Origin of the sequence: Acetivibrio sp. MSJd-27 (assembly GCF_018918095.1) — a bacterium.
GTDB lineage: Bacteria > Bacillota > Clostridia > UMGS1840 > HGM11507 > HGM11507.
Genome location: NZ_JAHLPV010000009.1, coordinates 1 through 57,671, shown reverse-complemented (window position 1 = coordinate 57,671; position 57,671 = coordinate 1). Strand labels below are relative to the sequence as shown.

Sequence of the window (57,671 nt, the reverse complement as noted above, 5' to 3'; positions counted from 1 at the left end):
TGGTCGGCTGGATTAAGGTTGAGGACACAAAAATCAATTATCCCGTTATGCAGTCAAAGGACAACCCGAACTTCTATCTGAAGCACGGCTTTGATAAGGCATACACCGACTACGGCTGTCCTTATGTTCAGGAAAACTGCGATATGGAACTGCCAAGCGACAATATCATTATCTACGGTCATCATATGAACGACGGCTCTATGTTCGCCGGTCTTATGAAATTCAAGGACAAGAGCTTTTGGGAAAAGCACAAAACAGTATCCTTTGATACGCTGACCGATAGACAGACCTATGAAGTAATTGCCGTGTTCAAAACCGTAGTATATACGGATAGTCCCGACAGCTTCAAATATTATCAGTTCGTCAATGCGGACACCGCCGAGGATTTCACTGCCTATGTTGAGAAGTGCAAGAAACTGTCGCTTTACGAAACCGGCATAACCGCCGAATACGGCGACAAGCTCCTGACCCTTTCCACCTGTGAGTATTCCCGGACAAACGGCAGACTTGTTGTAGTGGCGAAGCTAATAAACGAATAATACAACAGGTAGTTCAGCCTGCATAGGAAGGAGGGATTGTATGGCTGATATTAAAACGAAAGACAATGCAAAAGGTACGATACGAACAATAGATAAGGCTGCCGTCGCAACCCAACGAATGAAGCAGGCGTATATCGCAACAAAAGAAAAGGCGGAGCGGTCGGTAAATGCCAACAGCAGTTCTGCCGAGGAATACGCTTCCGATAAACTGGAAAGCGGTATTGACGAGGTGTTTCACGATGGTGCCTATGCGTTTGACAAGGCGGGACGAAAGGGACTTGAAACCACAAAAGAGAATATCCGCACCGCAAAGGACGGTATTCAGCGTTTCAAGCAGCAGCGAGCCGAGCAGTCTTTGAGAAAACAGGCTTCGCAAAACACAAGCTCTGCGATTAAGACTGTCGATAAGGCGGAAAAGACCATAAAGCAGTCTGCCACTTCCTCCGGAAAGAAAACCATTAAGTTTGCCGGAAAAGAAGCAACAAAGACCGCACAGAAATCGGTTAAGACGGCTGAGCAGACTGCAAAGACTGCGATAAAAACCAGTCAGCAAGCGGCAAAAGCGGCACAGAAAACAGCTCAGGCGACAGTTAAGGCTTCGCAGAAAGCGGCACAGGCGGCAAAAGCCACAGCCAAAGCAACAGCCGCTACGATTAAAGCCGCAGCCAAAGCCACCATTGCCGCAGTAAAAGCAATCATAGCGGCGGTAAAAGGTCTTATTGCCGCTATCGCTGCCGGCGGTTGGGTTGCGGTGGTAGTAATTATTGTGCTATGTCTTGTAGCCTTGATTGCAGGTTCTGTGTTCGGTATCTTCTTTTCGGGAGAGGATTCCGGCACGGGAATGTCAATGCAGACAGTCGTTCAGGAAATCAATCAGGAATATGATGACCGATTGGAACAGGAAAAGAACTCTGTAAGCTATGATGTGCTTGAAATGAGCGGAAGCAGAGCTGTTTGGAAAGATGTTCTTGCGGTCTATTCTGTTAAAGTGAATACCGACCCCGACAATCCGATGGAGGTTGCTACGGTTGATGAAACCAAGAAGCAGCTACTGTCGGATATTTTTTGGGAAATGAACGATATTTCTTCCCGAACGGAAACGAAAACCCATACCGAAATCGAAGAAAGCGACGACGGACACGGCAACATCGTACAGACCGAAACCACAGTAACAGAAACTTTCCTGTATATCACGGTATCGCACAAGACCGTTGATGAAATGGCGGCTATGTACGGATTTAATCAGGAGCAGAAAGAGTATCTTGCCGAGCTGCTAAAGGACGAAAACAATCAACTATGGTCTCAGGTGCTTTACGGTATCGGATACAGCGACGACCAAATCGTAACGGTTGCCTTGTCACAGGTGGGTAATGTAGGCGGTCAGCCTTACTGGTCTTGGTACGGATTTGACTCCCGTGTAGAATGGTGTGCCTGCTTCGTCTCTTGGTGTGCTAACGAGTGCGGATATATCGACGCCGGTATTATTCCAAAGTATGCCGGCTGTGTAAACGGTGTACAATGGTTCAGAGACCGAGGACAGTGGGCAGACGGTTCGTATGAGCCTTCGCCCGGTACAATCATTTTCTTTGACTGGGAGGGCGACGGTGTGACAGACCACACCGGTATTGTTCAGAAATGCGAAAACGGTACAGTCTATACCGTTGAGGGCAACTCAGGCGACACTTGCAGAACCAAAACATACCCTGTCGGAAGCTCTGTTATCTACGGATACGGTATTCCGGCATATTAAAAAGATGGCTGCTCGTTTGAGTAGCCATCAAGTACATTATGAGAAATCAGGTATTTACTCAAGAACAAATATAACCTTCTGAAGCCTTTGTCCCAACAAGAGAAATATGCGGATATATACCATTGACAACATCTTCATAGAATTTACGACCGATTCTTGCAGATGTAACTCTATTTGTGAAAAAGTCTCTAAAGTGGTATGTGCCGGGTAATAATGAAGGAACAACAGCAACAATAAAAGCGTTATATTCATTTTGTTCCATTTTGTTAAGTTTTATCATCAGTGTTCACCTCCTTGTTGATAAGCCTGAATTTGTAAATGGAATTCTGAGTTGTTACTAATAGATTGTTCTTTTTAATATAATAATCATCACGGGAACTAATAATTCCCAAAGAAGTAATTGGTTTAAAATCATCGTCAACAGGATGCCAAACAAAGAATTGTCTGTTTCCATTCTTAAGAATATAGATAACACCGTCTTGACCTATATATCTATTTCTCCAAGATGTAGAATGTGAATTATTATTCTTATCACAAGACTCTATATATGTGACAAAATAGACATCAACAATTTCATCTGCCGTTTTCAAATAATCCATAACATTTTTTCTTTCGCTTGACTTTAGTATCTTTCATATTGCTTGATATTATTGTGTAAAATATCACATACTCTAAATCTGTCAGAACAGTTTTCTATTATGTTCTTTAAATATAGGCTTGACAAATAAAGGGTTAAGGAATATAATTAGATTCAGTATTAGACAAGGAGTTAATAAATATGCGGCAAGGTATTCTTAAATAAACTGTCAATTTGATAGTGGGAACAAAAAGTAGCAGTCCCGTTTCACTTTTAATATGGGGCTTAGTTTTTTGTACCCAGTTTAAGAATACTTTTATCATGTAATTTTATATGCCCGAAAACATATAAGTGTTTTGGGGCTATTGGAGTTATTTACCCAGTGATAGGAGTATTTATCACTGGGTATTTTTATGCCCTTTTTTGGGTGTTGATAGGAGGAAAATCACATGAAAATAATTAACTTAGGCATTCTGGCTCACGTTGACGCAGGAAAGACAACATTAACGGAAAGTTTATTGTATACCAGTGGTGCAATTGCAGAACTAGGGAGCGTAGATGAAGGCACAACAAGGACAGATACAATGAATTTGGAGCGTCAAAGGGGAATCACTATCCAGACAGCAGTGACATCTTTTCAGTGGGAGGATGTAAAAGTCAACATTATAGATACGCCAGGCCATATGGATTTTTTAACCGAAGCATACCGTGCTTTATCTGTCCTTGACGGAGCTGTTTTAGTCATTTCGGCAAAAGACGGCGTACAGGCACAGACGCGTATATTATTCCATGCGCTTCAGAAAATGAACATTCCGACAATTATCTTTATAAATAAGATAGACCAAAATGGAATCGACCTACAGCGTGTTTACCAAAGCATTAAAGACAAACTTACCAGTGATATGATTGTCATGCAGGAGGTTTCCCTGTCGCCCCAAATATCCATGACCGATATTTCTGATTTGGACAAATGGGATATGATTATTTCCGGAAGCGATGAACTATTAGAACGATATGTTGCAGAGGATTCTTTGGATATACAGGAATTACAATATGAAAAGTGCAAAAGAACCAGATGCTGCTCTTTGTTTCCTGTTTATCATGGGAGTGCAAAAGACAATTTAGGAACAGAAAAACTGATTGAAGCGGTTACAGAAACTTTCATTACAGAAACAGACGATATTCAGTCTGAATTATGTGGATATGTTTTTAAGGTTGAGTATACAGAGCGGAAAAAACGGCTTTCTTATTTACGCCTGTATCATGGGACGCTCCATTTACGGGATACCCTGCTGCTGTCAAAAAAGAAAAAAATAAAGATTACAGAAATGTGTATTCCGTCAAATGGTGAAATCGTCCCGGCTGACCATGCCTGTCCGGGAGAAATTGTTATTTTAGCTGATGATACTTTGAAACTGAACGACATTCTGGGAAATGAAAAACTCCTGCCTCACAAAACATGGATTGATAATCCCATGCCATTACTTCGGACAACGGTAGAGCCGCAAAAGCCGGAGCAAAGGGAAGCCCTGTTAAATGCCCTCGCAGAGATTGCTGATACAGACCCTCTTTTGCATTTTGACATTGATACTGTTACACATGAGATTATGTTATCTTTTTTGGGAAAAGTACAGTTAGAAGTTATTTGTTCGCTATTAGAAGAAAAATATCATGTGGGCGTGGCTATGAAAGAGCCTTCGGTTATTTATCTGGAAAGACCGCTTAGAAAAGCAGAATATACCATCCACATAGAAGTCCCGCCAAATCCTTTCTGGGCTTCTGTCGGGTTGTCCATAGAGCCGCTCCCTATTGGAAGCGGAGTGCAGTATGAAAGCAGAGTTTCACTTGGATATTTAAATCAATCGTTCCAAAATGCGGTTATGGAGGGGGTTCTTTATGGCTGCGAGCAGGGGCTGTATGGATGGAAAGTGACAGACTGTAAAATCTGTTTTGAATATGGATTGTATTATAGTCCTGTAAGTACCCCCGCAGACTTTCGGCTGCTTTCCCCTATCGTATTGGAGCAGGCTTTAAAAAAAGCAGGGACAGAACTATTAGAGCCATATCTCCACTTTGAAATTTATGCACCGCAGGAATATCTCTCACGGGCGTATCATGATGCTCCAAGGTATTGTGCAGATATTGTAAGTACTCAGATAAAGAATGACGAGGTCATTCTGAAAGGAGAAATCCCTGCTAGATGTATTCAAGAATACAGGAACGATTTAACTTATTTCACAAATGGGCAGGGAGTCTGCTTGACAGAGTTAAAAGGATACCAGCCAGCTATTGGTAAATTTATTTGCCAACCCCGCCGCCCGAATAGCCGTATAGATAAGGTTCGGCATATGTTCCACAAGTTAGCTTAACAGCTTGCAAAAGTCATATAAAATGAGATTTGAAAGGAGAATGTAACTTCATGTTTGCTAAAAATTCAAAGGCATATTCTGTCTACCTGCTGTTCCGATTTGTCTGTTCCCTGGCGGTTTCTATGTCCACAGTGCTTTCCATCGTGTACCACCTGGAGGTGGTGCAGCTGGATGCTTTCCAGCTTGTCCTGGTAGGGACGGTTCAGGAGACCTCCTGCTTTCTGTTCGAGATGCCCACCGGTGTGGTGGCGGATTTGTATAGCCGTCGGCGCTCGGTGCTGATTGGAATGTTCCTCTACGGCCTGGGCTTTCTGATGGAGGGTGCGCTACCGTGGTTCGCGACGGTTCTGCTGGCCCAGGTTGTCTGGGGTTGCGGTGATACCTTCATCACCGGCGCTCTGGAGGCGTGGATTGCCTCGGAGGAAGAGGACAAACCCATAGACAAGGTGTTCCTGCGGGGCAGTCAAATGGGGCAAATCGGCGGCGTTCTGGGCGTGGTGCTGGGCACACTGCTGGGAAACATAAACCTGCAAATGCCTCTCATCTTGGGGGGCAGTTTGTGCTTGTTGTTGGGGCTGGTGTTGGGTCGCATCATGCCAGAAACCAACTTCTCCCCTGCTATTGAGGAACGGCAGGGCTTGCTTAAAGACTTTGTCTGCCTGTTCAAGCTCAACCTGGGCTTTGTGAAAGGCGCACCTGTGTTGCTGGCGCTCTTAGCAATCACACTATGCGGGGGACTTGCCAGTGAAGGCTTTGACCGGCTCTCCACCGCTCATTTTCTGGATGACACGGTAATACCCGTTATCGGGCCGCTGAACAGCGTCACTTGGTTCGGTGTTATCAGTCTTATCGGCAGCGGCTTAGGTATTCTGGCTTCTCAGTTGCTCATCGCCCGCATGGAGAAAAAAGGGACTGTCAGCCGAACCAGTGTGGTCATGTCCACCAGCGCCGGGTATATCCTGTGCCTGGTTCTCTTCGCGGTGGGGCGGAGCTTTTGGTTCATGTTGTTGGTGTTCCTGCTGGCGGGGCTTATGCGCACCATCAAGGAGCCTGTGCTGGCCGCCTGGATGAACGACCATGTGGATGAGAAAATGCGCGCCACAGTCTTTTCCACCAGCGGACAGCTGGACTCTTTCGGGCAGATCATCGGCGGGCCTATTGTGGGGCTGGTAGCCCAGCAGGTGTCCATACCCTGGGGGCTGGTCTGTACCGCTTTCCTGCTGTTGCCCGCGCTGTTCTTAGTGCCGGTGGCGGGAAAGAAGCGGGATTGATATGGCATAGTTAAGTTTACTGACGAGCGGGAGATTACTTCCGCTCGTCTTCATTTAGTAGCGCAAAATTTGAGGACTCTTTATTTCCTTATTCGGTATAGCGGAGGCGGCTGTCAATTCGACATAATTTTCTTGTGATACTTTACCGTACATGAGCATTTGTTTCGTATTTGAAAGAACAAACTCACCAAATAAAAAAAACGATATTCGGGTGGGTTATTTTGTTATACCCTAAATTACCCTCTGAATTTGTTTTTAAATTTGGAGGGATTTTTTTATGTCCTTTTTTCGGGCAGTTATCTATCTGCTCATACGAAGCAAAATTTATCAATACATAGCATATCAGAGAACGGCAGGAAACCAGTTAAAAAAATTTCTGCCAGTGCAACGGTACTTCTCACCTTGAAAGTAGAAGTACAATCTCCATACAATAGAATTACTATTTCCTATAACCGTAAAGGTCACAGAGCCTTTGCGGTTTTTCTTTTGTCGATTTTTGTTGGAAAGTGCCGTAGGGCTGTTTCTGATATGCGGTGTCGTTCTCCGCCTCTCCATCTGGATTTTTTACATTTCAAAAATTCAGATGGGAGGTATTTATGGTGAAATATGCACCAAGAAAGGTATATATCAGAGAAAGTGGCGGCTATGTGGAATTATCCTACACGGAGTTCTGCCGTTGCAGGGAATCCGACCAGACCTATATGGACAAGCTGTTTATCCCCATTCAAGGCTGTCTGCTTGAAGTCGTGAGGGAGCAATACACAGACTTCTACCGTGACAAGGAACGGTGGCGTTATCTGCAAAAATTAGATACAAAGAATAGACTGCTATCTCTCGACGGATTTACGGACAGCGAGGGGAATCCTCTGGACTTTATCACTGATGAAGCGGTGGACATTGCAGAAACCGTTGTCAATGCGGTCATGGTGGACAGGCTGAAAGCCGCCCTGCCTTTGCTGTCGGATAGTGAACAGGAGCTGATACAGGCAATCTTTTTTGACGGACTTTCCGAGCGTGAAGTCGGGGCGAGGTTGGGCATAACCCAGAGCGTTGTAAACAAACGCAAAGCCAGAATCCTAATAAAACTAAGAAAGATAATAGAAAATTAAAATTTAAGGCGTTCAGCCCCCTTGTTTTTTCCTTTGGGAAGATGAGGGGGCTTTTCTCTGCCCTCTCAATCAATTCTGATTGGAGGAAGTAAGAATGGCATACAACCACGGACGGGAGGACAGGAAATGGCGTATCTGGAAAGAAGCGGAGGAAAAGCTGCTGCGTGAGTGCGGCGTTGATGAAGCGACCATTGAGCAGATACGCATGGCGGACAGGGCAGACTTCAATTCCAACAGGCGGTTTTACCGATGGACGAATGACGTTGCGGAATATCTTGAGGACATGGCAGGCAGGGAGCGGCAGGCGGAAGTGGGTACGGTTGCGGAGTTACTGGAAGAGATTGAGAGCGAAAATCTCTATCAAGTATTAGTCACGGTGGACGGGCGTACCTTGAAAATCGTCCTGCTGAAAATGCAGGGGTATTCCACAAAGGAGATTGCCCCGCTTGTGCATTTGACGACTGGTGCCATCTATGCGAGGTTAGACCATCTGCGGAAGAAGCTGCGGAAAATTTTATAGCTTCTAAAACAGCCTGCCATCCTGCGGGCTACTGGGTGAGGGATGGAAATCCCCTCACTCATTTTTTGCAGGAGGACAACAGGATGGCATACAGGGTTAAGGCATGGGAAGAACCTATGAGTCTATGATGGAGGAACTGGAAGTAATAGAAATTCTTTCTACTGCTTATGATGGTGACGAATTTCCGGGTTATGAGAACATAAGATTGAGTTTTTCACAACTGGAAACGATTATTCGGAATAAACGCAGCGGTTGGCTTGATGCTTTGAGAAATCAAAAAGCAGTTTATCTTATAACTGATACCAGCAACGGAAAAATGTATGTTGGCTCGGCAACTGCTCAGTATGGAATGTTGCTTCAAAGGTGGACTAACTATATAGACAATGGACACGGTGGGAATGTTGAACTTAAACATATTGTTGACACCAAAGGGTTTGATTATATAAAAGCAAATTTTCAGTATTCAGTATTAGAAAACTATAACGCACGAATGGATGATAATTACATACTGAGTCGTGAAAAATGGTGGAAAGATACCCTTTGCACAAGACAATTCGGATATAATAAAAACTGATAAAAATTAGACCGTCAGATCTCATTCGAGACTTGACGGTCTTATATTTTTTTACTGTATTTAAGAAAATCGTTTTGGTGTTCCTGTTTGCGAAGTTGATAGCCTTGTGCAATCAGCGTATCTACTTTCAGAGCAATTAGGTTTATGTCGGAACACATTGCCCGTGCAATCTGCTGAATGTCATAGCCGTTTTCAATGTATTCCAAAATGGTGTCGTCCGGGAGCGAAGCCTGAGAAGCGAAGATATTTGCTTCATACTCCATACGGTTCTCTCTCATATCAAAGATGTTGAACTCTTTGAACCCGCCGACAGCAACCGCTTCTTGCCTGTGGAGAACATCGTGTCCGATTTCGTGCCATAGCACTATCTGTTCCACGACCGGGTGCATACCGTTTTTAAGGAAAACAAAGCGGTTCTTCAGAATGACCTTGTATGCTCCACGCTGCTTTTCAAAATCTCGGTAGATAATATTGATACCAAGCTCTTTTGCGACCTTGTACGGGTCACGAGTACCGCAACGGTCAATGAGCTTGTTGACGATTTTCACAATTTCAGCCGTAGTGTAATACCCCAATCCGGCTCACCTCCCATATTATAGTATATCGGATATTTACCCTATAATAAATTATAAACTATTGTGTGTCCCATATATTGGACTTAGTTCACTGTGAGGATTACTCGTCTTTGCGGTATTTCTTCGGGGTGTATTTTTTATTGTTCTTCTTTGCAATAAGATATGCTTCCTGAATAGCGTCAACCATTTCACGCATATCTTCGTCAGCCATTTCGCCGCCGGCAAACAGACCGGTAACTTCTGCAAGCAACTCCTGAGCCTGTCTTGCCCCTCTGCGTCCGTATTTATCCTCTACATCGGCGATGAAAGCGTCATCCTCAGACAGCAGATAATTCACATTTACATTTAATGCTTCTGCCAGCTTCTTGTATCTTTCCGTTCCTCTCGGACGGGATTTATCATTTTCATAAGAACAAATTACACGTCGGGTTACGCCTATTTTTTCAGCCAATTCATCCTGATTAAGACCGAGTTTAGTCCTCTCTGCTTTGACTTTTTCACCGAATGTCATCTTTGATTTCACTCCTTAAAAGAATATTTACAGTTTAACTTCTCATTTACTCTTGACAAGTACACTTAAACTGCGTATAATAAGAAACAGGAAGTTGAACTACTCATAGTTTACACTAAACTTCCCAAAATGTCAAGGGGGGTTCAAAAAATGTTACGAAGCATACTTCATTGTGATATGAACAACTTCTATGCCAGCGTCGAATGTATGCTCGACCCCGCATTGAAGAAATATCCGATTGCTGTCTGCGGCTCTGTGGAGGAACGACACGGTATCGTGCTTGCAAAGAACTACAAAGCAAAGGCTTTTGATGTGAAAACCGGGGACGCAGTATGGCAGGCTAAACAGAAGTGCAAGGACTTGGTTGTAGTGCCGCCCCATTATGAGGAGTATATCAAATACTCAAAGCTTGCGAGAAGCGTTTATGAGCGATATACCGACCAAGTTGAACCGTATGGTATGGACGAGTGTTGGCTGGATATTAGCGGGACAGAAAGCCTTTTCGGTTCGCCGGAAAAGGTGGCAAATGAAATTCGTGAAACGATGAAGTTTGAACTCGGCTTGACGATTTCTGTGGGTGTTTCCTTTAATAAGATATTTGCGAAGCTCGGCTCGGATATGAAGAAACCGGACGCAGTAACCGTTATACCAAAGGATACATTCAAAGAAAAGATTTGGGGACTTCCTGCCGCTGACCTGCTCGGTGTAGGACGGGCAACCCAGCGAGTGCTTGACAGCTATTGTATTCGTACCATCGGGGATTTAGCGAATAACGACCCTGAGTTCTTACGCAGAAGATTAGGAAAGAACGGAGTAGTTTTATGGAACTATGCCAACGGCAACGACCTTTCCCTTGTTGCCAAGAAAGATTTCGTTTCTCCTATAAAAAGTGTAGGACACGGTATAACAACAGTAGCAGATTTAGAGAAACCGGAGCAGGTGTGGCCCGTGTTTCTCGAATTAACCCAAGACATCGGACACAAGCTCCGTGTTCACGGACTGAGTGCAGAAGGTGTCGCAATACATATTAGAGACAACACGCTCAATACAAGGCAATGGCAGACGAAGATTGCACTTCCTACACAGTCTCCGATGATTATTGCAAAGACCGCTTTTCAGTTGTTTGAAAAAAGATATGGGTGGAATAACCCTATCCGTTCTGTGACAGTACAAGCCATAAATCTTATTCCACAAGACACGCCCCGTCAAATAGATATGTTTATGGACGCCGCAAAGCAGGACAAATTGGAGCGAATGGAAAAGTGTGTTGAAGAAATCAGACGGCGTTTCGGAAAGGACAGCATAAGGAATGGGGTTCTGTGTCAGAACTTGCGGCTACCACCGGAAAAAGCCGAAATCACTATGCCGACAGGTATGGTTGGTTAAGGAGGTCTAAATGTGATTGACGAAAAAGAGGTTACGGCTTATGTTACGATGCCCGACTGCTTTTTGCAGGGGTGCAGCGAAGATATTGTTATCTTTCGTGCGGACGGCGGAAACCATTTTACCGACTACGGTATATATGAGGGAATGTTTCTTTTCTTTGACCGGAAAAAACGCTTTAAGAAAGGAAGGCTTTCCTGTTACATCAATACTGCCGGAGATGACCGACCCAAGTACAGGGTGTCGGATAAGAACATCGACGGATACAAGCACTTGGGAAGATTAGTTTTGACTTTGAGAAATTACGAGGAATAAAAATGGAATCCGAAAGAAGAAAAGTTTATGTTGAAGTAAATGTAACACATAGACCTGATGGAACGGCTCGTCCGAACTTCATCAAGTTTGAGAATGATGAAAAATATGAGATAGACCGTGTAATTCAGAAATGCCGTGCGGCTTCCACCAAAGTCGGAGGAACCGGTATCCGCTACACGGTACAGATTTGCGGCAAGCCCACATTTCTGTTCGACGAAGAAAACGGAAAGTGGTTTGTAGAAGCAAAATCCTAATGGTAGGAGGTTTTGTAACTTGAAACATTTATCGAGATTTGACATCGAAGCGATTGCCGACAAGTATGTTCAGGCATATATGGCACTTCCCGATGTCCGTAACACACAAATATACAGAATTGACCCGGAGCTTCTCTTGGAGAAGGTTCTCGGATTGAATGTCGAATACCAGCACCTATCTTATGACGGTAGTATTCTCGGAATGACCTCATTTACGGAAATGGGTGTTCAGGTATTTGAAGATGATGATAACGAAGCCTTTTTCTTTTTGGATGGAAAAACCGTTCTCGTGGAAAAGGACTTGAACTTTGACAGCAAGCTGAAAGGCAGAAAGAATTTCACCTTAATGCACGAGGGCAGCCATCAGATATTTAAGATGTTGTTCCCGAATGATTACGGTGTGACACAGAAATCTGCCGGAGTACATTATTACAAGGCAAATTCCGAGAGAAATAAGCCTATATCCGATTGGGAGGAATGGCAGGCAAATACGCTTGGAGCTGCTATCCTTCTTCCCGAAAACCTTATAAAGCAGGGAATGTATCTGTTCAGTCTTGGAGAAAAGATTGAGTGTCTGAACAAAATATACTATCCGAGCGTATATAAGAGATTTGATGCACTTGCGGATTTTTTAGGGTGTTCCAAAAAAGCACTTGCTATACGAATGAAACAGCTCGGACTTTTGAAAAAGGAGTATCTTGATAATCCTTTTGATTTGGTTACGGTTTATCCGGAGGTGAGCGAGCTATGAAATCGTTGGAACAAAAGATAATCGTAAGGTGCAAAAACTGTGGCTGGCGTATTTTTGACAAGGTAACAATGACAACAGGCGTGATTGAACTGAAATGTCCGAACTGCCACAGAGTAGTAGAGGTTGACCTATCCCTACGCAAGGGAACAGTCAAGTACAGATTAACAAGAAGTAGTAACAGAGCGAACAATTAAATATCGGACAGATGTACCGAGCCACGAGTCCTTGAGCGAAAGCTCTTGAGTCATCAAATTGCCGGACGCTGAGAATTAAGGGATAGAAATATCCTAATGTTCTTGGTGTCCGGCTTTTTTGTCGCTCCCGAAAGGAGCAAGACCGTGACATATAAGTGGCTGGCGTATATCGCCAAGTATCCGTAATCTCCGAATTTTTGATTTCAACCAAATTCAAAAATTCAAATTTAAGGAGATTACGACAATGACAAAACTTACATTAGAACAACAGGAATTATTATTTGCGAACGACTGCAAGCTCATTAACCTGCGGTATGAATATCACGGCTACACCGGCACGGAGAAATGGGCGATTGTAACAGAACTGGCGGAAGAAGAATTGTGGGTTAAATACCCTGATGTTATCCGTCGGTACACTCCGTTCATTCTGCTTTCTATGGCTCAGGGCGAAGTGATAACGGAGTATCAGAACTACGAAGCAAGAGAGAGAATGAGAAGGCTTCTTTTCGGACACGCATTTGACATCAATGACGGAGAATTTGAAGTGCATCATCCGGAATTGGCAGTCGATACAGACCCAATCGAAGAAATAATGCTGAAAGACAATATTAAGCGACTTCGGGAGGTTTTGTGTTACTTAAGCGAAACACAGAAACGCAGAGTTTTTAAGTATTTCTTCTACAACAAAACACTTGAAAAAATCGCAGATGAAGAAGGAGTCGATTTTACTTCTGTAAGGGAATCGGTAAACAGTGCAATAAAAAAGTTGAGGAAATTTTTCTAAAACACCCCCCAAAAACGCTCTCCCATTTCAAACAAGTGAAGGGGTTAATTCTAATCCGGATATGAATTACCTCAGAATAATCGAAAGCGAGGATTTACATATGAAAGAAAAAGAATTTAAGAATGTCAGATGGGGCGATATTTATTACTGCGACTTGGGGGTTACAAACGGTAGTGTGCAATCGGGAATGAGACCGGTTCTTGTGGTTCAGACAAATCGCTTAAATGAAAGCAGTCCTACGGTCGTTGTAGCCGCTATAACGGCTGTTAAAAAGAAAACGGCAATGAATACTCATATTGAGCTAAACACGGATTGTGGCTTAAAAGAGCCGTCGATGGTAATGCTTGAGCAGCTACGCACCGTGGATAAAGCCACAGAGCTTGATAATTTTGTCGGAAGAATTACCGACGCAGATAAAATCAGCGAAATCAAGCGAGGATTGAAATTTGCAGTCGGTATTCCCGTTAAACCCAAGACAGAGCGTAAAGGCATTGTACTAAGTCTTTGCCCTCGTTGCAGAAGCGAGTTTCAGTCTATCCCTGAAAACATTGTAAAAAGACTTGACCCCTTTCAGGCAGATAAAGAGATGTGCGATAAATGTCAGGTAGGATACGGCTATGACTATATGATTTTCAAAAAGAACCATCATCACGCTAAGGGAGGTGTTGACAATGTTTGAAGATAAGATTGAAGCAATGAACAAACTACCCAACGCTGTTGATGATAGTTCCGGCTTTGAGAAAAGAGTTTATACGGTAGAAGAAATAATGGATATTCTCAGCATTGGAAAGAACACTGCTTATGCTCTCGTCAACTCAGGCGTTTTCCATTTTGTAAAGGTCGGCGGACATTACAGAATTTCCAAGAAGAGCTTTGACCGATGGCTTGATAATATGGACAGCGAAAGCTCCGGTTGTCAATTATGCGATTAAACCAATCGCATAATTAACAAAAACTCCGATTTTCAGTACCATATAGCCAAGTCACTTGGCTATATGGTAGTCAGAGTGGCAAATAAGAAATCGGGGGTAAACGGTAATGCGAAAGAAAATTGAAAAGAGCGATACTCGACTTCCTAATACATTCAGGCAGACTGAACCTGATATACGAGCATACACGGTAGATGATATACAGCACATCTTGAAAGTGAGCAGAACTACCGTCTATGAGCTGCTTAAAAGCAAGAAATTCCATAGCGTTCGTGTCGGAGGTCAATATCGAATATCTAAAAAGAGCTTTGAAAATTGGCTCAATGGCGAGAAAGGAGGTTCTGAAGATGGCATTTGTTAATATGTTCAATGACCGAGTGGAGCAGTTTAATCTCAGAGAGGAAAATGAACGCTTGGCAGAATTGTTCAGCGATGAAAAGCTTCAGGAGGAAGCACAGTGGCAAGCCTATTCTGTCAAGGAAATATCTCGGTTGTTTTCCATTTCCGAAGAAGAAGCACTGAAACTGATGAATTGCGGCTTATTCAAAACATACCGAGTCGGCAACGAATACAGAGCTTCAAAGAAAAGCGTTGAAGAAAATAAGAAAATCGTCAAGGCAGTTCTTACATATCAGGACAAAAAGACAATGTCTGTACCCGACGTAATGAGAATACTCGGTCTTGGAAAGACGGCTACATACCGACTCATCAATCAGTGCCGATTTAAGACCTATTTGGTACTGGGCAAAATGAGAGTTGATGTGGATAGCTTTGAAGATTGGTATGCAGGACAATTCCATTATGAGAAAGTAAACGGCGAAAGACCCGGTAAGAAATACGGCAAAACGCTCTCTCCTCTTACTGTTGCAAAGGTACTCGGCATTCCGAGAAGCACCGCAAATGACCTTATGAACGATGGCATTGTTGAGTTTATATGGGTTGACGGTAAACGCCGAATAAAAAGAGAAAGCTTTGATAAGTGGTACGCTTCGCAAAGTAAATACACTAAAGTTAAGGAAATCGAGGAGGTGGAGGGATATGTCGATTGAGGATAGAGTTCGTGAATTAAACGGCGGTACATATACAAAAAAGAGCTATTCCGTAGAGGAAGTTCAGTCAATCTTGGGTATTACCCGACAGACCGTATATAAGCTCATCAAACAGGGGTGTTTTCAGGCAGTAATGCTCGAAACCGGATACCGCATAATAAAGACCAGCTTTGATAAATGGCTGGATAATGAATAAGGAGGAACGACTATGGCTTCTATTGTAAAGAGAAAGAATCGATATTCCGTCGTTTATACCTACAAAGACGATGACGGAAACCAACATCAAAAATGGGAAACCTTTGATACAAACGCAGACGCTAAAAAGAGAAAAACTCAAATTGAGTTTGAACAGCAAAGCGGTACATTCATCATTCCTAATGCTACGACAGTTGCGGATTTGCTTGAAGAATACTGCTCCGTGTACGGAGTAAATAACTGGGCAATGTCAACCTACCGTTCAAAGAAAGGGCTTATGTATAATTACATCATTCCGCTTATCGGCGATGTGAAACTTGATGAACTGACTCCGAGACTTATGGATAAATTCTATCAAAGCCTTCTGAAAGTTAAGACCAAAGTGGTACAGAATAAAAAGCCTAAAAATGAGTATCTGACCGTACATACCGTAAGAGAAATCCATAAGTTTTTAAGGAGTGCCTTTAATCAGGCGGTAAAATGGGAGTTGATGACAAGAAACCCGGTTCTCAATGCAACGCTCCCGAAAGAGGAACATCAGAAACGAGAAATATGGACAGCAGAAACTCTTATGCACGCTCTTGAAGTGTGCGATGATGATATTCTCGCATTAGCCATCAATTTATCCTTTGCCTGTTCACTCCGTATGGGTGAAATGCTCGGTCTTACTTGGGATTGCATTGATATTTCGGAGGAAAGCCTGAAAGAAAACAACGCTTCCATTTTTGTAGATAAAGAGCTTCAGCGAGTAAACAGAGATGTAATGGAGGTGCTTGATAATAAGGACATTATCCGTGTCTTTCCGAGAACTCTGTCAAATACAAATACCTCCCTTGTTTTGAAAACGCCAAAAACTAAAACAAGTGTGAGAAAAATCTTCTTGCCGTCAACCGTAGCTCAAATGCTGTTAGAGAGAAAAAAGCAGATTGACGAAATGAAAGAGCTTTTCGGTGATGAGTATTTGGATTATGACTTGGTATTCTGCCATTCGTCAGGCAGACCGATGGAAGGTCAGGTAATCAACCGTGCTTTGAAAAAGCTGATACAGGACAACGACTTACCCGATGTGGTATTTCACAGCTTCCGTCACGCAAGTATAACCTACAAGCTGAAATGGAACGGCGGCGATATGAAATCGGTTCAAGGCGACTCAGGACACGCCCGAATGGATATGGTTGCCGATGTTTACAGCCATATAATCGACGAGGACAGGCGATATAACGCACAGAAGTTTGAGGAACAGTTCTACAACGCTAAAGGTCTCAAAAATGCGGAAGAAGGTAAAACTGCTCCAATGCCCAAGTTTGAAACTTCGGTTGAACTCCTTGACCCAATGGCAGAGGTTCAAAAAGAGAGCGAAGTTGAAAAAGAAAAGCCTGCTGAGAACAGTACAGATGAAAACGCCGCCTTGCTCACAAAACTGTTATCAAATCCGGAAACAGCAGCATTATTAAAGGCTTTAGCGAAAACAATTTAGTCATACAAAAAAGGCAATCCGTCAGGGTTGCCTTTTGTAATTCCTGAAAAATCTTGAAATCAAGAAGAAAAACCATTATAATATTTGAACACAGATTATTGATTTGCATAAGAGAATGCGTAAACTTCAAATGCGTTTCCTGTGATTTATGGGCTACAGATTAACTCAATGATGTTTCCCATATTTCTTTGCATTTGCTAATACCCTGCTAAAAGGAAGGCAAAAAACCACGAAAAATTAGCAGGTTTTGGACGAGAATTTACTAACAGTGAAATCCCAGAAAAGCCAGTAAAATCAAGGATTTTCGGGGATTTGTAGGGAGTCAAAAATGCCCCTCGGGGGCTTCTCCTAAGGGCTAGTTATCAGTTCGATTCTGGTCGGGGGTGCCAACAAAACCTTGAAAGCATACCACTTTCAAGGTTTTTTGATTCTGCTGAATCATCAGGTTGTCTGGAAGCATGCTCTATTCTTAGAACGGCATGATCATCTATTCGCCCTTTGTTTGTATGGATGTTAAGTATAAAATTTTTATCAGAGCGTCATCGGAAACGAAGCCGCTCTTTGTTTTTATTACTTTTCGGAGTAGAGGTTACATCAAATTTTTCTATCAGGCTGAATTGCTGTTAAATCAACCAGATTGATATTGTTCGCCCAATATGTTATAATACAAGCACTAAAGGTTTCTGAGGATATTTTAACGATAAAGAAAATGAGTGAAATATGAGGTCGGATTTCGATTTTATGCAAAGAAGGCAGGATTGATGGCGCCTACAAAATCGGAACAGTATGAGGCTTTCCTGCCAATTTTGAAAGAACAGCGGATAAGCGCATTACAAGCGAAAAATATAGAGATATCCCTCGCCGGAGAAAGAACAAAAAGGATGAAAATATATGAGAATAGCGATTTGTGATGATTTGGCACAAGAACGTGAAAAATTAAAGCATCAGCTTTCCACTGTTTTGAAAAATGATTCTATTGCGGAATTTGAAGATGGGAACGATTTGATAGAAGCGCATAAAAAGATGAAATTTGATTTTGTTTTTTTAGACATCTTAATGCCGGCTATAAGCGGTATGGAGACAGCGGCGAAAATACGTGAAACCGACAAATCTACGCCAATCGTATTTGTCTCAACAAGCGAGGAATTTGGCGTGGCAAGTTACCGTGTTCTTGCATTTGACTATATATTGAAGCCTATTGATCAAAAACAGCTCTGCAAGACATTAAAAAGATTTTCAGACAAAAAACCGAAAAAACATTATATTACGATAAATTATGAACGCACGGAAACCAAAATATTGCTGTCTAACATTATCTGTTTAGAAAGCAATTTAAAAAAATTACATTTTATTTGAATCAAAACAGGGAAATTACTTTAATAGGAAAATTATCTGATTATGAACCCTATCTGCTTTCCCATGGTTTTTTGCGGTGTCACAAAAGCTATCTTTTGAATGTTGTATACGTGGACAGTATTTTCAACGAGGATTTCTATCTGACAAACGGAAAGATTATTAAAATTACAAGGACGTACCAGGCAGAAGCAAAAAAAGCATATTTTGATTATGTCTTTGGGAAGGAGACAAGAGCGAATGAATGATATTGGGGTAGGCGCTCGCTTTATCGTCACGCTTGTGCTTTGTTGCATATGCTACTTTCCTATGAATAATTTCAGATTTTCAAAGAAATTCACCAATCTATGCCTTTGGACATTCACGGGAATTATTATAACACTTAATATGTTTCTTATAATCGTGACCGGAAATGAAACCCTTTCAGGATTGTTACTTTTTAGCGTTGGCATACCATATTTTGTATTGATACTGCTCTTATCAAAAGGACCGGCAGCACAGAGAATTTTTAATTTTTGGCTGTGGATTAATGTGTATCTTATGCTCATGACGCTTATTGCGATTTGTAAATATTTTTTCATAAAAAATTATATTTTGGAAATCTTAGTAATTATTATTCTTTTCTCAACCTATTATTTTCTATATCATAGCTTCCTAAAGGAAAAGCACCACAGAATCATGCACGAATTAAAAATAAACTGGTGGATCGTTTCCATAATACCGGTTTTGTTTACTGTTACGTTTCGTAATATCTGTGTGTTGCCAGGTGCACTTTCTCAGAACCCGCAAAATATTCCAAAAGCAATTATGCTGAACTTGCTTATGCTGTCAGTTTATGCCCTTATGTTTTACACCTTTAAGACTGCCACAGAAACTGCCGAAAAAGAGCAGGCGGCTCAGGATTTAGAAATGCAGCTTGCGTTGCAGAAACAGCATTATAAAGAGATGGCGGATAAAAATCAGGAGGGAATTATATTTCGTCATGATGCCCGCCATCGTAATATGCTTTTGCTCTCTCTTGCTAAAAACCAGAAGTTAGACAAGATAAAGGAATTGCTTCAAAAGGATATTGCATCCATCAGCCAACTGTCGGAAAAGGTTTATACCGTAAACAGTATGCTAAATGCAGTGCTTACAGAACACATCAGTCGGGCGGAGAAAAAAGGACTCACAGTCAAAAGCGATATCAAGTTTTCCAAACCGCTCGTAATAGATGAAACAACACTTTGTGTGATGTTATCAAACCTTTTGGAAAATGCGGTTTATGCAGGGAAAAGTTTTTTAGAAATCGCAATCAAGCAAAATAAAAATCAGCTATGTATCAGCATTAAAAATGACTATAGTGAAAAAACGGCCTGCGACGAGCAGGGGAATTATATATCCACAAAACAGGCCGGTAGCGGTTTTGGCTTAAAAAGTGTAAGATTCGCTCTTGAAAAAAGCGGCGGTTTCTTGAGAGTTGAGGATGATGGAACCATTTTTAATGTATTCGCTTCCATAAAAAATCAATAATATTTTATAACATGGAGAGCTGAACAGCTTTCTTTTTTATGCTCAGATTGCAAGTTATGGCGTTTTTTTGTAAGTTCTGCCTTTTATATTGATTGAGGCGTCCTTCATAAGTAGAATGAAATCAGAAAGCTGATGATTTGTTTGGAGGCCATTCACTATTTATCCGCAGCGATGTTCGGTACTGTGATGGTTATTTGATTTTGTAATATGAAAATACAGATGCGGATGCTTGCCGAATGGATTCGTATTGTCGTTTTGAATGGAATGCTCAAAGAGGATATGTTGTGGAAGAGTTAGATGCTGTGTTTGCGGACTTGGATCATCATATGGGGACCTATTTTAGAAACATTGTGAATGAAGGAGCTTTCCAAACGGCATGGGATATTTATCAAGAGGTGTTTGGAAATACATTCTGTAACGATAACAGGAAGAGGAAGGACGGTGCGATTATTGGACAGAAACCGTTATCAATCTGTCCAGAAATACCAATGGAATCATAAAAAAGGTATTGCAATTGAAAACTAAATTTTAGGAGGATTTATTATGAACAGAAAAAGAATTTTATCAATGGGGCTCGCATGTATAATGGCGGCAGCCATGTCGGTAACAGCATTTGCCGAAAGCAAAATTTTTGTGGATTTACAGGAGGTGCAGACCGATACCCCGCCTCAGATCGTCAATGACCGCACAATGGTGCCTGTCCGGGCCATTACCGAAATGATTGGCTACGATGTTGAATGGATTGACGATAAACAGCAGGTGGAGGTGTATGTTCAGGATACAAGCGCGCCTGTAATTGTTATGAATATCGGCAATACCACTGCGCTTTATACCAAGTATGACACAGAGCTTGGCGATACGGTTTCTTATGAGACAACATTGGACTCCCCGCCTGTTTTGATCAATGACAGAACCTTTGTACCACTGCGCTTTATTTCAGAGGCGGTTGGCTACACGGTTGATTACAATGTGGACTCGGCGGATGTTTATATGTTCTCGCCTGACTATATGGAAAATCAAATTGGTGAAGGTAAAGGGGAAGAAGGCGAAGGCATTGGGGAAACACAGCCTTTGACAGAGAATGAAATGAATTATGTGCTGAGCTTCCGCACAAAAAGCTGGCTTGATTTAAAGCCGGATCAGAAAGCCAATGTAGTTTCCCTTATCGCGCGTTGGTGGGATGATTATGAAGGATATGTTGTGGAAGATTTAGACGCTATGCTTGCAGATTTGGATCATCAGATGGAGACCTATTTCAGAAACAATGTGGATGAAGGCGTTTTCCAGACAGCATGTGATATTTATCAAAGAGATGTTTCGAAATACCTTAAGGGTTGATGAAAGGAATAATCATAAATGAAATGGTACATACAGGCAATCAAAAATTATTTTAATTTCAGCGGCAGGGCAAGAAGAAAAGAATATTGGATGTTTTTTCTGTTTAATATGATTTTTGGAATAGCAGCGATGTTCATTGACAGGATGATTGGTTCCAATTTATCGATAGCAGGACAAAGCATAGGATATGGCATTGTGAGCCTGCTCTATAACTTATTTATATTGATCCCCTCCCTGTCTATTTCGTTTAGAGGATTGCATGATATCGGCAAATCAGCCGGATGGCTGTTTATCGGTTTCGTTCCTTTTGCCGGCGCAATATGGCTATTTATATACAGCTGTATGAGTGGTACGGTTGGCACGAATAAATACGGCGATGATCCAAAAATTATTTGAACCAAATTTTATGTACACTATAGAGTTAAAAGGAAAGAAGAAGGACGTTCAGCCTTAGAAATTTATGACACAACAAGCAAACAGGTCTTTTTTGACAGACTGTAACCATCGGCTGAACCTGTGGCTTGCTTAGGGCAGTATCTAAAATATTGTGTACCCTCCATCGTCGGTTATTTCTATTTTACCTGATGTTGGGGGGTTTTCTTATGCCAAGAGAATGGCAAACGCAAAGAATTAATTGCGGAATTCGGCACAAGAATAGAAATAATGTGAGCTCGCAGCAATACTGACTATCGAAACAATCCACACAGGGATAGATACAGAGGTGTATAACGAGTGTATTTTTTCTGTTCCGTTCATTATACCGTTTTTAACAAAGTGATATTATGTTTTATCTTATCTTTGAGATTTCCTTCCATTTATGTTTGTAAGAATATAAAATTTTTATAAAATATCCGCTTTTCAAAAAAATCTATTTTCGTAAATTGCTGCAATGAAAGGCTTTTAAGGGCATTGACGTCTGCTTATCGGAAAAATTAAAACTGGAGATTTTCCTGTGTTTACAGCCCTGTTATATTAATTGTATGATATTCATGAAATAAATAAGAAAGGAAGTAGCAGCATGCGAAAAACATTCACCATTACTCTTTGCATGGCATTTCTAATCACAAATTTATCGGGGCTTTTCGCTCTTTCCCCGGTTTGCGCAAGCGAAAGCGGTGACATTACCAATGCGGTGTTTCAGTACTATAACGCTACGGAGAAAAAAATTGAAAAATTTTCGTTGGGTACGGAAAGATTTGTTACCCCTGGATTCTCCGCTCCGGTGTTTCAGTCAGACGGTATCTCTGATCCTACCGCATCGGGATATTACAGTACAAGCAATCTGGTTTCCTGGTTCCAAATGTTTGGCGATACCAATGGATATCAGAACAATTATCTGTATGAAGTACCAGACGAACTGAAGACAAGCACTTATATCCGATTAAACAGAAATTGGAGAGGGACCAGAACAGACACGACCAATAACTTAAATGCAATGGCTTCCCAGACAGAAGTGCTGTCCTTTCAAATCAACAAAACAGCTGCAGTCTACTATATTTACCCGAATTCAGCGGAAAGCACGATCGCCGCAAATGCTCCCTGGCTCACTTCGGAGGATTGGACAGTGGAAGGCACTGTGAAATTTGTGGAGTCCAACGGCGGCACTGAAAATCCTCAGCCTAAGGAATTTCTTTTATTGAAAAAAGTCTATCAAGTGGCGGATGGAGAAACTGCCGACGTAAAAATCGGCGGCTACCATCAAAATTATTTTGTGCCTATGGTTTCCGTTCGATGGATCGATGATCCTACAGAGCTGGCGTCTGTATCAAATATGAAATTTAAGCAGTATGACGGCACTTCTGTAAATACTGTAGATGTCAGCGCTTCCAGTGTGATAACCACAGGATTCACCGCGCCGGTCTATAAGTCGGGGGACGGAGCAATCACCGATCCGGCGCAGTCTGGTTATTACAGTGTGCAGAATATGACTTCCTGGTTTAAAATGTTTGCGGATACCAACTATAGTCAATACAGCTATTTTTATAATATTCCTGCGTATATCCAAGACAGCACCTACTTCCGGCTGACACGGGCATGGCGGGAGCCGCGTACAAATCCGAACACTCCAAACGCCATGAATGCACAGTCCGAGGTTTTTACTTTTGATATCGATTCAACCGCAAATATCTATTATGTATTTCCTTCCCTGTATGCTTCTTTTATGCCCGATTATGCGAAATGGCTCGGCGAGGAAGGATGGACTCTGTGTGATGAGAAGGTTCAGATTGTCGAGTCGACAAATGCCAGCGGAGAAAATCCGCAGATTAAAAATTATCTTCTGTATCGAAAAAAATTTATCGTGACACCTGGACAAACACAAAATATTAAGATTGGCGGATTTTATCAAAATTATTTTGTTCCTCTGGTTTTTGTAGACTGGGTAAATGAAAATATCACGAAAAATATCTCTGTGTCTGTTATCGGTAACGGAACAGTAGATAAACCTGGTAACCAGGATGTTGAAAAAGGGGGAACCTTCAGCATCACGGCAACACCTGATGAGGGATATACAATCGAGTACATTAAATTTAACGGGATAGAAGTACAGTATAACACGGCAAACACTTACACCACTCCGTCAATCAATGACGATGCCGTGATAGAGGTAAAGTTTAAAGAGGCCAGTTCCGTTCCGGAAGTGACAACGGCGTCGTCGGTTTTCAACTTTCTGGATGATGCCACCAACCTGCCTTGCGGAATCACGTTTGCAACGGCGGTTGACTTAGCGGGCTACGTGATTCAGGAATACGGGATTGTTTTTTCAGAAACCGATGATACGCCGACAATTGAGGAAGGGGCGATTCGATACCGCGGTTTGGTTTCCAGAAACCAGAAGGGACAGTTTGGAATCAAGCTGTATGGCAGCGGGCTGAAGGTGGGAAAAACATATTATACCACGCCCTATGCGGTTTATTACAGTGAGACAGCAGGCGAAAAGCTTGTCTATGGAAGTCCAACAAGCTTTACTCCTGTAGGACAGGTATACGGTGCGGAATAGTTGATAGAAAGATATCAAAAGAATAAGAAGACATCGTGAAAAACAGTATTCCAAATTTCTTTTTCCAGTTTCGTTTTGAAAATTTGTTATCATAAAGGGGCGGTTTGTCCGCCTCTTTATTACCTTTGAAAGGAATAAAAATGGATAAAGGACTCAAGAAAAAGCTGATTACAATGTTGTGTGTTCTTAGCGTATTTCTGTCGATCCCCTTATCTGTATGTTCACTGACATACGAGGAGATTTACGGAGAATTGAATACATTGGAATATCAAATCGATACAGAAACACTTTCTGCTTTTTCCAATGTACATCCCAAACTGCTGCTGAATGAAGAAAGATTATCCGAAATTCAAGATGCGCTTGCGAATGAGGATGCTATGATGCACAAAGCATACTATGAAGTGCTCAAGAGAGCTCGGTGGGGCTTGGAAAACAATCCGCCGGAAACCATCGTAACGGCAAGTTATGATTCTTTTTTCAGCTATTTGTATGAATATGCCCCTTCTTTGGCTCTTTCCTATGTGCTGACAAAGGAGGAAAAATATCTGGAGGGTGCGAAAAAATGGATGCTGGCAGCCTGTGATTATCCGGTTTGGGAAACGAAGCCCGATCTTGCGACCGGTATCGCCCTGACCTCCTTAGGGCTTTCTTATGACTGGCTGTATGAATATTTGGATGCCGTGTCACGGGATAAAGTGAAAGCGAAAATGCTGGAACAAGCCAATGCTGTTTATGAGAATATGCGCGGTGTGAAAACGGGTTATAACCGATATTGGCTTCAAAACCACATGTGGATCCCGGTTTCCGGTATGGCCTGCGCCGCTGCGGCACTCTATGGTGAGGAGGATATTGCCGCCGGCTTCCTTACCCTTGCAAACAATCATTTCAGTACCACCATGTCCCTGCTTCCGGAGGACGGTTTTGCCCATGAAGGGATGGACTATTTTTTTTACGGGATGGAAAGCCTGTTTATCTATGCAGATCTCTCCTGCGCGCTTTTAGGCGTTGATCTGTTTGAAACGGATTTTTTTCGGAATGTATCCGATTATATACTCTATCAATTTTATCCCAAAAGCGCATGGAATACCGATTGTTACTACAGCAATATCGGAGATTCTTCCGGAAGAGGGTTAAAAACGCATATGATTCGCCTGGCGGCGGCAAAAAATCGAAATGGATATGCCCAATGGCTGGCAAATGAATTGGATACGAACAATGTTGCCTCCGGGCATCCCTATTTCAAAATGCTGTGGTACGACAGAAGTTTGCTTCCCACTGCTCCCCAGAAAGAAAAAGCCTTGCTGAAACATTTTACCGATATGGATGTGGCCGTCTCGAAAACCGGATGGGAGGAAAATGACAGTATGGTTATTTTCAAATCCGGTCTGCCTATGGGACATAAAGAGAACGAGCTCAGCAAGACGATGGAAGATTTTTATGATTTCGGCGGTGCGCATGTCCATCCGGACAACAATCACTTTATTCTTTATGGAAACGGGGAACTGCTGCTGCGGGATGACAATTATACGGTTCCAAAGTTTACGCTTCAGCACAATACACTCACGGTAAACGGCGAAGGACAGCTGGGAGATTCGGACAGATGGTTTGATACGCTTGAATTTCATGATGGAAATGGGTTTGCACAGATTAGGAAAGCGGAGACGGTCAGCGGAATCGATCACATTGTGGGAGAAGCGGCGGGCTCTTACCGCGCTTCGGCGGGACTGACCAAATTTGACCGGCATCTGATTTTTTTAAAGCCTGATATTCTTTTGGTGGTGGATGATATCAAGCTTCAAAGCAATAAGGATTTAAAACTGCGTTTCTGGCCTCAAAGCCAGGAGATTTCAGAAACAGAGGACGGATTCACTGTCCTGGGAGAAAAGACAAAATTGAAAATTACCGACCTGACAAAAAACAGTGATTCTAAGCGCAGTGAAACGGAGACGGTATGGGTGAAAGAAGCAACCGAGGAGCGTAAATCCGTATCCTTTTCAAAGAATGCATCGGAATGGGTCAGTGCCAAGGCGATATCTTGGTCCGATCTGTCTGCAGAGCCGGTGCAGGTTGAATATGAAGACAGGGGAACAGAACAGCTTTTTTGGTACGATAACCGGCTTTTGACTCTGCAGCTTGACACGGGCAGCTTTACCGTTCAGGAGTATTGTGATATCAGTGTTACATTATCGGGAAGCGGAAAAATAACACCGTATCCCAGCCGGATTTTAAAAGATCAGCAGATGGAAGTTTCCATTCTCCCCGACCCGGGATGGTATATTGAATCGGTTAAAGTAAACGGGATTCCTGTCATTGTTGATAACACAGAAGAGTATCAGCTAAGCAGTATTATCACGCAGGACAGCACCGTTGAAGTGGTCTTTAACGAAATCAAAATTCCTCCTGCCATTCAATCGGTGGGAAGGGGCTTCACATGGCCAGGCTATGGAGGAATTCTGTTTGCCAAAATCAGCATTCCGGATTCCAGAATGGAATTAATCGAATATGGTTTTCTGTTTTCAGAAAACCATCAAATCCCTGTGGAGGGAGATGCAGGTTCAGTGAGATTGAAAGCATTGGTTCCTATGAATCATAGGGGACAGTTCGGCATTCAGATAAAAGGGAAAAAAATCTGCCCAGGGCACACCTATTTTGCTCGTTGTTATCTTATCTATAGAGATGGGGAAGTTGATGCAATGCAGTACGGTGAACCGTTTGCCTTTACACCTCAGTCGGAAAGCGTCAATGCCTTTTTGCAGTCGAATGGCAGTGAACCAATTCCTTATACTTCCTATGAACTGCCGGAGCAGACACAGGAGGAATAAAAAGCTTTTGCTTTTGAATTTGCCTGCACCCTGTATTTTGAAACATGTAATTGCGCACGATCCAGCGAATTTCCTATATTAATAAAGGCTCTGTCACAAGTATAAGTTGATTTTGTTAACTTAAACGAATTTACTTGTTGGGCTTCTCCTCAAATAAGTGATGATTTCATTGCTTTTCACAATCTCTCCGGCGGGAGGGGATGGAACCCCTCCCATACGGTGACAGCTCCCTTTGCACAAGGGAGCCGCGCAAGAAGCCCTCCTTGTGTAAAGGAGGGTGGCAGCCGAAGGCTGACGGGAGGATTGTTCGCTGGAACTTTAATTCATTCGTGTTTTCTCAAGAAGACCTAGGATGACATTGTTTTTCATAATCAACCATTTATTATGACATAGCCTTAATAAAAAAGACAGAAAGGCGTTCACTTTGAAAGAGGAGAACGCCTTTCTGTCCTGGCTAATCAGAGATATGAGTTGTTTTATAGGATCGTTTTGATCATTACTCGTCGATGGAGCAAGAAAAATTAGAAGGTGAACCTGATATATTTAAAGATAGGGACGAATATCAATGGTAAGCTGATGCTCCAAGTCGATCAGTTTTTTTGCGATATCCTTGGATTGCTCATCGGCTGCAGCATATTTGTTTAGATATCGATTTAAGGATTTCACACCCATATTGCATCCATCGGTTATCAAATCGGCAACCGTGTGATCGCTTGTGTCTGCCGCCATCATTACATTGCTTTTCAACCACGACATTCCCTTTGCCATCACATTGGGCTCTTTTCCAGATTCGTCATATTTGTTAAGAATCTGATGAATTTCGCTTCCAAGACGCTGATGTTCCGTTTTATTATCGGAAAGGATTTTTTTCAATTGACTATTTTGCACATTGTCAAGAATTTCTTCTATTGAGCTAACTCCCATTTTGACTCCGGAATTGCATTCTTTTAGAATTTTAATGGTATCTTCCTGTACCATATGTTATCATCTCCTCCGGATTATTATAACCGGAATTTTCAGAAATATAACGAAATTAAGATGTCCCCGCTGAAAACGTGAATGACGGAACGAAAGCAGGATTCTTAGGCAGCATGAAATACCTCTTTTTTCCTCAGGAGTGAAAACTCCAGCCGGATTGCTGCACTTTTATGCGGCAATCCCAAAAAGACGTGCCGCAAAAGCTATTGTGCCGCAGACAAGGATACCCGTAATCGTTGGTACAAGGAAGGAGATCAGCGTCCATCTTGTACTTTGTGTCTCCTTGCGGATGGTCAGGCAGGTGGTGGAGCAGGGCCAGTGCATCAATGAGAAAAGCATGGTGCACACAGCGGTGAGCCAGGTCCAACCGTTGGCGACGAGAAGCTCCTTTAACTGCATAAAATGATCGATTTCCAGAATGCTTCCGGTCGCCATGTAAGCCATAATGATAATAGGAACCACAATTTCATTGGCGGGAAAACCAAGCAGAAAGGCAATGAGAATAACGCCGTCCATGCCCAGGAGCCTCCCGAAGGGATCCAAAAAGGCGGCACAGTGGGCCAGCAGAGAGGCCCCCCCCACAAAGGTATTCGCCATCAGCCAGATAACAATTCCCGCCGGCGCCGCCACGGCCACTGCTCTTCCAAGCACAAACAGAGTCCGGTCAAAGATAGAGCGTACAATTACCTTCCCGATCTGCGGTCTGCGGTAAGGAGGCAGTTCCAGAGTAAAGGAGGACGGGATTCCCTTCAAAATAGTTGCGGACAGCAGCCGGGAGACCAAAAATGTCATAAAGATTCCCAGCAGGATAACCCCTGTTAAAAGCAGAGTGGAGACGATAGACTGGGCAGGGCCGGCGAACATGCCTGCAAAAAACATACTGATAATCGCAATCAGAGTGGGGAATCTGCCGTTGCAGGGAACAAAATTGTTGGTAATAATCGCAATCAGACGTTCGCGGGGGGAATCAATAATGCGGCATCCTACAATACCTGCGGCGTTACATCCGAACCCCATACACATGGTGAGTGCCTGTTTTCCGCAAGCCTTGGCTTTTTTGAAGTATTTATCCAGGTTGAAAGCCACACGGGGCAGGTATCCCAAATCCTCCAGCAAAGTAAAGAGCGGGAAAAAGATAGCCATTGGAGGCAGCATGACTGCAACCACCCACGCCAGGACACGGTACATCCCAAGTACCAGAACGCCGTGCAGCCATTCGGGCGCGTTCATCCAATGAAAAAAATCGGTGAGGCGATCCTGGAACCAGAACAATCCGTCAGACAGCAGCTGGGAGGGGTAATTGGCGCCCGTAATGGTGATCCAGAAGACCAATGCCAATAATAAGATCATGATAGGGATTCCAGTCCACTTGTCGGTCAGGATTTTATCAATTTTCCGATCCCGGTGATGATAGTTTTCATTTTCAAAATAGACGCTGTCCAGGCAGACTTCTTCCGCTTTCAGAACGATTCCCGCTACAATCCGATCTTTCAGCCGATCCCCCTGAATGCCTTCTCCCTTCAGATATTCTTCGGCTTGTTGCAGCGCGGTCTGAATTTCAGGATTTTCAAGCAGATTAAACCCGAAAAACAAACCCACAGAATGAAGTAAACTTTCATCCGGATCCAGCAGTTTTAAAGCAATCCAACGACTGTTTAACCGACCGTTCAGCACTTTGGATACACTTGGTTCTACCATTTGTATCGCCGTTTCTATCTGGACAGGATAACGGATAGAGACAGGTGCGTTTTTTTCGCTGCCTTCCATAATGGATTCCGTTTTCGCCATCAGCTGGTTCAGCCCTTTTCCTGTTCTCGCACTCGTTCCAATCACCGGAACTCCTAAGCTGCGGGAAAGGCGCTTCAGATCGATTGCAATGTGTTTTTTCTTTGCCTCATCCAGCAAATTTACACAGACAACAACCTTGTCTGTGATCTCAATTGTCTGGAGGACCAGGTTCAGATTTCGCTCCAGGCAGGTGGCATCACACACCACGATAACTGCGTCAGGATTTCCAAAGCATATAAAGTCTCTTGCAACTTCTTCCTCCGTGGAATGAGCCATTAAGGAATAGGTTCCCGGCAGATCCACCAAAACGTATTCCGTTCCGTTATGTATGTATTTTCCCTGAGCGTTGGTTACGGTTTTTCCGGGCCAGTTTCCAGTATGCTGATTTAATCCGGTCAGTTCGTTGAAAACCGTGCTTTTCCCCACATTGGGATTCCCTGCCAGGGCGATCACTTTGCTGCCGCGGTCGATGAGAAGGTTGCTGTCAATAGCGCCTCTTCCAGTAGATTCAGCTGTTAAGCCCATTTTGATATCACCTTTCTTTCCGTTTGATTCTGCTGAAATGATACAGAAAAACAAGGTGTTCTTCCCGTTATGTATTTTTGAAAAACACCTTGCTTTTTTTGTTCTTTCTTCAGCAGCACTCTACTAAAATCTGAGAAGAATCCTCGCTGCGCAGGGCAATTACAGCTCCCCGAATCAGATAGGCGACAGGATCTCCGCCTGGACTTCTTTTCAGGCATTCGATATCGGTGCCTTCAATCAGGCCGATATCCAGCATTCTGCGGCGCATTGCACCTGTGGACAGCAGTTGGCTTACCTTTGCTGTTTCTCCCTCCGATATATTGTTTAATGTTGATTGATACATAATTGTTAACTCCTCAAAATAAGTATGAATAGAGGAAAATTTGTTTCCCACTCCTAACTTATGCAGAGGAAACAGATTTGTTCCCGGAGGGAGGAAAAAGAATGGCAAATGAGGAGTTTCGCACATTAAAGGGTTATCAGATGAAAAAAATAGACTCCTTAACGGAATCTATGGAAGATTATCTGGAGATGATAACAAGAACAAACCAGAGCGGGAATCCGGTGCGGATGAATCAGCTGGCAGCCCAGCTGAATGTAAGGCCCTCATCCGCCTCCAAGATGGTGGCCAAGCTAAAAGAAGCCGGATTGGTTCAATTCGAAAAATATGGAAGCATCACCTTGACAAGACAAGGAATGGAAACAGGACAGTATCTTTTATGGCGGCATGAGACCTTGAACCGCTTTTTCTGCCTTTTGAATCACTCTGACAATGAGCTTAAGCAGGTGGAGTTGATTGAACATTTTCTGAGCAGCACCTCTCTTGAAAACATGGAAAAATTAATCCCCTTCCTGCAGATCATGGAAGGGGATGAGTGATATGTTGATGACAGATTGTATTAGGGAGTGACAGTATATACCTTTCCATAGGTTGTGCGAAGAACCTCATCCGTTCCCTTGTAAACGACATAAGAGCTGACAATATACTCTGTTTCCATGCATCTGTCACTGTACAAAAGTACAGGTTAAGGGAAAATGAACAGAAAAATCCCCCCTGATGTAGGCTAACAACTACATCAAGAGGGATTTTGTATATATCGTGCGCTTTTCCTGGTTCTGTTTTTTAGAGAAAAGGGGTTCTATTACCGTATGACGGGATTCACAATCCCATAGTTTGTATAAGAAATACCGTTTTTGTCTTGATATACAACATAAGGGCAAGCATAAATTGTTTTCTGGCTTAGGAGGTCACCCATCAATTTGACCCCATACTGTCCATTCTCACTGAGAACGGTTTTTGCCGCCAGCCTTTTCCATTCATCCTTGTTTTCCGTATTGGTATCGGAATAGGCAATTCCGTATTCGATAATCGTGTAACCTTGGTATTGGATGGTTCCAAAGGTAATGCTTTGCGTTTTATCTTCAGAAACAAATACCGGCGTTGCATTTGCAGTCAGATCCGGAGCGATTGCAGGAATTTCCGAAAAGGTAGCGCTGATTTCAGAATCCGCTGTGATTGGGTAGGAAATCTCGTTCTGATTGATCTGCTCTACGGTATTCCAAAGAATTTTGTCAATCTGATATCCCTCGTCTGCCGTGATGTTTCCCGCAAAGGTCTCGCCGCCCTTAACATAGCTCAAGCCTGCAGGGGAAACGGAGCCGTTCCCGCCAGCTGTGAAGATTACACTGAAAATTTTCTGAGAAACCAGCTGCGGATTTCCATTGATTTGCGGGAACTGATAGCCTTCCACGCCGCCGGCCGCATTCATGGCAAAGGCATCGCCCAGGCTGACCCCCGCAAGATTTTCCCGGTTTTTGGGCGTGGTTCCGTCTTTGCCGTCATCATGTGCTTCTTCTGCACTCAGATAATAGCAGTTGGAGAAGAGAAATTTCGATGCATCCGTGCCAATCTCTTCCGCTCCGCAAATCGGATTTGTGGTAAAGCTGGAATTGATTTTTCCGATATTGTAGCAGTTGTTTACTGTTGATCCACCGGCACTTGCTCCGGTGGCGAGACCCACGATGCCGGCTGAATTTTTGCTTCCGGAAATGGTTCCGGTATTATAACAGCTCTCTATGGTCTTATAATGATATCTGCCCAATGCAGTAATACCGGCGGCAACCCACACTGCAGAAACGTCGCCGCTGTTATAAGAGTTGGTAATGTCACCGTAATTTGTACATACAAGCCCTCCGGCAGCGCCGCTGACAGCTGTCACTTTTCCGAGATTCGCTGAATTTGTAAGGGAAATTTGCAGGGTACCGGTAATTCCGCCCACGCCTCCGACGCTTCCGGTTACAGTACCTTTATTGATCAAACCGGAGCATAGGACGGCGGAATCATTTTTATCATACAGTCTGCCGATGAAACCTCCGATTTCATTTCCAGAACCTGTTACAGAAGCTTCATTGACAATATTCTGTAAGGCCGCTTTCGCTGTCATGCTGTAGGCATACCCTGCCAGAGCTCCGACTTTTGCGTTTCCGGTGACAGAACCGGCAAGCTTGATGTCACGGATGATAACATCGCCTGTGATTTTGCTGAACAGACCAACATAGTCCTCACCGCCGCGCTCAATCGCCATGGAGATCGCAGCAGGAGCGCTTCCGTCTTTTCCGGTTAGGCTCCCTGAAAATTCAAAGGGAACATAAGAGGAGGAAAGCGTGATATCATTCTGCAATTCATAACAGGCGGAGGGCACCCTGCGGATTTTATCAAATTCCTCGTCATTATAGATTCGATAAGGATCGAACGCCGTTCCCGCGCCCTGACCGAATGGAACGATCATGCTGTCATAAGGGTAAGGGTTTCCCTGGATTGTGGGGAAGGGATACAGTTCATTGACAATCGCCCCGTCCCAAACCGTGGTATCAAAGCCCAGAGCACTGATGTCGGCAAATTCTGTCTTTGTTTTGGCAGAAGGAATTTCAAAGTCAGACGGCAAAGTGAGTTCACCGTCGTTGACGGTTTTTCCGGTATCTCTGTCTTTCCAGAAATAATTGTTTTTCCGCACGGAGCTTGCGGTATATCCGCCTGCCTGAGACAATGCATAAAAGTTATAGCTTTCAGTTACTGAGGTATCAACGCCCCCTACATTATAGCAGCTTTCATAAACAATGTTATAAGAATTTGAAGAATGTGCACTTTTTCCTGCAATGCCTCCCAGATAAGCCCCTGTCCCTGCTGCGGTGACAGGACCTGCATTAAAGCTGTTTCGGATAGTGCCACGGTTCCAGCCTGCAATACCGCCTCCATATTTTGCATCTCCTGCTGTAACCGTTCCGGTGTTGAAACTGGTCTCTACCGTATAATATAACGCGCCGCTCACGCCTCCCACATTATCAGCACCGGTAACTGCTGCATTATTCTGGGAGAGCTTAACTGCACCGCCGTTCTGATAACCGGAAATTCCGCCGACATTATTAGCCGTGCTGGAAACCGCTGCATTGTTGATACATTTTTCTATATTCCCGGTTGCAATTCCGGCAATTCCGGCGACATTATTACCGCCTTTTCCAACCACCAAACCATTGTTCGTACAGCTTATTATACTGTCCGTCATTGAATTTCCAGAAATTCCGGCTATATTGCCGTTGCTTCCGGTAATTGTACCAGTATTTATACAGTTTGTAATGGTTGCTTTTGAGCTTTTTCCAACCAACCCGCCCACGTTGTTAACCCCGGTGACGGAAGCGCGGTTGACGCAGTTTTCAAGCGTTCCGCTGCTCATTGAGCCTGCAAGCCCTCCGGCAGTTGTATTTGCATTGCCGGTTTTGGTGGCTGTAATACTGCCTTCAACCACAATATTTTTAATGGTAGCATTGTTTAAATTGCCGAAAAGTCCAACGTAAGATTCATTTGAAGATATCGAGACCGTGATTATAATATCTTTTGGCTGGCCTGTTTCGTCCATTCCGAGAAGCTTCCCTTTAAATGCTGCATTTGAAGTGCTTGCCCCAATAGGTTTATAATCAGAGGGCAAGGCAATATTCTGTGTAATCCACAATTCCACTGTTTGATAGGGAGAATTGCTGGTATCTGTGTTGATAGAGCTGGCAATTTCCACAAATTCTTCTGCCGAAGTGATCACATAGTGGCCGTCGATCAATTCGGGCGCAGCAGATACCGAGAAGGTGAACCCGGTCAATCCCGTTATCACAATGCAAAGGGTTAGGAAGATGCTGAATCCTTTTTTCATATGTTTCTCTCCTTTTCTAACTATTTTATATACATAAAAGTAAGTGCCAACAGAGATACATCTAATTTTTATACAGTTATATTGTATCATAAAGCATTTTTATGTCTATATCCAAAACGCCACAAATCCAGAATGAAAATTAGAGAAACTGCATATTTTTTTGAAAATTATGCAAAACAGTTGAAAAATAGTGCAAATGATTTCTGTCTTTGTAAAACGAGATGGTGAAACAGAAAAAGCCGTATCGCAATAAAAATTTACAATACGGCATTTATCAATATGAACTTTTCAGAAGCTTACGCTTTTCATACTTTCATTTGTTTGCGAGAATTTCTTCCTTGACGGTATCTTTTAATAGATTAATCTGTTCAAAGTCAATGTTAGGCACATAGCACTGTTCCAATTCATCATGCAATGCTTTTGCCTCGCGAATGACAGAGACAGACTTTTGAATCAAAGTATCCATCCATTCCATGTTATAACGGATTTCCGCTTTATCCGGTTCGGCATAACAGGTGGCAAGATCGATGACGTTTCCCCCTTCATAGGGATGATATTGATTGGAGGTGACAATCGAAACCCCCAGCTCTTTTATGATCAGATGATCGATCTTTTGATCCGGATCCATTGGACAATAGAAGGTTTCGATGGAGAAATCCCGTTTGAGCGCTTCGTTACGGATACTTTCCAGCAGTTTTGGCGCACAGTCCCCGGCATGACTTTTTATTTGATAGACGATAGGTGTTTGAATGGTCTCTTTCAGATAATTTACAAGTCCGCCGGGTGTGACTGCCGACAGAAACATTTTACGCTCTTTTTCCTCTTTTCCTTTTTTGTCGGCAAATATTTCGCGGTTCAGATTGGAGGAAATCGCCTTTAAGTTGGTATGAAGAAATGCATTCTGATACATATTATTGATGTCCAGGTAAATTTCTTTCGCACTCCTCAGATAGCGGTAAGCACGGCTGAATTTTTGTCCGATCGCCTTATTCAGAGAAAGGATGGTATCTTTCTGTTCTTTCAGTTTTGGCATGTTGAAGAAATCTCCGAAATGGAGAATGATATCGCTGGCTCCGGGATTTTTGGGATCGACAATGTGCGGGGCGGTGCCGTCCACTAAAAGGGTGCGGTACTGCTTGATCAGAATGCCGTCCAGAGAATGATTGTCCGAGGAGCAGTGGAGGAATTCCACATCACAGCCCATCTCAAGAAACTCCTTGCCCAGCGTTTTGAAAAAGGTGGATTTTCCGGCACCAGGGCCCCCTTTGACACAGTAAATCATATTGGCATCTTTTTGTGGAAGGATCTGATCATAATAACTGAAAAAGCCTTGGGTTGTGTTTCCTCCTGGAAATAAATCTGTTTTTTGCATAGCGGTCACCTCATTTTTAATAGCATAGGAAATTACAGTAATCCATGTTTTTTCATCGATTAGGAGTGAACTCTCACGCTGTTCTATCACGAAGGAAATTTCATTGAAAAAATGATTTCGTAAAAAGATACGATATATTATATTGTAGGCTTTGACGAATTATGTATTTTATTTTCGTTAAATTTTGATAAAAATTAATCTTGGAAATGCCTTTGCAAAAGATACTTTCTATGTTATGATATTTCGGAAAGGGGTGCGGTATATGATTGAATGGCTGACGATTGCAGTCGGTGTTCTCGGGGGACTCTGTCTGTTCCTTTATGGTATGAAAGGTATGGGTGAGGGGCTTGAAAAGGTTGCTGGGACAAAGATGCAGCAGATTATTGAGTCTCTCACGGGAAATATAGTAAAAGGGATTTTAGTAGGTGCCGTTGTCACCGCTATCATCCAGTCTTCCTCTGCTACCACGGTTATGGTGGTTGGTTTTGTAAGCGCCGGGATCATGACCTTAAAACAGGCCGTGGGCGTTATTATGGGAGCAAATATTGGTACAACGGCGACTTCATTTATTTTAAGCGCCGGCGATATCAGCGGTTCTGGTTTGATGAGTCTGTTAAAGCCGGATTTTTTAATGTATGTTCTTGTGATTGTAGGTATTCTTTTAATCATGGGCGCAAAACGTGAACGAAGCAAGGATATTGGTGAGATTATTTTTGGGCTGGGCATTCTGTTTATCGGAATGGATATTATGTCTGCTGTGATGGGCTCTATTGACGACGTCTATTTTCAAAAGGCGTTTACCATGTTTTCCTCCAATCCGTTTTTTGGTGTGCTGATTGGGGCGGCGGTTACCGCTTTGATTCAGTCTTCCTCCGCTTCTATCGGTATTTTGCTTGCGGTGAGCGCTACGGGGGCAGTCACCTTTGCCGGAGCGGCGCCCATCATTTTGGGGCAGAATATCGGCACCTGTGTGACGGCGCTTTTGTCCAGTGTCGGTTCTTCGAAAGAGGCGAAGAAAGCGGCTCTTGTCCATCTGTATTTCAACGTGATTGGGACAATTGTTTTCCTGATTTTATTATATAGTATTCACACGTTAGCACCTCATGTTTTTCCCTTCTGGAACAGTACGATGGGAAGACTGGATATCGCAGTTTTCCATTTGTTCTTCAACGTTCTGTGTACCTTGCTCTTCCTGCCGTTTAACAAGGTTCTTGTAAGACTGGTGGAGTTTACCGTCAGCAGGGACAAGCAGGTGCAAAAAGAGACCGAGCTTACCAATCGTCTGGACGACCGGTTTTTATACTCTCCGTCGGTGGCGCTTTCCCAGTGTAAATCGGTTATGACAGATATGTTTCGGCTTTCCACTGCCAATGTGAGAAAGGGTGCGGAAACCCTGTTCAACAAAAAGGATAAGGAAATTCAGGGTGTCTATGAAAACGAGACCAAGGTGGATGATCTGGAGGGAAGTGTTTCCCGGTATCTTCTGAAGATTACGGACAAGGATCTGACGGAGAAGGAGGCAAAGATTGCCGCGGGGTACATTCATATTCTTACAGATATCGAGCGGATGTCCGACCATGCGAAGAATCTGGCCGAGTATGCCCAGGAGATGATTGACCGCCGGGTTGATTTCACAGACAAAGCATATATTGAGCTTCGCAATATGCTGGAGGCGACCTTTGAGATCATGGAGTTAACGGTGCAGGCCTTTATTGATAATGATAAGGATGCCATCAAGAAAATCCAGCCTTATGAGGATGTGATCGATCTGTTTACCGAAACTTTGAAAATCAAGCACATCAACCGTCTGACCAAACAGAAATGCAGCGCGGACTCCGGAATTATCTTTGTCGAAGTTACCAGCAATATTGAACGGATCGCAGATCACTGCTCCAACGTGGCGGTTTCGGTTTACCAGCTGAATTCTTCCGATCTGGAGTTTGATCCCCATGAATATGTACATGATTTAAAGCATAATAAAGTAGAAGGCTATGATACTTATTTTAAAGAATTTCAGGATAAGTATTATACGCCGGTTATGTAAATACAAACGTTGGGTATACTAAAGAAAAGGAGTGAAAGAAATGGCAAGTGAAAAAGCAACCATTTTAACAAACGAGACCTTTGATGAGGTTATCGGAAACAGTGATATTCCATGCCTGGTGGATTTTTGGGCGGAATGGTGCGGTCCCTGCAGAATGCTCGGTCCGGTGATTGACGAGCTGGCGGAGGACTATGACGGAGAAGTGAAGGTTTGCAAAGTAAATATCGATGAACAGTCTGAATTGGCTATGCGTTTTAAAGTGATGACGATCCCCACTGTCCTTCTTTTCAAGAACGGTGAAGTGGTAGACAAATCGGTGGGCGCTGTACCAAAGTCCAATTTTGTCACTATGATTGGCAAGTATCTTTAATCTATGATTAAGCTTTGATAAAGATAGCGTTTCGCAGCTGTTTGAAAAAGCAGTTGCGAAATTTTTATTCCTGGGTTATAATAAAGACACGCCGTAAGCGGAAGACAAGCTTCCGACGGCTGAGTCTTTATTGAAACGCAATATTCCGGCGACGAATACCGCCTACATTGTTGTGTTATAATAATCCACGCCGTGAGCGGAAGGCGAGCTTCCAATGAAGAATCTTCTTTAAAGCACTGTGTGAATGAGAAAGAGAGGTGCTGAATATGATAAAATCAATTGCAAAAAACAAAAAAGCCTGGCATGAATTCTTCATTGAAGAGGAATTCGAGGCGGGGCTTGAGCTTTTCGGCACTGAGGTAAAATCCATTCGTTTGGGCGGCGTGAACCTGAAGGATTCCTATGTGGACATCGACAGCGGGCAGGCCTATATCGTTGGCATGCACATCAGTCCTTATGAGAAGGGCAATATCTTCAATAAGGATCCTCTGCGGGTGCGCAGACTTCTTCTCAACAAAAAAGAAATTAACAAACTCATCGGCAAGGTGCAGGAAAAGGGCTTGACCATTATTCCCCTGGAAATTTATTTTAAGGGCAGATGGGCAAAGTTGAAGATTGCTTTGGCACGCGGTAAAAAGCTTTATGACAAGCGGGATGACGCGGCCGAGCGCAGTGCAAGACGCCATATGGAACGCGCCTTGAAGGAAAGAAATCTTTGATGTTTTTTCCACAAATATGCACTTTACAAAAAGGATAGGGCATGTTATCCTATTTTAAGCATTGGGAGGTTTCTCATCTCAATCTATAATATGGGGGCGTACCGGTTTCGACGGGGGTCCTGAAGCATGATAAGCGGGTAGCGGTGAGGGCCGCTATAAAACCTCAAACTTTAAAATTAAACGCTAATAATAACGAATTAGTAGCTGCCTAACTTAGGCGGTCGTCCTCCCTTTGAATACCACGGCTTAGGACAGGGCGTCAATTAGTGGTGAACGTGCGTATGGTAAGCTTTGCCCATACCATGAACAATGAAGCTACTGAACCTGCCAGCTTGCCTGTGAGCTTGCAGGGAAGGGAAATTTGATCATAGGCTGCACCCGGAGAAAGTTGTGTGGACGGTTTTTCGGACAGGAGTTCGACTCTCCTCGCCTCCACCATTCAGACACCCTACAACGTCTAGGAGTATAAGCGTTATAGGGTGTTTGTTTTTTGTGAAATACTGCACGAAATACCGCACAATCATTTTTAAAGAATTTTTTAAAATATTTTATCTGCTTCCGATGCAGTATATTCCGCCTCTCCGGCAATCTCGTGAGAGTACACACCATATGTGTCCATATCTTTGCCCCTATCAGAGATTTTAATAATCTCTCCGGATGATACATAACTTTTATATTTGTTATATAAAAATGATATCTCCAGCGAGATTTTAAATTTATAATAAAGATTGCATATTGCCAGGGGACGAGCCTCTCAAACGAAACGGGAAAGGCAGGTTAAAATGAAAATATTAATTTTGGGCGGCACCCGCTTTTTTGGCAAGAATTTGGCGGAGAAGCTCGTGGAAAAGAGATATCAGGTAACCATCGCCACAAGGGGAAGCACCCCCGATTCATTCGGACATCGGCTCAGGCGGATTCGGGTGGAGCGCAACGATTCGGAAAGTATGAAACAAGCGTTCTCCAACCAGATTTTTGATATCGTGTATGACAATCTGGCATACTGCTCCAATGCTGTAAAATATGCGCTGGATACGGTAAGAACAGACTACTATGTCATGACATCATCCGCTTCGGTTTACAATCCACCGAATCCAGGAGTCATGGAAGAAGATTTTTCAGCCGAGGCGTATCCCTTCGTTTGGTGTGACAGGGACAGCGGTGCCTATGCGGAGGGTAAGCGAATGGCAGAGGCCGCTCTGGCACAGAATTATGCACAGGCAAAACAATGTGCCGTGCGTTTTCCGGTGGTGCTGGGAAAGGACGATTACACCGAACGGCTGCGTTTCTATGTATCCCATACGGTTCGCCAAATTCCGATGCAAATTGACAATCCGGCAGCTAAGCTGTGCTTTATTTCTTCTGCGGAAGCGGCAGAGTTTCTCGCGGGATTGGCGGAGAAGAAAATTTTTGGCGCTGTCAATGCATGTTCTGTGGGAGAAATTTCACTCCAAGAGATTGTGCGTTATGTGGGAAACAAAACGGGCCGAAAGGCCATTCTTTCTGAAAAAGGGGAACCAGCGCCTTATAATGGAACGCCGGAATACTGGCTGAATACCGAAAAGGCACAAAGTGCCGGCTTTTCTTTTTCCCATTTAAATGATTGGATTTTTGAATTGCTGGACAGCTATATTCAAGAGGAAATGGAAAAGTGACAAGTGTAAAATACATACAATTTGCTTTTCAAGGAGAACTGTGATACAATATTTACAATAATATAGAGAAATTGGCGGATTTCAAAACACTACATGAAACAGGAGGATTTGCTCTATGACACGAAAGATTTGTTCTGTGATTTTGATGCTCGCCATGCTGGCGGCCAGCTGGATTCCATCGGTCGCAGAAGGGCAGGAACCCATTCCGATTCAATTCCGGAAAGCTGGAGGCGGACAGTTTCTTTACTGCAATAACCCAGAGTTTGTCAAGGCCGGTGATCTGTCCACCGATGAAAATCCTCAGGCGACCTATCTGATGAAAAATGAGGGACTAAAACCGGGCAGTTATTCGGTGTTTTTCTGCTTTTACAACTGGACGGATTTCGATGTGGAGCCGGATATCGAATTTTTTTCAAAAAACGGTGCCCGGATAACGGTTCAGTCGGCGGGATATTATCTGCCTTATGGCTATGAATATTGGGATTGCATTGGCACCTGGTCGGATCTGATGAACATCAAAATCCGCACCTTGAATGAATATGCCCAGTATGTACCCTATCAAGGGGAAACCGTCCTGCCCAAAACGATTCAGCTGCAGGGGGACAGGGATTGGGTCAGCCGCTGTATTTACAACTATACGCCGATTCGGCCTCGCTCCACATTCAATATGCTGGTCAATTTTACGATAGACAGCGGGGAGGCGGATGTGAATTTCACAGCCCTGAAGAATTACGGACAGGTGGGGGACCGCAGCCACCATAACCCCAATGCGGCGCCGGGCAAATATTTTAACGATACCTCTATCAAGGGGATAGAGACGGAAACCCTGCCGATGGTGGAGGCGGATTTGAACGTGATAATTGATGAAAATACGGTAAACGGCGAGGCTCTTCCCGTGAAGATTTTCAATCAGTATTACAACGACGGGAATGTGATGCCTCACTGGATGACCAATATCAACCCGAACAGGGACGGCTATCTGTACAGTAAGTATGTGGCGGCCGGTTCCGACATGCTGGAGTTTACTTATCAGGATGACAGTAAGCTCGCCTATTACGGTGCGAATGTGCCGGAGGAACAGCGGGATAATATTTGGCGGTTTGACATCTATCATAAAAATACCCAGGCGTATCAGGCCGGATTTCCCGGAAAGGCGGAGGATCATGTACCGAATGCCTTTACTTCGAAAACCCTCGACATCAACAATCTTCCTGACAATGAGTGGGAATTCAATCTGGGCAATTTCGGCGTTACCAACCGCTATTATGTGAATATTGAGAACAGGGATACCAAGCCCAGAGTGCTCAATTACCTGCTGGAAACCTCTCTTTCCAGCAATATCATCATTGTGCGGGATGAGGATGGAACGATGCTGAATCCCTACACGCTGAAACCGGAGGATCCTTTTGCCCTCTGCAAGGGAATCAACTCGCAGAAAATAGAAGAATGCATGTTCAGTGCAACGGTTCCCGCGGGCGGAAGGAAAACCTATATTCTGGATGTGATTCTGCCTACTAACTGCTACGGCGGAATGGTCAATGCCCTGAAAGTGGACGATCACGCCTATCTCACGGAAAAAAAGGCTTTGGATTTTCCAGTATATCAGGAATTATACCAAAACGCAGACGTCTTTTATAATGGCGCTGAATTTATGAAATGGGACGCCGGACAGTTGTATCGTGAAACGGAAAGCGGAGAGTGGCAAGCCGTCTTTCTGCCGGAGAGCGCTGAAAAAATATTCGGTTCCAGAACCAGGGAGTTTCGCATTGTCAGACTGCCCGACGGCTATGCCGCCCGTTTTTCCGGATGGGATGATCTGGGATTGAACGTGGCGCACAAGGAAGTGGAAAACAGAGTTTATTTCTTTGACGAAAACTTCCATCACGTTGGCACAAAAACATTTCCGGACTATATCTATGACATGTGCTATACAAACGGAGCGCTCTATCTGACCTCCGATAAGACTTACTGTTCCGGCAATTTGATTGACTACAAACCTGTTGACACCTTTCCGGTGACGGCGGGTGATACCGTTGTGTTCCGGAAGCCGGATGGTTTTTATCGTGTACGGCCGGGAGAACCGGAATGTAAAATTAAATTTGAGGGCGGGACGCCCCACGAACTGTTTACCAACGGGGATATTTTTTATTACAGAAAGTCCTGGAAAGCTTATTATACCGACTTGACCACACAGAATATTCTTTCCGTCTCATCCGACGGCGTCAACTGGACGGATTATACCATTTCTCCGAACTTTTATGAGCTTGCGCGTGTCAGCAGTGTGGGCGGCGAGATACAGGCAGATTGCAAGTATGGCCTTTTCCGGTTTCCAAAGCCGGAAGAGACAGAGTGGGTATTGGTGAAATTGGACGGGGAGTATCTCTCCTTTGAGGTTCCCGCCAAAACCGTCAGCGACAGAACAATGGTTCCCCTGCGTTTCTTCTTCGAGAGACTGGGGGCAAAGGTCAACTGGGATGACGATACCCAGACCGCCACGGTGGAGCTGAACAAAAAGAACATTTCTTTTCAGATTGGCAATCCGTCGGCCGAGGTGAACGGACAGGAAGCCACGATGGATGTGCCAGCTATGCTGGAAAACGACAAAACCCTGATTCCTCTCCGCTTTTTATCGGAAAATCTGGGTTACCAGGTGGAGTGGGAAGAGACGGCAAAAACAGCGGTGGTTTCATCTGTGAAACAGGTGGATTCCATAGAAAAACCATGAAGTTCTAAGGACGAAATCTGCAACTTTGCTGCGGCAATCCTCCGCTTACAGAGTGGGGAATACTGCCGGAAAGATTTTAGAAAAGTGTACTGCACCGAAATTACGGGCGGTACACTTTTTCATTGAAACAGCGGCATGGGACAGGTATTTGGCTGGGAACTGTAAAAATTTTGATTGTCTCCAATTCATTTGTGTGGTAAACTATAACTATAGAAAGGTTTTGTCCGCTTCATTATTTCAGCAGGAGTACGGCAGTTTTCCACTGAAAATTCGGGGTCAATGCTTCCTATTGAACAAAAGAGAGGTGTCAATCATGGCAAAGGGAATGATAAAGACAAATGCCATGCGCATTTTAGAGAAAGAAAAAATAGAGTATAAACATTACACTTACGAGCATGATGACAATGCGATCGACGGGATTTCCGTGGCGATGAAATGTAACCAGGATCCGGCGAGAGTATTTAAAACGCTGGTAACGCAAGGTCACAGCAGGGAATACTATGTATTCGTCATTCCCGTGGCGAAGGAGCTGCGGTTGAAAGAGGCGGCAAAGGCGGTGGGGGAAAAATCCGTTGAGATGATAAAGGTAAGCGATATCAACAAGGTCACGGGATATATCCGAGGGGGCTGCTCCCCTATCGGGATGAAAAAGCAATACCGCACGGTTCTGGACAGTTCCTGTGAAAATTTTGACTCCATTCTTTTCAGCGGTGGAAAAATCGGGTTTCAGATTGAGATGAGCCCTGTGGATTTGAAAAAACTGATTGGCGCGGACTGCGCTCCGATCGCAGAGTAGAAAGGATTCATTTTATGGATTTTGGGATGCCGGTTTTGCTGGAACTGGATACCTTGGAGCAGAATGCAGCCCTGTGCCGGGAACTGGGGCTTTCCTTTGTTGAATTAAATATGAATCTGCCGCAGTATCAGCTGGGGGAGATGAAACCAAAAAAACTGAGGGATGCCGCCCAAATGTATGGCGTCTATTTTACTCTGCATTTGGATGAAAATCTGAACGTGTGGGATTTCAATCCAGCGGTGGCCAAGGCTTATTTCGATACATTGCTCCACGCTGTAAAGTTTGCCGGTGAGATGGGAAATATCCCTGTTTTAAACATGCACATGTCACCAGGCGTGCATTTTACCCTGCCGGATAAGAAGGTGTATCTATTTGAGAAATATAGGGAAAGCTATTGGCAGAGGCTGATCGCTTTCCGCAGTTCGTGTGAGAAGGCGGTTGGAGATTTATCTGTCCAGCTTTGTATGGAAAATACCAGCGGATATCCTGATTTTTTGCGGGAGGCAGTGTCCTATCTGCTGGAGAGCCACGTTTTTTCTCTTACCTGGGATGTGGGGCATGACCATGCCTGCGGGGAAAAGGATCGGGAATTTATTCTGAACCGATGGGAAAGAGTTAGTCATTTTCATCTTCATGACGCATTGGGCCGGGAAGATCATTTGCCGCTGGGGCAGGGGGAGATCGATTTAAAGGAGAAAATCGGCCTTGCACAGCTGTGCGGAGCACGGTGTGTCGTTGAGGTAAAAACGGCGCAGACTTTGCGGCGTTCCATAGATTATTTGAAAAGCGAGATGGAAGTATGCAGCAATTCATAGAAAAGCTGTCCCAATTTGCGGTGAGCAGCAAATTTATCGGAAGTATCATTATTCTGGCACTTACCTTTCTTGTGACCAAGCTGGTCAGTAAGCTGTTTAAAATGATGATCAAAAAGGGAAGAGTCAACGTTACCCATCTGACCTTTCTGCGCAGAATTGTTATTTCTGTGCTTTGGGTGCTGGGAGTATCCGGCGTTCTTCTGCAGTTCGAGCCATTTCAGAAGTTCGTCATGTCTTTTCTGGCAAGCTCTGGCATATTGGCTGTGATTTTGGGTTTTGCGGCGCAGGAAGCGGTGGGAAATCTGGTCAGCGGTATGTTTATCTCTCTGTTTAAGCCCTTTGAACTAGGGGATAGAATCCGTATCCCCAGCGAAAACATTGAGGGATTTGTGGAGGATATCTCCCTTCGCCACACTGTGATCCGTACGTTTGAAAACTCCAGAATCATTGTGCCCAACAGCATCATGAATAAGGCGGTTTTGGAGAATGTAAATTTTTCGGAATCAAAGGTATGCAATTTCCTGGACATTGGCGTCAGCTATGACTCGGATTTGGATCTGGCGATCACCATTATCAAGAACGAAGTTCAAAAACATCCGGATTTTTTGGATAACCGAAGTGAAGAGGAAAAAACGCAAGGGGCTGAACCGGTGATTGTACGGGTGATTGCGCTTGCCGATTCCTCGGTGAACCTGCGCGCGTCCGTTTGGAGCGAAAGCGCTGCAAAGGGTTTTGCCATGCTGTGCGACCTGCGTTATTCCATCAAAAAGCGATTTGATGCGGAGGGGGTTGCGATCCCCTATCCCCACCGGACGGTTGTTTTAAAAAATAACTCTTTACAAGAATCATAAAGTCTGTTAAAATAATACAGTTAAATGTAAATATAGTATGAATATTCAAGAGCTGTCCTTGCAAACGGGATAAGCCAGTGTATAATAAAACGTGTAAACGATTTTAACCCGTTACAGCGAAAAGCAACCCCTTAGGTCAAAACAAGGAGAAAAACTATGTTATGTTCAAGATGCCAGAAAAATGTGGCGGTTGTATTTATTAATAAATTTGAAAACGGCAAGCAGATCAATGAAGGTCTGTGCCTTACCTGTGCCAAGGAATTGGGAATCAAACCTTTGGAGCAGATGATGAATCAAATGGGAATCACCGAGGCTGATTTGGATGAGCTGAATACCGAGATGGGAGAATTTCTGTCGGATATGAATGTGTCCGACAGCATGACGATGCCTCAAAGCTTTGCGGGGGATTCCTCCAAGGGAAAGGAAGCTTCCAAAGAAAAACAGGAAAAGGAAAAGAAAGAGAAAAACAATAAAAAGAGTATGCTGGAAACCTATGGAACAAACCTGACGCAGAAGGCGAGAAACAATGAGCTGGACGCGGTGGTAGGACGGCAGAAAGAAATTGAACGGATTGTCCATATCTTAAACCGGCGCACAAAAAACAATCCGGTTCTTCTGGGAGAACCCGGCGTGGGAAAAACGGCAGTGGCGGAGGCAATCGCGCTGCGGATTGTGGCGGAGAAGGTTCCCTATAAACTGCTGGGCTATGAAGTTTACCTTTTGGATTTCACCGCGCTTCTGGCCGGAACCCAGTTCCGCGGTCAGTTTGAAGCCCGCCTGAAAAGCCTTTTGAATGAGGTTAAGGAACGGAAAAATGTCATTCTTGTAATTGATGAGCTGCACAATATCGTGGCTGCCGGAGACGCGGAGGGTGCGATGAACGCGGCAAACATTTTAAAACCTGCTCTGGCCAGAGGGGAAATCCGTGTGATTGGCGCCACCACTTTGACAGAGTATCGGAAGCATATTGAGAAGGACAGCGCGCTGGAACGCCGTTTCGCTCCGGTTATCATTGAGGAACCCACCGAGGAGGAATCGGTTGAAATTCTGAAAGGTTTGCGTCCTTTTTATGAGAATTTTCACAGGGTACGGCTGACTGATGAGGTGCTGGAAGCCGCTGTACGGCTTTCGAAGCGCTATATTCCTGACCGGTATCTGCCTGACAAGGCCATCGATCTGATCGACGAGTGCGGTTCGGAAAAGAATTTGAACAACCACGCGCTGAATGAAATGCAGAAGTTAAATAAACAGCTCAAGTCCATTGTGGAAGAAAAAGACTCCCTGATGGGAACGGAAAATGAGGAGACCTATCAAAAACTCGCCGATTTAAAAATTGAGGAGTGCCGGATTTCCGACCGGCTGAAAGAACTGGAGCAGGAAGCTTCCGACGTCTATGTGACCATTGAGGATATCGCCCGGGTGATCGAACGGTGGAGCAGTATTCCGGTGACCGATCTGACGCAGAGCGATGCCAAAAAGCTTCTGGATTTGGGGGATCGGATCAAAACGCGTCTGGTAGGGCAGGATGAAGCGGTGGAAGAGGTGGCGAAGGTAATCCGCCGTTCCAGAGCTGGTCTGACCAACAAAAAGAAACCGGCCTCCTTCATCTTTGTAGGTCCTACCGGGGTAGGCAAAACAGAATTGGTGAAGACTTTGTCAAGGGAAATCTTCGGTTCTGAGGAAGCGATCATCCGCTTTGATATGTCGGAATATATGGAAAAGCATTCGGTGTCCAAGCTGATTGGCTCTCCCCCCGGATATGTAGGATATGACGACGCGGGCATGCTCACCGAGAAGGTGCGAAGACGCCCTTATTCCATCATTCTGCTGGATGAAATTGAGAAAGCACACAACGATATTTTCAATATCCTGCTGCAGGTGCTGGACGATGGGGTGCTCACGGATTCTCATGGGAAAACGGTTCACTTTGAAAATACCGTTATCATTATGACCTCCAACGCAGGCAGCGATTACCGTACAGCTTCCTATGGATTTGTGGAAAACGAGAGCAAAGCGGTTTCCAATAAAAGCGATACAGCCTTAAAGGAACTGTTCCGTCCTGAATTTCTGAACAGGATCGACGAGATTGTTCATTTTAATCAGCTGAGCAAGGAAAATATCAAGGGTATTGTGGATATTATGATAGGTGATCTGTCCAAAGAACTCTCCGCAAAGCATATCACCGTGACTTTAACCGAGCAGGCAAAGGACTATTTGGCAGGCAAAGGGTATGACAAGCGTTTCGGGGCGCGTCCGCTGCGCCGCCTGATTCAGAAGGAAATCGAAAGCGAGCTGGCGGACATGTATATCAGCGGAAAGATTGCGGATTACAACAGCATCAGCATTGATGCAGGGGAAAACGGTCTTTCTTTCCGGGTGGCATAAGCATATTCCCCTGAACTTTTGGGAGCAGAAGAAAAAAATCTTGACAATTTGGCAAGTCTGTATTAAAATAGTACGGTAACCGCGTGTAGCAGGTCTTAAACAAGATGCATTCTGCCTCTTTGCCTGCATCAGCGTGTCCTATTATATAAAGGGAGGTGCATTTGATGTACGCTATTATTGAAACCGGCGGCAAACAGTATAAAGTAAATGAAGGCGATGTGATCTTCATTGAAAAACTGGATTGTCAGGAAGGCGATGCCGTTACTTTTGACAAAGTAATCGCAGTCGGCAAAGAAGACGGGATGACAATCGGCACACCTGTTGTGGAAGGTGCCACGGTCAGTGCGAAATCTTTGAAACAGGGTAAGGCAAAGAAAGTGATCGTTTATAAGATGAAGCCGAAGAAAGGCTACAGAAGAAAACAGGGTCACAGACAGCCTTATACAAAAGTGCAGATTGAAAAAATCAACGCTTAATCACTGTTGTTATGACAACGGTTAACATTCGCAGAAACCATCAGAAGAAAATTGTCTACTTTTCGCTGGAAGATCACACAGGCTTTGGCGAGGCGGGAAGCGACATGGTATGTGCCGTTCTTTCCACAGCTTCCCAATTTGCGGTGCTCGGTCTGGAGGAGGTAGTAAAGCTTGAGGATTTTTCCTATGCCATTGCGGAAGGCTTTCTGGAATGCGAATTGAAAGAAACGCTTACCCCGCCGGAGAGGGAAAAGGCTGATGTTTTATTGGAGACGATGGTTTTGGTATTGAAACAGGCGGAGGAACAATTTCCTTCCTATTTGAAGATTAAAGAATCGGAGGTGTAAATAATGTTACAATTGAATTTCCAGTTGTTTGCTCATAAAAAGGGTGTTGGTAGTACCAAGAACGGCCGTGACAGTGAGTCTAAACGTCTCGGCGTGAAAAGAGGCGATGGTCAGGCTGTGGTTGCCGGAAATATTCTGGTGAGACAGAGAGGTACAAAAATCCATCCCGGAAATAACGTTGGAATCGGATCTGACGACACATTATTTGCTTTGATTGACGGTAAAGTAAAATTCGAAAGAAAAGGCAGAGACAAAAAGCAGGTAAGTGTATACGCTTAACAAGTCGAAAACCTGGGCAGATTTGCTCAGGTTTTTTTGTAATACGACAATCGTATGAAACAAAGTGTTTTTGGAGACGGTAACAAAGAAGGGAGGTACGGCAATGTTTATTGACAAAGCGAGAATTTTTATCAAATCCGGCAATGGAGGGAACGGATCGGTTTCCTTTCACCGTGAAAAGTATGTGGCGTCCGGAGGTCCGGACGGCGGTGACGGAGGACGGGGAGGAAGCGTTATTCTAGAGGCGGATCCCAATCTGTCTACCCTTTTGGATTTTAAATACAAGCGGAAATACGCTGCCAAAAACGGCGGAGATGGACGGGGAGACAATTGCAAAGGGGAGGATGCAGAGGATCTGGTTATCAAGGTTCCTGTGGGAACCATCGCTTATGACAAGGAAAGCGGACTGGTGCTTGCGGATTTATCGGAAAAGGGCCAGTGCGCTGTAATTGCAAAAGGCGGAAAGGGAGGATTCGGGAATAAGCGGTTTGCAACGCCAACCCGTCAGGCTCCCCGTTTTTCCAAGCCCGGCAGGCGAGGTGTGGAGCGGGAGGTTATCCTTGAACTGAAGCTCATTGCAGACGTGGGACTTCTGGGATTTCCCAATGTTGGGAAATCGACTCTTCTCTCCGCATCCACCAAGGCAAGACCGAAGATTGCAAACTATCACTTTACAACATTGACACCCAATCTGGGAGTTGTGGATCTAGGAGATCAGCGCAGTTTTGTGATGGCGGACATCCCAGGGGTTATTGAGGGCGCTTCTGAGGGGGTTGGTCTAGGTCATGCCTTCTTGAGACATGTGGAAAGGACAAGACTTCTGCTTCATGTACTGGACGTATCCGGCATAGAGGGACGTGACGCTGTGGAGGACTTCCACAAAATCAATGAGGAGCTCTCAAAGTATAGCGAAAAGTTGATAAAGCGGGAACAGATCATTGTGGGAAACAAGATTGATCTGGTCTATGAGAAGGAAGCTTTGGAAAGCTTCTGCGCTTATTTTGAGCAAAAAGGATTCCAGGTATTTCTGATTTCCGGTGTGACAGGCGAGGGCGTGAAAGAACTTTTGAACTATACTTACGAACGGCTGCAGGCTATCCCGAAGGAAGAACTATACGGCGAAGAAAACTTTTTCAAAGAACCTGATATAGAGGAAATTCCTTTTGAGATTGTTAAGGAAGACGGTGTATTCCAGGTGGAGGGAAGAAATGTTGAGATGCTGATGCTTGGCGTCAATCCGGACGACTATGAATCCATGCAGTACTTTCAGCGCTCCCTGCGTAAGCTGGGCGTGATAGATAAGCTCAAGGAGATGGGCGTTCAAGAAGGCGATCTGGTCCGCCTGTATAACGTAGAGTTTGAATATATGGAGTAATTTCAGAATGGAAGAGATTTTAAAAAAAGCCTTAAAATTCTGGAATGGTTTGACGATAGAGCAAAAAGAGTTTCTGGCAGTACATGCCGTCATGCATAGATATGAAAAAGGAACAAGAGTATCTTATGGTACAGGGGAATGCTCCGGATTAAATATTGTACAAGAGGGCAGAATACGGGTCTTTTTGAGTGATTCATCCGGTTCCGAGATTACCCTGTACCGGGTGATTCCCGGTGAAGTGTGTATTTTCAGCGCATCCTGCATGCTGAAAAGTCTGGACTTTGAGATACACATGGCGTTTGAGGAGGAAACGGAAGTCTGTATCATTCCAATGGCGGTCTATCAGCAGATATGTGATTCCGTAATAAAGGCAAAAGATTTTACGCTGGAGTTGGTGTCTAACCGATTTACGGATGTGATGCGGCTGTTGGGAGAGGTCTGCTTCTCCGATATGAGCAAGAGATTGGCAGAGCTGCTGTGCGAATACAGCGAACTGACAAAAACAAAAAGACTGCTTCTTACCCATGAGAGACTGGCCTGTGATTTGGGGACGGCCCGGGAAGTGGTTTCACGCCTGCTCAAGCAAATGGAGAGGGAGGGTGTTCTGCGGCTGTCCCGTGGGATGATAGAGATCCGAGATGAGGAAGCATTAAAAAAGAAGGGAAAAGAATTCTAAAAAAGCACAGAGCATGGAAAAAACCATTGCTTTGTGCTTTTTTGTAAATGCGTTCCTTAATGCCTATACAGAGCGGCAGGATTTTTTGTTCTTTTGCTTGCAGATCAGCTGTGTCATGGTACCCATAGGACAATATACGCACCAGCTTCTAGGTTGAAAGAAAGCCATTGTGACCAATCCCAAAACCGTTGAAGTGAGCATAACACTGTAAAAACCAAAAGCAAATTGAGCAATCCAGGGCGTGACGGCCGCAGGATAGGCAAAATGCCAGGGCAGACGGAATGTCCAAAGAAGGGTAACGGTACGGCTCAATTCGTGTGCACCACTCCATACCAGATAAGTAACAATCAGCATATTAAAAAACATGATGAGAAAGAATACGAGAAATCCATAGCGGAACCATTTGCTGTATAAAATGGATGGACAGGTTCTTTTTAGAGAGAGCCCCAAACGGTTTCCCAACAGCTCAAAAAGCTGTCCTCTGCCGCAGAACTTATTGCAGTACAGCTTTCCTCCGCCCAAAGCGGAAATGCCCAGCGGAATAAAAAAACACAGAAGTCCAAGCCATGCGAACAAGATATTGAAAAATCCCAGAATTAGATACAGGACAGAAACAATCCAAAGATAATCATACCATTTTTTCTTCAATTCCGGATACCTCCTTTTGTTTGATGATAGAAGCGGGACATGCTTTGGCGCACAGACCGCACCCCACACAGAACTCCATATCTACCTGCGCATACATTCCCTTTATCACAGAGACAGCCTGCCTTGGACACGCTTTGACACAACAGCCGCAGGCCACACAGTTTTCTTTTGGAATATAAGCATATTTTTTGACCATATTTTTTCCTCCCATCTCTGACTTTGCTTTATTATATGATAAATTTTTTCATGTGTATGTGACATTATCACGGATAAAATGTGCAAATAGGTATATAATCTTGCTATATCCCCCATCTGCAATGCGGCGCAATCCGATAGAATCAATTAAGCAGAGGATATGTGCCCCGCTAGTGAGATGGAAACGCTTTTAAAGTAAATTTTGCTTTGCAAAAACACTTTTATCTTGTTGAATAAGGGGCGAAGACCCTTATGAATACAGGCAGGAAAGATTCTGGAAAGGAGTTTTTTGATGAAGGTTGTAATTATAGGCGGCGTAGCCGGAGGGGCGTCTGCGGCTGCAAGACTGCGGAGGCTCGATGAAAAAGCGGAAATCATTATCCTTGAAAAAGGAGAGTACATCTCTTATGCCAACTGCGGTCTTCCATACTACATCGGCGGCGTTATTACGGAGAAGGAGGCGCTGACTCTGCAAACACCCCGTAGTTTTTATCAGCGGTTTCGGATCGATGTGCGCACCGGCAGCGAGGCGGTAAAAATAGACAGAAACAGAAAAATGGTAACCGTTCGAGAGAGTGGTGGGGGCTTGTATGAAGAAAGTTATGATAAACTGATTCTTTCTCCGGGAGCCAAGCCTGTACTACCACCTTTTTCAGCGGTGGAGGATGAAAGGGTTTTCACCTTGCGCAATATTCCTGACACTTACCGGATTACAGAGTTTATCGAGCGGGAAGCGCCGCACAATGCGTTGATTGTAGGCGGAGGATATATCGGAACCGAATTGGCTGAAAATCTCTTCAGGCGGGGGCTTAAGGTATCCGTTGCTGAGCTTTCCGATCATCTGATTGCCCCGCTGGATTTTGATATGGCCTGTGATGTGCACCGGTACCTCCGCTCAAAAGGCATACAGCTTTTTTTGAACACCGTAGTGCAGGATATTCGAAAGGTCGGAAAACAATTAGAGGTACAGTTTGATTGTGGGACAGAAGCTTATGATATGGTTGTCCTTTCAGTAGGGGTAAAACCGGATACAGAATTCTTAAAGGATACCGGACTGAACAGAAATCAGAAGGGAGCGCTCACTGTCAATGCATCGATGCAGACTTCTGATGGAGACATCTATGCGGTAGGAGACGCTGTAACGGTTAAAAATTTTGTCTCCGGTACGGAGGCCTATATCCCGTTGGCGGGACCCGCCAATAAACAGGGACGGATTGCGGCGGATCATATCTGCGGGATAGAATCTGCTTTTGGGGGCACACAGGGATCGTCCGTGCTGAAATTATTTGATATGACCATTGCCGCAACCGGTTTGAATGAGACGTCCGCCCGTATGGCAGGAATCGATTATGATAAGGTTTACGCCTTTTCTCCTTCCCATGCCGCCTACTATCCGGAACCACAAAATATGTGTATAAAATTGTTGTTTGAAAAAAAGGACGGAAAAATTCTTGGCGCTCAAATTGTAGGGTTTGACGGCGTAGACAAACGATGTGATGTCATTGCCGCTGCCATTCGGGGAAGAATGAAGGTGGAAGAACTCACCGAGCTTGAACTATGTTATGCCCCGCCATTTTCCTCTGCCAAAGATCCGGTGAATATGGCGGGTTTCATCGCAGAGAATGTGCGGAAAGGATTGGTAAAACAATTCTTTGTCAGCGATGTTCCAAAATTACCGGAAAACGCAGTGAAACTGGATGTACGCACCAATCAGGAGTATAGGAGAGGGCATATTGATGGAACATTGCACGTTCCGCTGGATGAGCTGAGGGAGAGAATCGATGAAATTCCCCGAGAGAATCCGATTTATGTCAATTGCCAAAGCGGACTCCGCAGTTATATCGCCTGCCGTATATTAAGCCAAAATGGCTTCGACTGCTATAATTTAGCGGGAGGATATCGGTTGTTTGCCTCCGTCGCCGATGAGGGAGCTTTTGATACGACACCTAGACATGCCTGCGGTATTGCTGTCGGGCAGACAAAAGAATGAGATAACCGATTGCTTGACTTATAGTGCCGAAAAGATGAAAGAGAATAAAAAAGTCCAGCCTAAGGCTGGACTTTTTTGATCACTTAAAGGAAATAAAGATGGCTTATTTGACCTCCACAATGACATCGCTGTAGACGGTGAAGGTTTCCTGAGTCGCCGTGTTTTTGTATGTCACATAGGCTCTTGTGTAGTAGCCGCCTGCGGGGAGTTCTCCGGTCAGCTGGATGCCGAACTGTCCTTTGCCATTCGCCGGCGTCACATGCTCCAAAATGGTTTCACAGGTTTCCGGTGCGTTTGTGATGGCGTCCGGATCTTCGGAATAAAGAATGCCGTATCCGGTCACCTCATAGCCATACCCATAGTTGATGGTGGCAAAGGTATAGCTGCTGTCCGCAGTATCCGGGATAAAGGGAGCGGAAACAACCGAAGCGCTCGGTGCAACTGCTTGTTTTTCCGCGAAAGTCGCGCTTACCGTGGTGTCACCGCTGACTGGTACGCTTAACGCTTCGCCGGAATCCGGCTGTTCTACCGTGTTGATGAACACTTTGTCCAGTTCATAGGTTTCATCCGGTGTGAAGGTGATGGGATAGGAAATGCCATCCTTCACATATTTGGATCCCACAAAGCTTGCCGTGCCGTTTTCCCCAACGGATACGGTCAGAAGGGCGAAATCCCATGCTGTTGTCTGCGGATTGGAAATCAGCTGCGGATAGGGATAAGCAACACTTGCGTCCACCGTATATGCGGAACCCAGACCTGCTGTTTTTAACGTGGCTGGGGTCACCGCGGTTACACCGCTTATGCCGGATAATCCGTCTGCTTCCGCATTTGCAGTCAATGCATAGCAGTTGGTGTAGGTGACGGCGCCTCCGCCTTTTGATAAAAGTATCTGTGTACCGGAGGAAGTGATATCCCCAGCGTTATAGCAGTTGGTAAAAGCCAGGGAATTCGTATGAGCTGAAATTCCAAAAGCGGAGGCATTTTCAAGCGCCGCACGGATGCTGCCGATATTATAGCAATTTGCAATACCCGTACTGTTATTCAAAGGATAGGTCGCGCGAAGCTGTCCGCCGATTCCGCCCACATAATCTTTTCCGGTTATGGAACCGGTATTCAAACAGCCGCTGAGGGTATTATATACCATTCCGGTGATACCGCCGACCGCAGTATCGCCTGTCACATCTCCGTAGTTTGCGCAGTCTGCAATTGGCGACGCGGCGGCAACGCCAACGATACCAGCAGTATATGACCCGTTTGATGACACGGAGCCGTAATTGATGCAATTCTGATAGCTGTTTTTGGAGGTTTTGGAGTCATAGTAATAATAGCTGTCTCCTACGATTCCTCCAACGGCGTTTCCCGCTGTACTCACAACATCGGCTCTGTTTACACAATTTGTAAAAGCACCGCAGTAAACACCGCCGGCAATTCCGCCGACGCCGCTGACAGGCTTACCATTTGAATCGGTCACGCCTTCTGTATTTCCTCCGGTGACGGAGCCGGTTACCGTCAGATTGCTGACCGAACCGTTCTCAACTTTAGAGAATAGACCGACATAGCTTCCTTCGGAAGCAATATTTACAAGAATTGTTTTTCCGTTCCCGTCATAGGAACCCTTGAAAGCGGAGGTGCCGTTGATCGGCTCGGTTATTGCTTCGGCTGTAATATCAGCTGTCTGTATAAAGCTTGCGGAAGGATATTTGGAAACATTCATCAAATGTGCTTTGCTGGCAATTTGATAGGGAAAGTCCACAGAGCCGTTTCCGCCGGCAAATTCGGTGGTGTTCCATCCCTCCGGAGCGTCCGTGTTCACATAGATGTTGTCCTTCAGCTGAGGATAGGGATAGAAATTCCCGTCATCCATGGAAGTGTATGTCCATACGGCAGAATCGAAACCGGTGGGCAGAGACTCTTTTAATTCAGCGGATGTCATCGCTGTGGCTGCAGCAGCGCCGGCATTATTCGCACTGCCGGAAAGCCAGTAAAGGTTGGAAGCAGTTATAGTGGTTCCATATCCAACCAAAGCTTTTGACCAGGCTGTTCCTGTTGTACCGTCCGGTAAAACAATGCTGCCGACATTGTAGCAATTTGATAATGACCATGCAGCGTTGCCGGTGGAACCATAGGTCAGACCGGCGGCACGGGGAACATTTCCGCTTACCGTTGTGTTATTGCAATAGATATTTCCGGCGTTATAGCAGTTATTCATGGTAACCGAAGCAGAATTCCATGAACGGATTAAACCGCCGGTTGCAGCATTACTATATATATCGCCGGCGTTGAAGCAGCTATTCAAAGTGATAACCGCACCGTCGGTAATCTCCCCAAGCAGACCTCCGACGCGGGATTGTGTTCCGGCAGGAGTGACAACGTTTCCGATATTTGCACAGTTTGTGTAAGTGACATTCCCAGCGGACATTGCGACCAGTCCGGCGATTCTCGCCATCTCCAGCCCTTCAATTTTACCAGTGTTCCGGCAATTGGTGATTTTAATGGTATCTCCGCCGGAACCGATATTTCCGATTAATCCGGCGTGCTGAGAAAGAGCGTTTTTCGTTGTTGTGATGTTGCCTTTATTGATACAGTTTTGAATTTCTATCGTTCCATTTGTACCGGCTGTTTTGTTTTCAATTCTTCCTATAATGCCGGCAGAATAGGAAGTGCCGGTGTGATTGAGTGTTATGTTGGCCTCGTTTACAATATTCCGGACGGTTACAGTGCAACCGGAAGCAATGTAGCCGATTAATCCAGAAGACATTGCGGCGGTACCGCCTTTTATTTCTCCGGTGATAACCAGATTGTCAATGAGAGTCCCGGTGCCGCCTACGGAAGCAAAAACAGTTGCGTGATCCGTAGTGCTGGAACTGGAGCTTTTGTCAATAGCCAGCTTAATCTCGTTTTTTCCATCCACACCAATCAGTTTACCCTGGAAATTCGTGATTGGTACGTAGGAACTGTCAAGATAAATCGGTTCCTCCGCTTCCAGTTTAAAAACAGAAGTTTTGAAGCTGAGAATCTCCTTAAACTGTTCCGTGTTCGTAATCACATACGGTTCCTCATCCGTACCGGAGCCTGCTCCTGAAAATGCAGCCGCACTGACCAGGGTCAAACCTGAAAACAGGGAGACCAGCAGGCAGAGAACCACTGCCAGGGACAAGGTTTTTTTCATTTGAAATACCTCCTTGTATTTATTTTCGTTCTGTAAAGTTAAATGAAAGTTGAAAACCCGCCAGCCTTTCTGGTACAATGGTTTCACCACAAATCCAAGTACCTCCCGAAAGGAGACGAGTTTTCATGGCTAAAGTATACCAGAT

Annotated in this window: 55 protein-coding genes and 1 other RNA gene (1 of these 56 running past the window's edge); 44 read left to right on the top strand and 12 right to left on the bottom strand. The window is 44.3% G+C overall.

The genetic code is table 11. The annotated features are described in order from the left end of the window. Positions 1–539: the 3' portion of a class B sortase gene (gene srtB / locus KQI32_RS05120; RefSeq protein ID WP_015573060.1), read on the top strand. Its footprint begins 232 nt before the window's first position; only the last 539 of its 771 coding nucleotides appear in the window; its start codon lies beyond the left edge, outside the window; its stop codon occupies positions 537–539. Between the two features lie 40 nt (positions 540–579). Beyond that, entirely contained in the window at positions 580–2,289 is a 1,710-nt protein-coding gene (locus tag KQI32_RS05115) for a CHAP domain-containing protein (protein ID WP_015573059.1), read from the top strand. Between the two features lie 58 nt (positions 2,290–2,347). On the opposite strand, the gene KQI32_RS05110 is transcribed toward KQI32_RS05115, so the two are convergent. Next, entirely contained in the window at positions 2,348–2,569 is a 222-nt protein-coding gene (locus KQI32_RS05110) for a hypothetical protein (protein ID WP_015573058.1), read from the bottom strand. Continuing rightward, a complete protein-coding gene (locus tag KQI32_RS05105; RefSeq protein ID WP_015573057.1) occupies positions 2,556–2,888 on the bottom strand; it encodes a hypothetical protein in 333 nt (110 codons plus the stop codon). Before KQI32_RS05105 ends, KQI32_RS05110 begins: the two co-directional genes overlap by 14 nt. Positions 2,889–3,315: 427 nt before the next feature. Between KQI32_RS05105 and tet(O/32/O) the strand changes: the two genes are divergently transcribed. The 5 genes from tet(O/32/O) (at position 3,316) to KQI32_RS05080 (ending at position 8,709) form a co-directional block, all read left to right on the top strand. Beyond that, positions 3,316–5,235, top strand: a complete 1,920-nt coding sequence (gene tet(O/32/O) / locus KQI32_RS05100) for a tetracycline resistance ribosomal protection mosaic protein Tet(O/32/O) (protein ID WP_024721683.1) — start codon at positions 3,316–3,318, stop codon at positions 5,233–5,235. Between the two features lie 50 nt (positions 5,236–5,285). Next, positions 5,286–6,506 carry a tetracycline efflux MFS transporter Tet(40) gene (gene tet(40) / locus KQI32_RS05095; RefSeq protein ID WP_216424208.1) on the top strand — a complete coding sequence of 407 codons (1,221 nt, stop codon included), beginning with the start codon at positions 5,286–5,288 and terminating at the stop codon, positions 6,504–6,506. A 599-nt stretch (positions 6,507–7,105) separates the two neighbouring features. After that, complete coding sequence (locus tag KQI32_RS05090) at positions 7,106–7,615, top strand: sigma-70 family RNA polymerase sigma factor (protein WP_105116765.1); 510 nt, start codon at positions 7,106–7,108, stop codon at positions 7,613–7,615. Positions 7,616–7,709: 94 nt separating this feature from the next. Then, positions 7,710–8,135, top strand: a complete 426-nt coding sequence (locus KQI32_RS05085) for a sigma-70 family RNA polymerase sigma factor (protein WP_000323895.1) — start codon at positions 7,710–7,712, stop codon at positions 8,133–8,135. Between the two features lie 103 nt (positions 8,136–8,238). Further along, entirely contained in the window at positions 8,239–8,709 is a 471-nt protein-coding gene (locus KQI32_RS05080; RefSeq protein WP_024721679.1) for a GIY-YIG nuclease family protein, read from the top strand. Between the two features lie 41 nt (positions 8,710–8,750). Here the strand turns inward: KQI32_RS05080 and KQI32_RS05075 are convergent, their stop codons facing one another. Next, positions 8,751–9,284, bottom strand: a complete 534-nt coding sequence (locus KQI32_RS05075) for an ImmA/IrrE family metallo-endopeptidase (protein ID WP_024721678.1) — start codon at positions 9,282–9,284, stop codon at positions 8,751–8,753. A gap of 100 nt (positions 9,285–9,384) precedes the next feature. Further along, the gene (locus tag KQI32_RS05070) at positions 9,385–9,795 is read right to left on the bottom strand and encodes a helix-turn-helix domain-containing protein (protein WP_015573052.1); all 411 of its coding nucleotides are present in this window, start codon (positions 9,793–9,795) and stop codon (positions 9,385–9,387) included. A gap of 150 nt (positions 9,796–9,945) precedes the next feature. On the opposite strand from KQI32_RS05070, the gene KQI32_RS05065 reads away from it, so the two are divergent. From KQI32_RS05065 to KQI32_RS04970, 20 genes are all read left to right on the top strand, one after another. Then, positions 9,946–11,181: a DNA polymerase IV gene (locus KQI32_RS05065; RefSeq protein ID WP_015573051.1), complete on the top strand. Its 1,236-nt coding sequence runs from the start codon at positions 9,946–9,948 to the stop codon at positions 11,179–11,181. Between the two features lie 12 nt (positions 11,182–11,193). After that, complete coding sequence (locus KQI32_RS05060) at positions 11,194–11,493, top strand: hypothetical protein (protein ID WP_024721677.1); 300 nt, start codon at positions 11,194–11,196, stop codon at positions 11,491–11,493. A gap of 2 nt (positions 11,494–11,495) precedes the next feature. Further along, complete coding sequence (locus KQI32_RS05055) at positions 11,496–11,747, top strand: hypothetical protein (RefSeq protein ID WP_003525178.1); 252 nt, start codon at positions 11,496–11,498, stop codon at positions 11,745–11,747. 19 nt (positions 11,748–11,766) lie between these two features. Continuing rightward, complete coding sequence (locus KQI32_RS05050; RefSeq protein WP_024721676.1) at positions 11,767–12,498, top strand: ImmA/IrrE family metallo-endopeptidase; 732 nt, start codon at positions 11,767–11,769, stop codon at positions 12,496–12,498. Then, positions 12,495–12,692 carry a hypothetical protein gene (locus KQI32_RS05045; RefSeq protein WP_074124429.1) on the top strand — a complete coding sequence of 66 codons (198 nt, stop codon included), beginning with the start codon at positions 12,495–12,497 and terminating at the stop codon, positions 12,690–12,692. The genes KQI32_RS05050 and KQI32_RS05045 overlap by 4 nt, the downstream gene beginning before the upstream one ends. 244 nt (positions 12,693–12,936) lie before the next feature. After that, entirely contained in the window at positions 12,937–13,476 is a 540-nt protein-coding gene (locus tag KQI32_RS05040) for a sigma-70 family RNA polymerase sigma factor (protein ID WP_015573050.1), read from the top strand. Between the two features lie 61 nt (positions 13,477–13,537). Then, the gene (locus KQI32_RS05035) at positions 13,538–14,155 is read left to right on the top strand and encodes a type II toxin-antitoxin system PemK/MazF family toxin (RefSeq protein WP_015573049.1); all 618 of its coding nucleotides are present in this window, start codon (positions 13,538–13,540) and stop codon (positions 14,153–14,155) included. Continuing rightward, the gene (locus KQI32_RS05030) at positions 14,148–14,408 is read left to right on the top strand and encodes a helix-turn-helix domain-containing protein (protein ID WP_015573048.1); all 261 of its coding nucleotides are present in this window, start codon (positions 14,148–14,150) and stop codon (positions 14,406–14,408) included. Before KQI32_RS05035 ends, KQI32_RS05030 begins: the two co-directional genes overlap by 8 nt. Before the next feature lie 118 nt (positions 14,409–14,526). Then, positions 14,527–14,766, top strand: coding sequence for a helix-turn-helix domain-containing protein (locus tag KQI32_RS05025; protein ID WP_051409475.1), 240 nt, complete (start codon positions 14,527–14,529; stop codon positions 14,764–14,766). After that, positions 14,753–15,454 (top strand): helix-turn-helix domain-containing protein, encoded by a 702-nt coding sequence (locus KQI32_RS05020; RefSeq protein WP_015573046.1) that lies wholly within the window; start codon positions 14,753–14,755, stop codon positions 15,452–15,454. Before KQI32_RS05025 ends, KQI32_RS05020 begins: the two co-directional genes overlap by 14 nt. After that, the gene (locus KQI32_RS05015; RefSeq protein ID WP_015573045.1) at positions 15,444–15,650 is read left to right on the top strand and encodes a helix-turn-helix domain-containing protein; all 207 of its coding nucleotides are present in this window, start codon (positions 15,444–15,446) and stop codon (positions 15,648–15,650) included. The genes KQI32_RS05020 and KQI32_RS05015 overlap by 11 nt, the downstream gene beginning before the upstream one ends. Positions 15,651–15,662: 12 nt before the next feature. Then, complete coding sequence (locus KQI32_RS05010) at positions 15,663–17,126, top strand: site-specific integrase (protein WP_015573044.1); 1,464 nt, start codon at positions 15,663–15,665, stop codon at positions 17,124–17,126. Positions 17,127–18,017: 891 nt separating this feature from the next. Further along, positions 18,018–18,482, top strand: a complete 465-nt coding sequence (locus tag KQI32_RS05005) for a LytTR family DNA-binding domain-containing protein (RefSeq protein WP_216424207.1) — start codon at positions 18,018–18,020, stop codon at positions 18,480–18,482. Continuing rightward, positions 18,479–18,727, top strand: coding sequence for a LytTR family DNA-binding domain-containing protein (locus KQI32_RS05000; RefSeq protein ID WP_216424206.1), 249 nt, complete (start codon positions 18,479–18,481; stop codon positions 18,725–18,727). The genes KQI32_RS05005 and KQI32_RS05000 overlap by 4 nt, the downstream gene beginning before the upstream one ends. Next, on the top strand, positions 18,720–19,991 hold the full coding sequence (locus KQI32_RS04995) for a sensor histidine kinase (RefSeq protein WP_216424205.1): 1,272 nt from the start codon (positions 18,720–18,722) through the stop codon (positions 19,989–19,991). Before KQI32_RS05000 ends, KQI32_RS04995 begins: the two co-directional genes overlap by 8 nt. A gap of 284 nt (positions 19,992–20,275) precedes the next feature. After that, positions 20,276–20,491 (top strand): hypothetical protein, encoded by a 216-nt coding sequence (locus KQI32_RS04990; protein ID WP_216424204.1) that lies wholly within the window; start codon positions 20,276–20,278, stop codon positions 20,489–20,491. A gap of 43 nt (positions 20,492–20,534) precedes the next feature. Next, positions 20,535–21,329 (top strand): copper amine oxidase N-terminal domain-containing protein, encoded by a 795-nt coding sequence (locus KQI32_RS04985; protein WP_216424203.1) that lies wholly within the window; start codon positions 20,535–20,537, stop codon positions 21,327–21,329. An 18-nt stretch (positions 21,330–21,347) separates the two neighbouring features. Then, positions 21,348–21,725, top strand: a complete 378-nt coding sequence (locus KQI32_RS04980) for a DUF805 domain-containing protein (protein ID WP_216424202.1) — start codon at positions 21,348–21,350, stop codon at positions 21,723–21,725. A 622-nt stretch (positions 21,726–22,347) separates the two neighbouring features. Next, positions 22,348–24,327 carry a hypothetical protein gene (locus tag KQI32_RS04975; protein WP_216424201.1) on the top strand — a complete coding sequence of 660 codons (1,980 nt, stop codon included), beginning with the start codon at positions 22,348–22,350 and terminating at the stop codon, positions 24,325–24,327. Between the two features lie 140 nt (positions 24,328–24,467). After that, positions 24,468–27,149, top strand: a complete 2,682-nt coding sequence (locus KQI32_RS04970; RefSeq protein WP_216424200.1) for a DUF4962 domain-containing protein — start codon at positions 24,468–24,470, stop codon at positions 27,147–27,149. 543 nt (positions 27,150–27,692) lie between these two features. Here the strand turns inward: KQI32_RS04970 and KQI32_RS04965 are convergent. The 3 genes from KQI32_RS04965 to KQI32_RS04955 all read right to left on the bottom strand — a co-directional run bounded on the left by KQI32_RS04965 (position 27,693) and on the right by KQI32_RS04955 (position 30,783). Further along, on the bottom strand, positions 27,693–28,127 hold the full coding sequence (locus KQI32_RS04965; RefSeq protein WP_216424199.1) for a hypothetical protein: 435 nt from the start codon (positions 28,125–28,127) through the stop codon (positions 27,693–27,695). 168 nt (positions 28,128–28,295) lie between these two features. Next, complete coding sequence (feoB, locus tag KQI32_RS04960; RefSeq protein WP_216424198.1) at positions 28,296–30,440, bottom strand: ferrous iron transport protein B; 2,145 nt, start codon at positions 30,438–30,440, stop codon at positions 28,296–28,298. 109 nt (positions 30,441–30,549) lie between these two features. Beyond that, entirely contained in the window at positions 30,550–30,783 is a 234-nt protein-coding gene (locus KQI32_RS04955; RefSeq protein WP_177690508.1) for a FeoA family protein, read from the bottom strand. 101 nt (positions 30,784–30,884) lie between these two features. Between KQI32_RS04955 and KQI32_RS04950 the strand changes: the two genes are divergently transcribed. Beyond that, entirely contained in the window at positions 30,885–31,319 is a 435-nt protein-coding gene (locus KQI32_RS04950) for a metal-dependent transcriptional regulator (RefSeq protein ID WP_216424197.1), read from the top strand. A 263-nt stretch (positions 31,320–31,582) separates the two neighbouring features. On the opposite strand, the gene KQI32_RS04945 is transcribed toward KQI32_RS04950, so the two are convergent. Together KQI32_RS04945 and KQI32_RS04940 are read right to left on the bottom strand one after the other, a co-directional pair. After that, positions 31,583–34,639 carry a GLUG motif-containing protein gene (locus tag KQI32_RS04945; protein WP_216424196.1) on the bottom strand — a complete coding sequence of 1,019 codons (3,057 nt, stop codon included), beginning with the start codon at positions 34,637–34,639 and terminating at the stop codon, positions 31,583–31,585. A gap of 313 nt (positions 34,640–34,952) precedes the next feature. Beyond that, complete coding sequence (locus tag KQI32_RS04940) at positions 34,953–36,011, bottom strand: ATPase (protein ID WP_177691396.1); 1,059 nt, start codon at positions 36,009–36,011, stop codon at positions 34,953–34,955. Between the two features lie 262 nt (positions 36,012–36,273). On the opposite strand from KQI32_RS04940, the gene KQI32_RS04935 reads away from it, so the two are divergent. From KQI32_RS04935 to KQI32_RS04865, 15 genes are all read left to right on the top strand, one after another. Next, positions 36,274–38,055: a Na/Pi cotransporter family protein gene (locus KQI32_RS04935; protein WP_177691395.1), complete on the top strand. Its 1,782-nt coding sequence runs from the start codon at positions 36,274–36,276 to the stop codon at positions 38,053–38,055. Between the two features lie 40 nt (positions 38,056–38,095). Beyond that, complete coding sequence (trxA, locus tag KQI32_RS04930) at positions 38,096–38,425, top strand: thioredoxin (RefSeq protein WP_216424195.1); 330 nt, start codon at positions 38,096–38,098, stop codon at positions 38,423–38,425. 266 nt (positions 38,426–38,691) lie between these two features. Continuing rightward, complete coding sequence (smpB, locus tag KQI32_RS04925) at positions 38,692–39,144, top strand: SsrA-binding protein SmpB (protein ID WP_216424194.1); 453 nt, start codon at positions 38,692–38,694, stop codon at positions 39,142–39,144. A 92-nt stretch (positions 39,145–39,236) separates the two neighbouring features. Further along, positions 39,237–39,582, top strand: a transfer-messenger RNA (tmRNA) gene (gene ssrA, locus KQI32_RS04920). A gap of 344 nt (positions 39,583–39,926) precedes the next feature. Further along, complete coding sequence (locus KQI32_RS04915) at positions 39,927–40,799, top strand: NAD-dependent epimerase/dehydratase family protein (RefSeq protein WP_216424193.1); 873 nt, start codon at positions 39,927–39,929, stop codon at positions 40,797–40,799. 115 nt (positions 40,800–40,914) lie between these two features. Next, complete coding sequence (locus KQI32_RS04910) at positions 40,915–43,524, top strand: copper amine oxidase N-terminal domain-containing protein (protein WP_216424192.1); 2,610 nt, start codon at positions 40,915–40,917, stop codon at positions 43,522–43,524. Between the two features lie 313 nt (positions 43,525–43,837). Next, positions 43,838–44,320, top strand: a complete 483-nt coding sequence (ybaK, locus tag KQI32_RS04905) for a Cys-tRNA(Pro) deacylase (protein ID WP_177691172.1) — start codon at positions 43,838–43,840, stop codon at positions 44,318–44,320. A gap of 14 nt (positions 44,321–44,334) precedes the next feature. Further along, the gene (locus tag KQI32_RS04900; protein WP_177691170.1) at positions 44,335–45,135 is read left to right on the top strand and encodes a sugar phosphate isomerase/epimerase; all 801 of its coding nucleotides are present in this window, start codon (positions 44,335–44,337) and stop codon (positions 45,133–45,135) included. Further along, complete coding sequence (locus KQI32_RS04895) at positions 45,120–45,986, top strand: mechanosensitive ion channel family protein (protein ID WP_177691168.1); 867 nt, start codon at positions 45,120–45,122, stop codon at positions 45,984–45,986. The genes KQI32_RS04900 and KQI32_RS04895 overlap by 16 nt, the downstream gene beginning before the upstream one ends. A gap of 156 nt (positions 45,987–46,142) precedes the next feature. After that, positions 46,143–48,371, top strand: a complete 2,229-nt coding sequence (locus KQI32_RS04890) for an ATP-dependent Clp protease ATP-binding subunit (protein WP_177691166.1) — start codon at positions 46,143–46,145, stop codon at positions 48,369–48,371. Positions 48,372–48,535: 164 nt separating this feature from the next. After that, on the top strand, positions 48,536–48,847 hold the full coding sequence (gene rplU / locus KQI32_RS04885) for a 50S ribosomal protein L21 (protein WP_177691164.1): 312 nt from the start codon (positions 48,536–48,538) through the stop codon (positions 48,845–48,847). Positions 48,848–48,858: 11 nt separating this feature from the next. Continuing rightward, entirely contained in the window at positions 48,859–49,194 is a 336-nt protein-coding gene (locus tag KQI32_RS04880) for a ribosomal-processing cysteine protease Prp (protein ID WP_177691162.1), read from the top strand. A gap of 3 nt (positions 49,195–49,197) precedes the next feature. Further along, positions 49,198–49,473, top strand: a complete 276-nt coding sequence (rpmA, locus tag KQI32_RS04875) for a 50S ribosomal protein L27 (protein ID WP_177691160.1) — start codon at positions 49,198–49,200, stop codon at positions 49,471–49,473. Positions 49,474–49,576: 103 nt separating this feature from the next. Continuing rightward, a complete protein-coding gene (gene obgE, locus KQI32_RS04870) occupies positions 49,577–50,848 on the top strand; it encodes a GTPase ObgE (RefSeq protein ID WP_216424191.1) in 1,272 nt (423 codons plus the stop codon). A 7-nt stretch (positions 50,849–50,855) separates the two neighbouring features. Continuing rightward, the gene (locus tag KQI32_RS04865) at positions 50,856–51,524 is read left to right on the top strand and encodes a Crp/Fnr family transcriptional regulator (RefSeq protein WP_216424190.1); all 669 of its coding nucleotides are present in this window, start codon (positions 50,856–50,858) and stop codon (positions 51,522–51,524) included. Between the two features lie 63 nt (positions 51,525–51,587). On the opposite strand, the gene KQI32_RS04860 is transcribed toward KQI32_RS04865, so the two are convergent. Together KQI32_RS04860 and KQI32_RS04855 are read right to left on the bottom strand one after the other, a co-directional pair. Then, positions 51,588–52,172 carry a 4Fe-4S binding protein gene (locus KQI32_RS04860; protein ID WP_216424189.1) on the bottom strand — a complete coding sequence of 195 codons (585 nt, stop codon included), beginning with the start codon at positions 52,170–52,172 and terminating at the stop codon, positions 51,588–51,590. Next, a complete protein-coding gene (locus KQI32_RS04855) occupies positions 52,153–52,368 on the bottom strand; it encodes a 4Fe-4S binding protein (protein WP_177691152.1) in 216 nt (71 codons plus the stop codon). The genes KQI32_RS04860 and KQI32_RS04855 overlap by 20 nt, the downstream gene beginning before the upstream one ends. Before the next feature lie 291 nt (positions 52,369–52,659). On the opposite strand from KQI32_RS04855, the gene KQI32_RS04850 reads away from it, so the two are divergent. Further along, positions 52,660–54,357, top strand: a complete 1,698-nt coding sequence (locus KQI32_RS04850; protein WP_216424188.1) for an FAD-dependent oxidoreductase — start codon at positions 52,660–52,662, stop codon at positions 54,355–54,357. A gap of 103 nt (positions 54,358–54,460) precedes the next feature. Here KQI32_RS04850 and KQI32_RS04845 read toward each other — a convergent pair whose 3' ends face one another. Continuing rightward, positions 54,461–57,526 carry a hypothetical protein gene (locus tag KQI32_RS04845; RefSeq protein ID WP_216424187.1) on the bottom strand — a complete coding sequence of 1,022 codons (3,066 nt, stop codon included), beginning with the start codon at positions 57,524–57,526 and terminating at the stop codon, positions 54,461–54,463. Between the last annotated feature and the right edge of the window lie 145 nt (positions 57,527–57,671).

Coding starts and splice junctions, on each gene's coding strand:
- KQI32_RS05115 (WP_015573059.1), top strand. CDS start 580: ATGGCTGATATTAAAACGAAAGACAATGCAAAAGGTACGATACGAACA.
- KQI32_RS05110 (WP_015573058.1), bottom strand. CDS start 2,569: ATGATAAAACTTAACAAAATGGAACAAAATGAATATAACGCTTTTATT.
- KQI32_RS05105 (WP_015573057.1), bottom strand. CDS start 2,888: ATGGATTATTTGAAAACGGCAGATGAAATTGTTGATGTCTATTTTGTC.
- KQI32_RS05085 (WP_000323895.1), top strand. CDS start 7,710: ATGGCATACAACCACGGACGGGAGGACAGGAAATGGCGTATCTGGAAA.
- KQI32_RS05080 (WP_024721679.1), top strand. CDS start 8,239: ATGGGAAGAACCTATGAGTCTATGATGGAGGAACTGGAAGTAATAGAA.
- KQI32_RS05070 (WP_015573052.1), bottom strand. CDS start 9,795: ATGACATTCGGTGAAAAAGTCAAAGCAGAGAGGACTAAACTCGGTCTT.
- KQI32_RS05065 (WP_015573051.1), top strand. CDS start 9,946: ATGTTACGAAGCATACTTCATTGTGATATGAACAACTTCTATGCCAGC.
- KQI32_RS05055 (WP_003525178.1), top strand. CDS start 11,496: ATGGAATCCGAAAGAAGAAAAGTTTATGTTGAAGTAAATGTAACACAT.
- KQI32_RS05045 (WP_074124429.1), top strand. CDS start 12,495: ATGAAATCGTTGGAACAAAAGATAATCGTAAGGTGCAAAAACTGTGGC.
- KQI32_RS05040 (WP_015573050.1), top strand. CDS start 12,937: ATGACAAAACTTACATTAGAACAACAGGAATTATTATTTGCGAACGAC.
- KQI32_RS05035 (WP_015573049.1), top strand. CDS start 13,538: ATGAATTACCTCAGAATAATCGAAAGCGAGGATTTACATATGAAAGAA.
- KQI32_RS05030 (WP_015573048.1), top strand. CDS start 14,148: ATGTTTGAAGATAAGATTGAAGCAATGAACAAACTACCCAACGCTGTT.
- KQI32_RS05020 (WP_015573046.1), top strand. CDS start 14,753: ATGGCATTTGTTAATATGTTCAATGACCGAGTGGAGCAGTTTAATCTC.
- KQI32_RS05015 (WP_015573045.1), top strand. CDS start 15,444: ATGTCGATTGAGGATAGAGTTCGTGAATTAAACGGCGGTACATATACA.
- KQI32_RS05010 (WP_015573044.1), top strand. CDS start 15,663: ATGGCTTCTATTGTAAAGAGAAAGAATCGATATTCCGTCGTTTATACC.
- KQI32_RS05005 (WP_216424207.1), top strand. CDS start 18,018: ATGAGAATAGCGATTTGTGATGATTTGGCACAAGAACGTGAAAAATTA.
- KQI32_RS04995 (WP_216424205.1), top strand. CDS start 18,720: ATGAATGATATTGGGGTAGGCGCTCGCTTTATCGTCACGCTTGTGCTT.
- KQI32_RS04985 (WP_216424203.1), top strand. CDS start 20,535: ATGAACAGAAAAAGAATTTTATCAATGGGGCTCGCATGTATAATGGCG.
- KQI32_RS04980 (WP_216424202.1), top strand. CDS start 21,348: ATGAAATGGTACATACAGGCAATCAAAAATTATTTTAATTTCAGCGGC.
- KQI32_RS04975 (WP_216424201.1), top strand. CDS start 22,348: ATGCGAAAAACATTCACCATTACTCTTTGCATGGCATTTCTAATCACA.
- KQI32_RS04970 (WP_216424200.1), top strand. CDS start 24,468: ATGGATAAAGGACTCAAGAAAAAGCTGATTACAATGTTGTGTGTTCTT.
- KQI32_RS04965 (WP_216424199.1), bottom strand. CDS start 28,127: ATGGTACAGGAAGATACCATTAAAATTCTAAAAGAATGCAATTCCGGA.
- feoB (WP_216424198.1), bottom strand. CDS start 30,440: ATGGGCTTAACAGCTGAATCTACTGGAAGAGGCGCTATTGACAGCAAC.
- KQI32_RS04955 (WP_177690508.1), bottom strand. CDS start 30,783: ATGTATCAATCAACATTAAACAATATATCGGAGGGAGAAACAGCAAAG.
- KQI32_RS04950 (WP_216424197.1), top strand. CDS start 30,885: ATGGCAAATGAGGAGTTTCGCACATTAAAGGGTTATCAGATGAAAAAA.
- KQI32_RS04945 (WP_216424196.1), bottom strand. CDS start 34,639: ATGAAAAAAGGATTCAGCATCTTCCTAACCCTTTGCATTGTGATAACG.
- KQI32_RS04940 (WP_177691396.1), bottom strand. CDS start 36,011: ATGCAAAAAACAGATTTATTTCCAGGAGGAAACACAACCCAAGGCTTT.
- KQI32_RS04935 (WP_177691395.1), top strand. CDS start 36,274: ATGATTGAATGGCTGACGATTGCAGTCGGTGTTCTCGGGGGACTCTGT.
- trxA (WP_216424195.1), top strand. CDS start 38,096: ATGGCAAGTGAAAAAGCAACCATTTTAACAAACGAGACCTTTGATGAG.
- smpB (WP_216424194.1), top strand. CDS start 38,692: ATGATAAAATCAATTGCAAAAAACAAAAAAGCCTGGCATGAATTCTTC.
- KQI32_RS04915 (WP_216424193.1), top strand. CDS start 39,927: ATGAAAATATTAATTTTGGGCGGCACCCGCTTTTTTGGCAAGAATTTG.
- KQI32_RS04910 (WP_216424192.1), top strand. CDS start 40,915: ATGACACGAAAGATTTGTTCTGTGATTTTGATGCTCGCCATGCTGGCG.
- ybaK (WP_177691172.1), top strand. CDS start 43,838: ATGGCAAAGGGAATGATAAAGACAAATGCCATGCGCATTTTAGAGAAA.
- KQI32_RS04900 (WP_177691170.1), top strand. CDS start 44,335: ATGGATTTTGGGATGCCGGTTTTGCTGGAACTGGATACCTTGGAGCAG.
- KQI32_RS04895 (WP_177691168.1), top strand. CDS start 45,120: ATGCAGCAATTCATAGAAAAGCTGTCCCAATTTGCGGTGAGCAGCAAA.
- KQI32_RS04890 (WP_177691166.1), top strand. CDS start 46,143: ATGTTATGTTCAAGATGCCAGAAAAATGTGGCGGTTGTATTTATTAAT.
- rplU (WP_177691164.1), top strand. CDS start 48,536: ATGTACGCTATTATTGAAACCGGCGGCAAACAGTATAAAGTAAATGAA.
- KQI32_RS04880 (WP_177691162.1), top strand. CDS start 48,859: ATGACAACGGTTAACATTCGCAGAAACCATCAGAAGAAAATTGTCTAC.
- rpmA (WP_177691160.1), top strand. CDS start 49,198: ATGTTACAATTGAATTTCCAGTTGTTTGCTCATAAAAAGGGTGTTGGT.
- obgE (WP_216424191.1), top strand. CDS start 49,577: ATGTTTATTGACAAAGCGAGAATTTTTATCAAATCCGGCAATGGAGGG.
- KQI32_RS04865 (WP_216424190.1), top strand. CDS start 50,856: ATGGAAGAGATTTTAAAAAAAGCCTTAAAATTCTGGAATGGTTTGACG.
- KQI32_RS04855 (WP_177691152.1), bottom strand. CDS start 52,368: ATGGTCAAAAAATATGCTTATATTCCAAAAGAAAACTGTGTGGCCTGC.
- KQI32_RS04850 (WP_216424188.1), top strand. CDS start 52,660: ATGAAGGTTGTAATTATAGGCGGCGTAGCCGGAGGGGCGTCTGCGGCT.
- KQI32_RS04845 (WP_216424187.1), bottom strand. CDS start 57,526: ATGAAAAAAACCTTGTCCCTGGCAGTGGTTCTCTGCCTGCTGGTCTCC.